The organism is Ancylobacter crimeensis (genome assembly GCF_023016805.1).
GTDB classification, from domain to species: domain Bacteria; phylum Pseudomonadota; class Alphaproteobacteria; order Rhizobiales; family Xanthobacteraceae; genus Ancylobacter; species Ancylobacter crimeensis.
This window is the reverse complement of record NZ_JALKCH010000006.1, coordinates 282017-336571: the sequence shown is the minus strand read 5'-3', so window position 1 is coordinate 336571 and position 54555 is coordinate 282017. Positions and strand designations below refer to the sequence as shown.

Genomic DNA, 54555 nt, shown 5'->3' with positions numbered 1-54555 from the left:
CGGGCCGTCGCGCGCTCCTCGGAGAATTTCGGCGGCCGCACGCTCGACAAGATCGCCTTCGGCTGGCACGGCTGAACCGCGCCGATCACACCGTGGTGAGCAAAGCCCCAAGGCGCGCGGCCAGCGCCGCCGGGTCGCCCGCGATGTGAAAGATCTTGAGCCTGGCGGTCGCACCATGCGTCAGGCTCACCGCCGAAGCCGGCACGCCGGCGGCCTTTGCGACCAGCTTCGCCAGCGCCGCATTGGCCTTGCCGTCCTCCGCCGCCACCGCGACGCGGGCCTTCACGACCCTCCGTCCGTCGGACAGTTCGACAATGCCCTCGATCGCATCCCGCCCGCCGCGGGGCGTCGCCCGGACCGCCAGCGTCAGCCCGCCGACGACCGCGCTCCAGGGCGGCAGGGTCTCGTCCGCCGCCATGGACGTACCCTCAGACCAGCAGTTCGAACAGCAGGTTGCGGATGAAATAGAGCGCGATGATGAGGATGACGGGCGAGATGTCGATGCCGCCGAGATTGGGCAGTACCCGGCGGATCGGGCCGAGCACCGGTTCGGTTACCCGCCACAGAAACTCGCCGAGGCCGCGAACCACTTTGTTGTAGGGGTTCACCACGTTGAAGGCGATCAGCCAGGACAGCACGGCCGAGGCGATGAGGATCCAGACATAGAGGGAGATAAGGGTATCGATCAGCCAGAGCACCGAATACATCGCGATCCTCGAACGGGGAGGCCGGCATCCGCAGGGCACGGCGCCGGCATGTTGCGCCGTGAAGCGGCGCCCGATGAGGATTAATGACCCCTTGGCCCGGCTTCAACCCCGCATCATCCACAGAGCACGCGCACGGAACGCCTTGCCGCGCACAAGAACGGGAAGCCGCTTGACAGGCGAGCCGCCACAAACGTACAAGGCGCGGCCTGGACGGGGCCGTAGCTCAGTTGGGAGAGCGCTGCAATCGCACTGCAGAGGTCAGGGGTTCAAATCCCCTCGGCTCCACCAGATCGCCATTGATGTTTCTGGCGATTCTCCCGTTTTGCCTTCCTTTAAAATCGAACCCACCTCATAGGCACTCAGCCGCGACGCGAACCTCGCGATGTTACCGCCTGTTCCGGTCGCGGCCTGCGCATCATGGGTCTCTGAGCGCCCGTCGACGGAGCCGACGGGGTGGCTCGTGCGGAACGGCGTTGCTGCTTTTCAGGGCTGGCGGCCCCTGGCATTTCCGATCCGAGTATTTTGCCAACGGCCGCATGAATGCTCCCGTATCGCACGGTTGTGCGGTGAGGCCTCTGTCCAGTTGCAGTTGAAACGGTTGTCGCACATCACGTTGCGGCAGGGATTTTCGTGATGGAATCGGACAATTGTCTTGAACGTGTTGCGCGATGCGACGTAAACGCGTGATCAGCCGTCGGATAATCTGGCATCTGTCTTGCTTTCATCCGGCGCACGCGACTCCCGTTGCCGTTTATTCCGTTTCATCTTCACCTCCCCACCCGTTCATCACATCCGGATTGTGAAGCGATGACATCGCATCCGTTTCCTCCTTTCGACGGCGGCGATGACGAGCCGCCACCCGACGATCCGCGCGGTCGGCGCGACTTCGAGGCGGCCCTCGGCACCTTCCTCGTCGCCTTCAACCGCATCGAGGCGCTGATCTGCGATCTGATCGTTTCGGCGCTGGGCCAGCTCGGCCGCGACGATCTCGCGGAACGCTGCTGCCGGCAGGATCTCGCGCGGCAGCTCGACGACCTGGAGCTGATCGGCCTCGCCGTGCCGGGAATGAACCCGCTGCCGCTCGCGGAAATCCGCGCACTCGTCGAAACCCGCGCTCGCCTCACGCAGGGCGGCTTCGCCGAGCGGCCGTTCGACGGCGCCGCCTACATCCGCGACCGCTGGGCTCCTCACGAACGGCCATTGCGGGGCCTGCTCGAAGATGCCGGCCGTGCCATCGACATCGTCGATCGGCTCTATGAGGCCGTGATCGATCTGTGGACCGGCGAAGTGGACGATCCGGCCAACTCCAATCCTCCGGCGAACGACGCTCCCTAGAGCCACTCATCGTGTCACGGAATCGATGAATGATTCCAGCGTATTGACTGGCCGCATTTTTCTCACGCGAACCGGTATCCACTTCGCTCGCAAATGATCTAGATCCGCGGAGCGTCGCGTCTGTCTCGCTCCGCCTCTGCCGGCCCGACATCACGCTCGGCCGCTGCGCTGAGGCGCTGGAAGGCGCCGAGCGTGAGCAGCGCCGCGCAGCCCGTGCCGAGCAGCATCACCGGGTAGATCATCCGGGTCATGTCGTCGCGCGCCGTTTCGAAGGTGAGCAGCAGCGCTTCGAGGAAGATCGCGATGATGATGGTGGAGACGAATTTGGTGAGGCCGCGGCGGGCATCGGCCGGAGTGCGCTTTTCCCGGCCGGCCGGCACTTCTTCCTCGAAGAAATATTTCGCCACGTCGAACAGTGCGAGGGCGACGATCAGGTAGCCGACCACGTCGAGCATCGCCTCGTGCGGGGGCACCTCGCCGGCGAAGGTCCAGCCGGCAACCTGCACCGGCACGGTGACGAGAAGCGTCGCGGCAACGAGCATCAGCGCCACCGCGCTCACCGCGAAGACCATGCGAATAACGAAGCTCATGGAATGGTCCGCACGGGGGCCGGCCGCGGCTGCGGACGGGGTGCCCCCGCTTGCCGCACCCGCCCGCGCGTCAACCCGCAGCGGGGCCGGCGGTTCCGCTGCGGCGGGGCCTGCCTGTCAGGCGGGCACCGGGAGCGCGGGCTGGATATGGCGGCGGCCGGTCCAGTGGTCCATGAAGGCGTCGAGCCACAGCCGTACCCGTCCGTCATGCTGAAGCCGATCGAGAAAATGCGCGCTACGCGGGCGGGCATTGGGCAGATCGAGCCGCTCATGCCCGCGTACCGTCCAGCGGCACATCATGTGATGCGTCACCTCGGGGTGGAACTGCAGGCCGAAAGCGCGACGACCGAAGCGGAAGGCCTGGTTGGGAAAGGTCTCGCCTTCGGCGAGCAATTCGCCGCCGGCGGGCAGTTCGAACCCTTCGCGGTGCCAGTGATAGACATGATCCGGCCAGCTTCCGTGCTGCGCCGTACCGCACGGCGCCGCCGCGCCGCCGAACAGGCCGGCGCCGGCGCTGGTGGCCCGTAGCGGGTAATAGCCGATCTCCACAAGCCCGTCGGGATGCGGGGCGACGCGGGCGCCGAGGTGGCGCGCCAGCATCTGCGCGCCGAGGCAGATGCCGAGGAACGGCTTTTCTTCCCTGAGCGCGACGCCGATCCAGTCGATCTCGCGCCTCACATAGTCATGGCTGTCATTGGCGCTCTGCGGACCGCCGAAGATGATCGCACCGGCATGGGCCGCCAACGTCTCCGGCAGCGGATCGCCGAGGCAGGGGCGCCGCACATCCAGCCGGAAACCGCGTTCCAGCAACCTGAGCCCGACCCGGCCGGGCGAGGAATGCTCCTGGTGGAGCACGATCAGGATGGCAGCGTCCATGGTTCTCCGCGGCAAAGGCGCCCTGCGTCATATCGCGACGCAGCAGAGACATAAGAATATGGATTCGCTGTGTTCTCAAGCGTTTCAAAAAAGCGGTGCGGCAAAAACGGCAGCCCGATGCTCAATCGTCCGCGCCGCGCGGCTTGTCGGTGCGCAGCCGCTTGATGCCGGAACGCTTCGCCTTGCCTTCCAGCCGGCGCATCTTGGAGCCGAGGGTAGGGCGCGTGGGACGGCGCGTCACCGGCACCACCGCCGCTGCCTTGAGAAGCTCGAGCAGCCGCTCCCGAGCGTCCTGCCGGTTCTGCTCCTGCGTGCGGAAGCGCTGGGCGATGATGATCAGCACGCCGTCCCGCGTCATGCGCCGCCCGGCAAGGGTGGCGAGCCGCGCTTTCAACCCCTCCGGCAGGCTGGGCGAGGCGCGCACGTCGAGCCGGAGCTGCACCGCGGTCGAGAGCTTGTTGACGTTCTGCCCGCCGGGGCCGGAGGCGCGCACGAAACTCTCCTCGATCTCCGCCTCGTCGAGCGCGATCGAGGATGTCACCGCAAGCGCCGATGCCCTCGCCAGCACCATGGCGATCAGGCCGAACCGGCATCCGGCGCCGGCTTGCCGGCACGGCTGGACGTTGTCGAGGGACGGGTTGCAGCCGCGTCCTTGCCCTTCGCCGGACCGGCGGCGCCCGGCGCACCCCTCTCCGGCGCAATGCCCTCGGAGGCGGCCCCATTGGCCGCACCGGGCGGCGCGGACGGGGCACCGGGGGACGGGGTCGGCCCGGCGGATACCTTCGGCCGGGGTGCGGGCGGCTTCAGCAGCGCGTCGACGTCGATCGTGGCCAGATCGACCGGCGGTCCCTCGATCGCCTCGAGCTGCCGACGCACCGAATCGAGTCCGGTCATGGTCTCGCCGAGGCGGCTCGAAAGCTCGCGGGCGATGCGCACCGCGACATCGGGAAAGCTCTCCACCGTGCGCATGAAGATGCTGCGGGGAATGCGCAGCACATTCGACATTTCGGTGGCGATGGCGGTGGCCGGGCGACGGGTCGCGGTGATCAGCGCCATCTCGCCGAGCAGCGTCCCGGGGCCCACGCTCACCGGCTCGCGGCGCACCATGCCGGACAGCGCATCCTCGCGCGTCAGCTGGAAGCTGCCGCTCACGACCACATAGGCGGAATCGGCATCCTGCCCCTCGCGGAACAGGATGTCGCCGCCCCTCACCACGCGCGCCTCGGCGCCGATGGCGATGATGCGAAGCGCCTCACGCCCGAGCAGATTCAGCGTCTTGATGCGATCCAGAAGCTGGATATCGTCTTCGATGCTCATGCGGCTGACGGCGGACTCCGGCGATGCGTCGCGGCGGCTCGCAAGGTGATTCGCAGCCGTGCGAATCACGTTTCCGAGCGTCAAGGTAACAGCTTGTAGCCGCCCGCCTCCGTCGCGAGAAGATTGGGATGGGACGGATCCTTCTCGATCTTCTGCCGCAAACGGTAGATGTGCGTCTCCAGCGTGTGGGTCGTCACGCCGGAATTGTAGCCCCAGACTTCTTGCAAAAGGATTTCGCGCGCCACCGGCTTCTTTCCGGCCCGGTAGAGATAGCGCAGGATCGCCGTCTCCTTCTCGGTGAGCCGGATTTTGGAGTTGCGCTCGGTCACCAGCATCTTGGCCCCCGGCCGGAAGGTGTAGGGCCCGATGGTGAAGACCGCGTCCTCGCTCGCCTCGTGGGAGCGCATCTGGGCGCGGATGCGGGCCAGCAGCACGGCGAAGCGGAAGGGCTTCGCCACATAGTCGTTGGCCCCCGCTTCGAGCCCCATGATGGTGTCGCTGTCCGCATCATGGCCCGTCAGCATGATGACCGGAGCCTTGAAGCCGCCCTGGCGCATGGCACGCACCGCGTCGCGGCCATCCATGTCGGGGAGGCCCACATCCATCAGCACAAGGTCGATCCGCCCGGCGCCGACCTGGTCGATCGCGCCCTGCGCCGTGCCGACCGCCACCGTCTCGAACTCGTCGAGCAGGTCCAGTTGCTCGACCAGCGCCTCGCGCAGCTCGCTGTCGTCCTCGACCACCAGAATACGTTGCGCGTTCGTCATCTGCCTGAACCCTGCGTAGCTTGAACCGTGCGTCGCCTGAAACATCCGGCGACCTCTCATCAATCGTGTCGTGCGGCCGGCGCCGCATCTGCCGCTCCGCCCGTGCACACCAGCCCTGGACGGAACCACCTCCGTCCCGTCTCCGACTTAGGGTCCATTCCGCGGGAAGGAAACGCCGGAACGCGGAAAATGAGCCTCGATTCAAGAGGCTGGTGCATGTTCTTATGGGCGGATCCTGCGAAGCCACCTCGACATGCTGTAGGACGGCGACAAGGCCAGCGGCAAGCGCCGCCCTCATAACCGTCCCGGCCAGCCTCCCTCGTGACGTGATCGTGAACGCAAAACGCCAAAAGAAGAAGAGCTTTCCGGTCCCGCCCGCTCCGAAGGCCGCCCCGGCCGGCCACATCCGGGTGGTGCGCCGACCCGGCGAGCGCGCGCGCGGCCTGGTCCTCATGGAGGGCCGCGCGTTTCCCGTCGCTCTCGGTCCGGCCGGAATCCGGGCGCTGAAGCGGGAGGGCGACGGCGCCACGCCGGCCGGCGTCTGGCACCCCGTCGCGCTGCGCTGGCGGCCCGACCAGCGCCATCGTCCGGCAAGCCCGCTGCCCGGACGGGCGATGCGACGCGACGACGGCTGGTGCGACGCGCCCGGCCACCCCGGCTATAACCGCGCGGTACGCCTGCCCTTCCGCGCCTCGCATGAGGAGATGTGGCGGGCGGACCGTCTCTACGACCTGGTGGTGATTCTCGACCACAACCAGCGCCCCCGCACCGGCCGCGGCGGCTCGGCCGTGTTCCTGCACATCGCTCGTCCGACATTCGAGCCGACCGCCGGCTGCGTCGCCTTCCGCCCGGCGGACCTCGCCCGGCTGCTGACCCGTCTCGGGCCGCGCACCCGGATCATCGTGGGCTGACCGCCGTCGTCCGAGCGGTCAGCGATGCCCGAAGATCGCGCTGCCGACCCGCACATGGGTGGCGCCGAGCTGGATCGCGGTCTCGTAGTCGCCGCTCATCCCCATGGAGAGCGTGGCGAGGCCGTTGCGCCGGGCGATGGTGGCGAGCAGCGCGAAATGCGCCGCGGCCGGTTCGTCCGCCGGGGGAATGCACATCAGTCCGTCGATGACGAGCCCGTGCGTCTCGCGGCAGCGGGCGAGGAAGGCGTCGGCGTCCAGCGGCGGGATGCCGGCCTTCTGCGGCTCCTCGCCGGTGTTCACCTGCACCAGCAGCCGCGGCGCCGGCCGGCCTTCGAGCCGCGCCATCTCCTTCGCGAGCGCAACGGCAAGCGATTCGCGGTCCAGCGTGTGGATCACGTCGAAAAGGCCGAGCGCATCGCGCACCTTGTTGGTCTGGAGGGGTCCGATCAAATGCAGCTCGACATCGGAATGGTCCGCCGTCAGCTCCGGCCACTTTGCCCTCGCTTCCTGCACACGGTTCTCGCCGAACAGCCGCTGGCCGGCCTCCAGAGCCGGGCGGATATGGGGGGCATCGAAGGTCTTGGACACGGCGATGAGCCGCACGCTACCTTCAGGCCGTCCGGCGTCGCGGGTGGCGGTGGCGATCCGCGTGCGGACCTCCGCCAGATGGGCGCTCACCTGAGCGGATTCGGCGGCGTCGGCATCCATGGCAGCCTTCCTCGCGGATCGGCGGGGCGGGGCCCGCATGTCGTCCGCAGGGAATGGAAACCATGCAGCTCCTTGTCAATATCGACGTGCCGGATTTCGAGGCCGGGCGCCGCTTCTATACCGAAGCGCTGGGCCTCACCGAGGGACGGCGCTTCGGCGAAGGGGGTGTCGAACTGCTCGGCGGCTCCTCCGCCATCTACCTGCTGGTGAAGCCCTCAGGCTCGCAGGCGACGGCGAACGGCGCCGTCCGCGACTATGGCCGGCACTGGACCCCGGTGCATCTCGACCTGGTGGTGGACGACCTCGACGCCGCCCTCGTCCGCGCCCGCGCCGCCGGCGCCGTTCTGGAGCGCGGGCCGGTCGACGCGGCATGGGGCCGGATCGCCGGCCTCGCCGACCCGTTCGGCAACGGATTCTGCCTCCTCTCCTTCACGGCGTCGGGCTACGATGCCGTTGCCACACCTTGACCAAAGGGCTGGACGGTCGGGCGAACCCCAGGGACGGGCCGCTCGGAATTCTTGCGGAGTTGCGCGTGTCGTGCCCTTTATCGAACCGAGCGTCACCTTGCCGGGTTCCGGCAGCACCGAGCCCATGATGTCCGCGGCCGAGCAGAAACCTGATCCGCAGCTTTTGCCTGCCCCCATCCGGCGGCGCGTGAGCCTGCGCGGTCGGCTCGTTCTCCTGGTGGCGGTGGGGCTCGCCTTCCTCGTCGTCGAGCGGGCCGGCATCATCGCCGGCCAACGCGACGCCCTGATCAGGGCCGAACAGACCCGCGCCCTCAACCTCACCGATCGCGGCATGGGGCAATACCGCGAGACCATCGCCGCGGTGCGCGCCACCCTGCAGACGCTGAGCCTCGACACCCAGGCACTGCTGGCCGCCGCCCCGCACTGCGCGGAACTCCAGGGGGCGCTCGACCTCGTGCCGCAGATCGCCGGCCTTGCCGTCGCCGACACCGCCGGGCGGGTGCGCTGCGCGACCAATCCGGACAATACCGGACTCGATCTTTCGGGCCGCGACTACATGCAGCTCGCCCTCAAGGGCATACCGAACCTGTCCAGCCTCACCCTCAGCCAGGTGAGCAACACGCCGAGCATCGTGGTCGCCGAGCCCGTGGTGAACGAGGACGGCGATGTCGACGGCGTCATCATGGCCCGCGTGCAGCTCGACATGCTGTTCCCGATCACGGTGATCTCCGACCTCGACATCAGCGCCGCGCTGCTGATGATCGACGCCGAGGGCAACCTGATCGAGAGCTCGCCCGCCCCCTCCCCAGGCAGCGCCGGCTCGCTGCGCGACACGCCGCTCGGCGACAAGATGCTGTCGCGTTCCAGCGGCACCTTCGAGGGCCCCGGCCCGGACGGCGTGACGCGGATCTATGGTTTCACCCGACTGCCGGAAAGCAATATGCGCCTTGCCGTCGGCCTCAGCGCGGCGGCGCTGACCGACGAGTTGCGCGATTCGACGCTCCGCGCCGGACTGATCTTCCTCGCGGTGTGCGCGCTCATCTTCCTCGGCCTGTGGCTCGCCGGCGACCGGCTGGTGGTGCGGCCGGTGCGACAGCTCGCCGCCCGGCTCGCAGAATTCGGCCGTGACACCGAGGCCGGCTCGGCCATGCCGGCCACGCGGATCACCGAGCTGGAGCCGCTGGTGGTGGCGGTCGGCGAGATGTCCCAGCGCCTCACCGAGCGCGAGACGGCGCTGCGCGGCGCCAACCAGAAGCTGATGGCGCTGGCGAGCCGCGATCCCCTGACCGACCTGCCGAACCGCCGCGCCTTCGACGAGGCGCTGCGCGGCTGCTGGGACGAGCCGGTGCCGGTCGCCCTGCTGATGATCGATATCGACCACTTCAAGGAATTCAACGACCAGTACGGCCACAGCGCCGGCGACAGCGCGCTGCGCCGGGTAGCGGCGGCGCTCGCCCGCGAGGTCCGCACCGGCGACGTTCTCGCGCGGATCGGCGGCGAGGAGTTCGTCGCCCTGCTGCCGGGCAGCGGGGAAGGCGAAGCCGCGCGCATCGCGTCCCGGCTGCGGCGGGCGGTCGAGCATCTGGCCATCGCCCATGCCCGCTCGCCCTTCCGCCTGCTCACGGTGAGCATCGGCTATGCCGGCGTGCCGGCGGAACGGGTCGGCCAGCCCGGCGAACTGCTGATCGCGGCCGACCGCGCGCTCTATGCCGCCAAGGCCGCGGGCCGGAACGCCATCCACGCCTGGACCAAGGATCATGGGGTGGACCGGGGCGAGGGCGGCGCCAATTTCTCGGCCGGGGCCGCCGCCGCCCGTTCCTGACCGCCGCGGCGGCCGCGGCCGGATCCGCAGCCCGGCACACCAACACGCGGATGTTGACCCGGGGGCGTGTCTCATGGCCTAGTCCGGCCGCATCCGAACGCCTGCGGCGCGGTGCGGGCGGCTCCATGCCGTGCGTGTCGCCGAAGGGTGTTTCGTCCGAACTCAGACTGGCTTTTGCGAAGACACCCGATGAGCACCGAACGCTACAATGCCCGCGAGGCCGAACCCCGCTGGCAGAAGGTCTGGGACGAGCGCGGCATCTTCCGCACCCGCAATGACGACCCCCGGCCGAAATATTACGTGCTGGAGATGTTCCCCTATCCGTCGGGGCGCATCCACATCGGGCATGGCCGCAACTATGTGATGGGCGACGTCGTCGCCCGCTTCAAGCGCATGAAGGGCTTCAACGTCCTGCACCCGATGGGCTGGGACGCCTTCGGTCTGCCGGCCGAGAACGCCGCCATCGAGCGCAACACCCATCCGGGCGTCTGGACTTACGAGAACATCGCCACCATGCGCGAGCAGCTCAAGCTGCTCGGCCTTTCGCTGGACTGGTCCCGCGAGATCGCGACCTGCGACCCGGACTATTACGGCGAGCAGCAGCGCATCTTCCTCGAATTCCTGAAGAACGGCTTCGTCTACCGCAAGGAGAGCGAGGTCAACTGGGACCCGGTCGACAACACCGTGCTCGCCAATGAGCAGGTGATCGACGGCCGCGGCTGGCGTTCCGGCGCGCTGGTGGAGCGGCGCAAGCTGAACCAGTGGTTCTTCCGCATCACCGCGCTGGCGCAGGAACTTCTGGACGGGCTCGACACGCTGGAGCGCTGGCCGGACAAGGTGCGCCTGATGCAGCGCAACTGGATCGGCCGCTCCGAGGGCCTGCATGTGCGCTTCGCGCTGGCGAACCCGCCGGCCGATGCCCCGGCGGGTTCGCCCGCCGACATCAAGGTTTACACCACCCGCCCGGACACGCTGTTCGGCGCCTCCTTCCTGGCACTTTCGCCCGGCCACCCGATGGCCGAGCAGCTCGCGGGCGGCAATCCGGCGCTCGCGGCATTCGTCGAGGAATGCCGGCGCGGCGGCACCTCGACCGCCGAGATCGAGACCCAGGAGAAGATGGGCTTCGACACCGGCCTCACCGTCCGCCATCCGCTCGGCGGGCCGGACCTACCGGTCTATGTCGCCAATTTCGTGCTGATGGAATACGGCACCGGCGCCATCTTCGGCTGCCCGGCGCACGACCAGCGCGACCTCGACTTCGCCCGCAAATACGGTCTCACCGTCACGCCCGTGGTGCTGCCGCCGGGCGCCGATCCGGCAAGCTTCGCGGTGGCCGATGTCGCCTATGACGGCGAGGGCACGCTCTACCACTCCCATTTCCTCGACGGTCTCACCATTCCCGAGGCCAAGGAGGCGGTGGCCGCGCGTCTCGAAGACCAACGGCTGGGCAATGAGCCGGTGGGCGAGCGCGCGGTGAATTTCCGCCTGCGCGACTGGGGCATCTCGCGCCAGCGCTATTGGGGCTGCCCGATCCCGGTCATCCACTGCGCCGCCTGCGGTCCGGTGCCGGTGCCCGAGGACCAGCTCCCTGTCCGCCTGCCCGACGACGTCACCTTCGATGCGCCCGGCAACCCGCTCGATCGCCATCCGAGCTGGAAGCATGTCGCCTGCCCGCAATGCGGCCAGCCTGCGACGCGCGAGACCGACACCATGGACACCTTCGTGGATTCGTCCTGGTATTTCGCCCGCTTCGCCTCCGAGCCCGGCACCCGCCCGCTGCAGAAGGCGGCGGCGGACCACTGGCTGCCGGTGGACCAGTATATCGGCGGCATCGAGCACGCGATCCTGCACCTGCTCTATTCGCGCTTCTTCACCCGCACGCTGAAGAAGATCGGTCGCGTCTCGGTGGAGGAGCCCTTCGCCGGCCTGTTCACCCAGGGCATGATCGTCCACGAGACCTACAAGGACGCCGCGGGCAAGTGGCTGTTCCCCGAGGAGGTCGAAAGGGACGCCGAAGGCCGCCCGGTGAAAGTCGGCACCGGCGAGCCGGTGACGATCGGCGCCCCGGAGAAGATGTCCAAGTCCAAGAAGAACGTGGTCCCGCCGGAGATCGTCGCCGACACCTATGGCGTCGATTGCGCGCGCTGGTTCATGCTCTCCGACACCCCGCCCGAGCGCGACAGCGAATGGACCAGCGCCGGCATCGAGGGCGCCTGGCGCTTCGTGCAGCGCATCTGGCGACTCGTCGGCGACGTGGTGGCGCTGGCCGGACCGGCCGCGCCGGCCGAACCCGGCACCTTCGGCGAGGACGCCCTCGCTTTGCGCCGGGCGTCGCACAAGCTCGCTGCGCAGATGGCGGACGACATCGAGCGGTTGCGCTTCAACGTGGCCGTGGCGCGGGTGCACGCCTTCGCGAACGTGTTCGGCGATGCGGTGGTGGCCGCCCGCAGGGGCGGCACCGTCGGCGACGACCTCGCCTTCGCCCTGCATGAAGCCGCCCGCTTCCTGGTCCGGGCGGTCGCCCCCAGCGTGCCGCACCTTGCCGAGGAGTGCTGGACCGTGCTCGGCGGGGACGGCCTGGTCGCAGAGGCGGAATGGCCGGCCAGCGAGCCCTCTCTGCTCGCCGAGGATACCGTCACGCTGCCGATCCAGATCAACGGCAAGCGCCGCGCCGACATCACCGTGCCCAAGGCGGCGAGCCCGGCCGAGGTGGAGAGCGCGGTGCTCGCCCTCGACGCGGTGGTGAAGGCCCTCGACGGTCGCCCGCCGAAGCGTATCATCGTGGTTCCGCAGAGGATCGTGAATGTCGTCGCCTGATCGCACATCCGCGGGCTGCAGCGCCACCCGCTCCGCCCGCCGCTCCTTCGTCCGCCGGTCTTTCGGCCTTGCCGCCGTCGGCCTGATGGCCATCGGCCTCGCCGGCTGCTTCCAGCCGATGTATGCCGAGTCCACGCCGGGCGGCACCGATCTGCGGCAGAAGCTGCAGGATGTCGAGATCGTCTTCGTCCCCGGCCGGCTCGGCAACGAGGTGCGCAACGACCTCATCTTCAGCCTCACCGGAGGCGCCGGCAATCCGACCGGCGCGCCCTACCGGCTGACGCTTCAGGTGACCGACAGCAGCGCCCCGGTCATCATCGACAGCATTTCCGGCCTGCCGCAGGTCGAGATGGTGAGCCTCGACGCCAATTGGCAGTTGTCGTTCAGTAGCGATCCCGCCAAGCCGATCAAGGCGGGGCACGCCTTCGGCAAGGCGTCGCTGGAAAGCGGCTACCAGCGATTCGCCCGCGCCCGCGCCATCCGCGACGCGCAGAACCGGGCCGCCACGGTGGTCGCCGACACCATCAAGAGCCAGCTCGCCTCCTATTTCGTCACCAATCCGAATCCGCAGCCGCCGGCTCCCGCTCCGGCCACGCCGGCCGTGCCGCCCAAGAGCTGAGCCGGCTCATGGTTGCCGTGCGCCCGCAGGACGCCGATGCCGCCCTCTCCCGCATCGACCCGCTACGTCCGGTGGTGCTGCTGTTCGGGCCCGACGCCGGACTGGTGCGCGAACGTGCCGAGACCTATCTGCGTCGCGCCGAGACGGGATCGAGCGATCCGTTCGGCCGGGTGAAGCTCGACGGCGACGAGATTTCCGGCAGTCCCGGCCGGCTGGTGGAGGAGGCGAGCACCATCGCCCTGTTCGGCGGCCGCCGGGTGGTCTCGCTGCGGGTCGGCGCGCGGAACGTGCTGCCGGCGGTGGAGGCCCTGCTCGCCGCGCCGCCCGCCGAGGCGGTGGTGGTGATCGAGACCGGCGACCTCAAGCGCGGCGCCCCGTTGCGCGCGCTGTGCGAGGGCTCGCCCCACGCGCTCGCGATCGCCTGCTATGCCGATGGCGAGCGCGATGTCGTCAAGCTGATCGACGCTATGGCAACGGAGGCGGGCATGAGCGTCGAGCGCGACGCCCGCACTGAGCTCGCCGGCCTGCTCGGCGGCGATCGGCTGGCCTCGCGCGGGGAAATCGCCAAGCTTCTGCTTTACGCGCAGGGCGAGACGCGCATCACCAGCCAGCATGTCCGCGCCATCGTCGGCGACGCCTCGAGCCTGGCGCTGGATGAGATCGCCGACAACGCGCTCGCGGGCGGCGGAGCGCCGATGGCGGACGCCTATGCCAAGGCGATGGGGGAGGGCATGCGGCCCGATGTCGTGCTCGGCGCGGTGCAGCGCGCTCTGCTGGCCCTGCACCAGATGCGGCTTCAGGTCGAGGCCGGAACGGCGGCCGAACGGGTCATCGAAGGTATCCGGCCAGCGGTGCATTTCCGCCGCAAGCCGCTGGTGGAGCGTGCCCTGAAGAGCTGGAACACCGCGCGCCTGCGGACCGCGCTGCTGGCGCTGGACGATGCGCTGCTCGGCGCCCGCCGCAATGCCGGCCTCGGCCCGGCCATCGCCGAGCGCGCCCTCCTGCAGCTCGCGATCCAGGCCCGGCGGGGAAGCTGACCGACCCCCGGCCGTTCAGGCGCCGAGCAGGCGGGCGAGCTCGTCGAGCTGCTCCAGCGAAGTGTAGCGGATGCGCAATTCGCCCTTTTCGCCGTCATGCTTCAGCACGACCTTCAGGCCGAGCGCATCGGCGATGCGGCGCTCCATCTCGCGGGTATCGGCATCGACGGGCGCGCGCACCCGCGCCGGCCGTCCTTCGGCCTCGGCGCGGGCGTGGTTCAGTTCCTGCGCCAGTGCCTCGACCTCGCGCACATTCATGCCCTGCTCGACGATGGCCCGTGCGATCGCGGCCGGATCCTCTTGCGTCAGCAGAGCGCGGGCATGGCCGGCGGAGAGGCGGCCATCGGCCAGATAGGTCTTCACCTCATCGGGCAGCTTGAGCAGGCGCAGCGTGTTGGCGACATGGCTGCGGCTCTTGCCGATGATGCGGGCGACATCGGCCTGCGAATAGGCGAACTGATCCGCCAGCGCCTGATAGCCCATCGCCTCTTCCAGCGGGTTGAGGTCGGCGCGCTGGACGTTCTCGATGATCGCAATCTCGAGCGCCTCGCGGTCGTTCACCTCGACCACGACGATCGGGACCTCGTGCAGCGCGGCGGCCTGCGCCGCCCGCCAACGCCGCTCGCCGGCGACGATCTCGAAGCTCTCCGGCCCGGCCGCACGAACCACGATCGGCTGGATCACGCCGCGGGCACGGATCGATTCCGCAAGCTCGGCCAGCTCCGCCTCACCGAACGTGCGGCGCGGATTGCGCGGGTTGGGCCGCAGGAATGCGACCGGCACCCGGCGCTGGCCGGCGTGGGGCCGCTCCGGCGCAGCGTTTTCCTCGCGCACATCGCCGATCAGCGCGGCAAGCCCGCGTCCGAGGCGGGAACGTCCGTTCTCATCCGGCATGGCCATCGGCTTCTCCTCTTACAGACGCGCGCTCAGGCGGCCCTCAGTTCGCGCTCGCGCTGGATAATTTCGGAAGCGAGACGAATATAGGCCTGCGAGCCGGTGCATTTCAGGTCGTAAAGCAGCGCCGGCTTGCCGTAGGACGGCGCTTCGGAAACCCGCACATTGCGCGGGATGATCGTCTCGTACACCTTCGCGCCAAGGAACTGCCGCACATCCTCGACCACCTGGTTGGACAGGTTGTTGCGGGCGTCGAACATGGTGAGCACCACCCCGTGGATGGTGAGCTGCGGGTTGAGCGTGGTGCGCACCTGCTCCACCGTCTTGAGGAGCTGTGAAAGCCCCTCAAGGGCAAAGAACTCGCATTGTAGCGGCACCAGGATCGCATTGGCCGCCGCCATCGCGTTGATGGTGATGAGGTTCAGGGAAGGCGGACAATCGATCAGGATGTAGTCGAACGGGCTCGTACCAGTCGGTTCGCTCATGGCGCGGATGGCGTTTCGGAGCCGAAACGCACGATCCTTGAAGCCCGCGATCTCCAGCTCCAGGCCGGACAAGTCCATGGTCGAAGCTACCAGCGACAGACGCGGCACGGCGGTCGGCAGCAGTGCCTCGCTCATCGGCGCGTCGCCCACCAGCACGTCATAGCTCGACACGCGCCGCTCCCGCTGCTCGATGCCGAGACCGGTGGAAGCATTGCCCTGCGGGTCGAGATCCATGATCAACACCCGTTCGCCGATCGCGGCCAGCGCGGTGCCGAGATTGATCGCGGTCGTGGTCTTGCCGACGCCGCCCTTCTGGTTGGCGAGCGCCAGAACGCGGGGAGCCAGATGCGGGGGAAGCTCGCTCATGGTGCCAATCCTCGCCTCACGCCGGAGGCATCAAGCTGCATCGCCCGAAGCGGCACGGCACATGTCATATGTGCCGCTTCCCGGCGTGCTCGACCACAAGAATGCGCCCCTCGCCATGGGTGAGGCTTGGATGCGTTGTGGCCTGAATCTTCCAAGATTTAGAGGCTTCGGTCAATTCGTTATCAACATCTTGACCCTTGAGGAACAGCCCTCGCGCGCCTTGCGCAAGAAAGGGCGCGGCGAGCTCCAGAAGTTTCGGCAATGGCGCAAGCGCGCGCGCCGAAACCACCTCCACCCCCGGCGCGATGCGCTCGGCCACGGCCTCGATCCGGTTCGGCAGCACGGTCACAGGCAACTCGCCGATACGTGCCGCCTCGCGCAGGAAGGCCGCCTTGCGGCTGTCGCTTTCCACCAGCGTGACATCCATGCCGGGATCGTCGGCCCGCGCTGCGGCGACCACGAGGCCCGGAAAACCGCCCCCGGAGCCGAGGTCGACCCAGCGCACCGCGCCCGGCGCCAGCGCGACAAGCTGAAGCGAATCGGCGATGTGGCGCGTCCAGATTTCCGGCAGCGTCGCCGGTGCGACCAGATTGATCGTCTTCTGCCACTTCTCCAGCAGCGCGACGATGGCGACCAGCCGGTCTTCTGTTTCACGTGAAACAGGGGTGAGGGCCAGCGCGCGGGCGCGATCGGAGGGCAAATCGAGGGGCGGAACCATGCCTTTCTATAGCGTTAACGGCGTGTGACTGCGAGATCAGATCGCATCCTTGTCCACGGCCGCGGCATTTCCCTTACGCGCATGTGCCACCAGCAGCGCGAGCGCCGCCGGCGTCATCCCGTCAATCCGCGCCGCCTGACCAATGGTACGGGGCCGAATCGAATCGAGTTTCAGCTTGAGCTCGTTGGACAGGCCGGCCAACCCGGCATAGTCCATGGCCGCGGGCAGTGCGGCGTTCTCGTCGCGCCGGTAGCTCGCAATATCCGCGGCCTGTCGATCGAGATAGACCGCATAGGTGGCGTCGATTTCGATCTGCTCCCCGATGGCGGGGGCAAAGCGGTTCGCCTCCGGCCAGATCCGGCAGATGCTGGCCCAGTCGATCGAGGGATAGGCGAGCAGCTCATAGGCGCTGCGGCGTTGGCCGTCCTGATTGAGCACGAGACCGTGGGCTTCGCCTTCCTTGGGCGTGAGGCGGTGCGTCTCGACGAAAGCCCGCGCCTCTTCGAGCGCGGTGTTCTTGGCGGCAAAGGCGACCTCACGCTCACGCCGCACGCAGCCGAGGGCGACGCCGCGCGCGGTCAGCCGCTGATCCGCATTGTCGGCCCGCAGCGAGAGACGATACTCGGCGCGGGATGTGAACATACGGTAGGGCTCGGAAACCCCGCGGCTCACCAGATCGTCGATCATCACCCCGATATACGCCTCGGCCCGGTCGAAGGTCACGCCGTCGGCACCACCCGCCCGGCGCGCCGCATTGAGGCCCGCGACCAGCCCCTGCGCCGCCGCCTCCTCATAGCCGGTGGTGCCGTTGATCTGTCCGGCGAGGAAAAGGCCGGGCATCTTCCGAGTTTCCAGCGTCGGTTCCAGCTCGCGCGGATCCACATGGTCATATTCGATGGCATAGCCCGGCCGCACCATGCGCACCTGTTCCAGACCCGGAATAGTCTGCAAGAGCGCCTGCTGCACCTCCGCGGGCAGGGAGGTGGAGATGCCGTTCGGATAAACCGTATCATCGTCCAGACCCTCCGGCTCGAGGAAGATCTGGTGACCGTCGCGCTCGCCGAAGCGCACGATCTTGTCCTCGATCGACGGGCAATAGCGCGGTCCCACGCTGGTGATCGAACCGGAATACATCGCCGACCGGGCCAGATTGGCCCGGATCACCTCATGCGTCGCATCTGTGGTGCGGGTGATGCCGCAGGCGATCTGAGCGGTGGTGATCGCCGCCGTCAGCATCGAGAAAGGCTCCGGCGGCGTATCGCCCGGCTGCATCTCCAGCGAGGCCCAGTCGATGCTGCGCCCATCGAGCCGCGGCGGGGTGCCGGTCTTCAGACGGCCGAGGCTGAGGCCAAGCCGGGCCAGCGTGCGGGAAAGCCCAAGCGCCGGCTGCTCGCCCATGCGGCCCGCCGGGATGCGCTGATCGCCGATATGAATGAGGCCGGTGAGAAAGGTGCCCGTCGTCAGCACCACGGCACCCGCCCGCAACTGCCGGCCATCGCGCAGCACCAGACCGGATACGCGGCCATCGGTGACGACCAGATCGTCGGCCTCGCCCTCGATGAGGTCAAGGTTCGGCTCCGAATCGATAGCTGCCCGTGCGGCTGTCGCATAGAGCTTGCGATCCGCCTGCGCCCGCGGGCCGCGCACCGCGGGGCCTTTGCGCCGGTTAAGCACGCGGAACTGGATGCCGGCGGCATCGGCAAGGCGGCCCATCAGCCCGTCCAGCGCATCGACCTCGCGCACCAGATGCCCCTTGCCGAGCCCGCCGATCGCCGGATTGCACGACATGGCGCCGACGGTCGCGCGGCTGTGGGTCACCAGCGCGGTATGGGCGCCGCTGCGCGCCGCAGCTGCGGCAGCCTCGGTACCGGCATGACCGCCGCCGACGACGATGACGTCGTAGCGATCGGTGGCATCAGGGAGGGGAGTGACGTGGCTCATGACCTGTGGAAACCGCTTTCCGCGGCCCGCGTCAAGCGGAGAGACGCGAGCAAGCCGTCACGGTTCCGAATCGACCGTTTCACGTGAAACGCTATTTGCCGATGCAGAACTCGCGAAACACCACATCGAGCAAATCCTCGACATCGATCCGGCCCGCCAGCCGGGCGAGGGAATTGGCGGCGAGACGCAGTTCCTCCGCCAGCATCGCTTCGTCCTGGGTCTCCCAGCGCGCCAGCGCGGCATCAAGATGTTCGATCACCGCCTGCGCCGCCTGCCGGTGGCGCGCGCGGATAAGGGCCGGGTGTTCACCCGCCGGCGGAGCGCGCCTGGCGAGCCAGTCAGCGAGCGCGCTCGTCAAGTCCGCGATGCCCGCGCCGGTGCGGGCGGAGAGCGCGAGACGGCGCTGCGCCCACGGTGCTTCGGGCGAGACAGCACCGGGAGCGTCGCTCTTGTTTGCCAGCAACCACAGCTCCGCCGCGCCCGTGCGCTCCATGGCGGGCAGGGCCTGCGGGGCCGCCCCGGTGCCGGCATCGTGCACCCACAACACCAGGTCCGCCGCCGCGATCCGCGCCCGCGCCCGGCGGATGCCCTCGGCCTCGACCTTGCCGACGCCCTCGTCCCGCAGCCCGGCGGTGTCGATCAGCACCAGCTTGCGGCCGCCGAGATCCAGCGCAACCTCTACGATGTCGCGCGTGGTGCCCGGCTCGTCGGAGACGATCGCGATGTCGCGCGCGGCGAGCGCGTTCAGCAAGGACGACTTGCCGGCATTGGGCAGGCCGGCGATCGCCACGCTCGCGCCCTCGCGCACCAGTTCGCCGCGCCGGTCCGCCAGCGCCTCGGCCAGTTCCGCGCGCAGGGCCTCGACCTCCGGACGGGCGGCAGCACGCACCTCGCGCGGCACGTCCTCCTCCTCGGCAAAGTCGATGCCGGCCTCGATCAGCGCCATGGCTCGTATGAGCCGGCCGCGCCAGGCTTCCACCCGTTCGCCCAACCGTCCGAAGGCGTGGGCGAGGGCGAGGCGGCGCTGGCCTTCGGTCTCGGCCGCGAGCAGGTCGGCAAGGCCCTCCACCGCGCCGAGGTCCATCTTGCCGTTGAGAAAGGAGCGGCGGGTGAATTCGCCGGCTTCGGCGGGGCGCACGCCGGGCACGCGCCACAGCGCCTCCAGCACCGCGGCGATCACGGCCCGCCCGCCATGGACGTGCAGCTCCGCCATGTCCTCGCCGGTGGCGCTGCGCGGGGCGGGGAACCACAGCACCAGCGCCCGGTCGAGATGCTCGCCCGCCGCATCCCGCAAGGTCGACAGCAAAGCCCGGCGCGGTTCCGGCAAGCGCCCCGCCAGTGCCATGAGCGCCGCACCCGCCGCCGGACCGGACAGGCGGATGACGGCGACGGCGGCACGTCCGCTCGCGGTCGAGACCGCGGCGATGGTGTCGCGCGGCACGTCGGCTGCGACGTCGGTTCCGGTTTTCTGCTGTGCGTCCACGCGCTACGCCCTATCTCGATGTTCTTTCGGGTGGCAGGCTGCGCCGGCCCCGACGCTTCGAGGATGCCAAGTGACTGACCATCCGATCGACCACGCCACCGCGCCCCGGCCGACCAACCGGCTCGCCGACGCCACCAGTCCTTATCTGCTCCAGCACAAGGACAATCCCGTCGACTGGTGGCAGTGGGGCCCGGAGGCCTTGGCGCAGGCGCGGGCGACGAACCGGCCCATCCTGCTCTCCGTCGGCTATGCGGCCTGCCATTGGTGCCACGTCATGGCGCATGAAAGTTTCGAGGACGACGCCACCGCCGCGGTGATGAACGAGCTTTTCGTGAACATCAAGGTCGATCGCGAGGAGCGGCCCGACATCGACCAGATCTACATGTCGGCGCTGCAGCAGCTCGGCGTGCAGGGCGGCTGGCCGATGACGATGTTCCTCGACCCCGACGGCGCTCCCTTCTGGGGCGGCACTTATTTCCCGAAGGAGGCGCGCTACGGCCAGCCCGCCTTCGCCGACGTGCTGCGCACCATGGCGCAGGCCTATGTGAATGGCGACCCGCGCATTTCGTCCAACCGCGAAGCGCTGCTGCAGCGCCTCACCCAGAAGGCGCGCCCGGCCGGCACGGTCGTCATCGGGCCGAACGAGCTGGACGATGTCGCGAGCCGCATCCTCGGCATCATGGATCCCGAGCATGGCGGCGTGCAGGGCGCCCCGAAATTTCCCAACACGCCCTTTCTCGAACTGCTGTGGCGGGCATGGGAGCGGACGGGACGCGAGCGCTTCCGCGACGAGGCCCTGCATGCGCTCGATTCCATGAGCCAGGGCGGCATCTACGACCATATCGGCGGCGGCTTCTCGCGTTATTCGGTCGATGAGCGCTGGCTGGTGCCGCATTTCGAGAAGATGCTCTACGACAACGCGCAGCTCCTCGAGCTGCTGGCGCTCGCCGCGAACGAGACCTTCCACCCGCTGTTCCGCCAACGGGCGGAGGAAACGGTCGGATGGCTGCTGCGCGAGATGGTGACGGAGGAGGGCGCCTTCGCCGCCAGTCTCGATGCTGATTCGGAAGGCCATGAGGGCCGCTTCTATGTCTGGACCCTCAAGGAGCTGCTCGCCGCGCTCGGTGCCGAGGATGCCGAGTTCTTCGCCCGGCACTACGACATCACACCCTTCGGCAATTGGGAGGGCGTCTCGATCCCGAACCGGTTGAAGGGCGGCGAACTCTCGGGAGCGGACGAGGTGCGCCTCGCCGTGCTGCGCGACAGGCTGCTCGCGGTTCGCGAAACACGTGTCCGGCCGGGCCGCGACGACAAGGTGTTGGCCGACTGGAATGGCCTGATGATCGCGGCGCTGGCCCGCGCCGCGCTGCGGCTGGAGCGGCCGGAATGGCTGGAGCCTGCGGCGCGCGCTTTCCGTTTTGTCGCCGGATCGCTGACGCGCGGCGATCGTCTCGGCCATAGCTGGCGCGCCGGACGGCTGGTGTTTCCGGGTCTGTCGGCCGATTACGCCGCCATGGTGCGCGCCGCTCTGGCGCTGCACGAGGCGACCGGCGAGAGGTTCTATCTGGAGCGCGCCACCGCCTGGTCGCACGCGCTCGACGCCCACCATGCGGAGATCGGTGCCGGCGGCGAGGCGGGGGGCGGCTACTACATGACCGCGGACGACGCCGAGGGCCTGATCCTCCGCCCGGATTCCACCGCCGACGATGCCGTGACGAACCCCAACGCACTCCAGGCCCGCAACCTCGCCGCGCTCCACGCCGTCACGGGCGACACGGCATGGCTGGCGCGGCTCGACCGGCTGTTCGATGCCCTGCTGCCGCGCGCCGCGCCGCACCTCTACAGCCATGCCGGCCTGCTCAACGCGCTGGACACCCGGCTGAGGGCGCCCGAAATCGTCGTGGTCGGCGCCGGCCCGCAGGCGGATGCCTTGTGGCAGGCAGCCGGCCGGCTGCCGCGCATCGACATCACGTTGAGCCGGGCGACATCGGCCACGGCGCTCGCCCCGGATCACCCGGCGCGAGCAAAGGCGGAGGCGACACCGGGCGGCGCCGCCTTCCTCTGTGCCGGCCAGATCTGTTCGCTTCCCGTTACGGATCCGAATCGGCTGACGGATGCCCTGTCGCGGGATTCCGGGGCCTCATGAGCAGGGACCTTTCATCCGTTCGACCGAAAGGCGGCTCAGACCTCCCACGCTGACGCTGACCTGTGGAAGAATCGGGCTTGAGACGCGCTATCCCCGTATAATGAACAGAAATCCGCTCTGGCGCCAAAATGATGAATTGCGGGGAAAGCATCGGACGGCATCCGTTTCTGCCGTCCTGAGTCATTTGTGGGGCCGGGATTTTTTCGGGTGTAACAGCGCTGCGTGCATCTTTCGATTGCATCTCACGCGTGACCACGTCTCATTCCGCCTACGAAATAAGAGGATCCTGCGATCGGCGGATTCGCATAACCCGCCCAGGGGTGGGTCAGCGTGAGACTGAAGGCGCCCATCCGGTCTTGCCAGTACGCCCACCCACACATGAAAACGCCCCGCTCTCGCCGGGCGTCTGTTCTCTCACCACCGCGGGACTCCGCCGTTCGATCAGGTGTTCATGGAATCGAAGAAGTCGCCATTAGTCTTGGTCTGACGCAGCTTGTCCATCAGGAACTCGATGGCGTCGACCGTGCCCATCGGGTTCAGGATGCGGCGCAGCACATAGGTCTTCTTGAGCTGGTCGGCCGCAACCAGCAGCTCTTCCTTGCGGGTGCCGGAGCGGGTGATGTCGATCGCCGGGAAGACGCGCTTGTCCGACACCTTGCGGTCGAGGATCACCTCGGAATTGCCGGTGCCCTTGAACTCCTCGAAGATGACTTCGTCCATGCGCGAGCCGGTCTCGATCAACGCGGTGGCGATGATGGTCAGCGAGCCGCCTTCCTCGATGTTGCGGGCCGCGCCGAAGAAGCGCTTGGGCCGCTGCAGGGCGTTGGCATCGACACCGCCGGTCAGCACCTTGCCGGAGGACGGCACCACCGTGTTGTAGGCGCGGCCCAGACGGGTGATCGAATCCAGCAGGATGACGACGTCGCGCTTGTGCTCGACCAGCCGCTTGGCCTTCTCGATCACCATTTCCGCGACCTGCACATGGCGTGCTGCCGGCTCGTCGAAGGTGGAGGACACCACCTCGCCCTTCACCGAGCGCTGCATGTCGGTGACTTCCTCCGGCCGCTCGTCGATGAGCAGCACGATGAGGTAGCACTCGGGATGATTGGTGGTGATCGACTGGGCGATGTTCTGCAGCAGCACCGTCTTGCCGGTGCGCGGCGGCGCGACGATCAGGCCGCGCTGGCCCTTGCCGATCGGGGCCACGATGTCGATGACGCGCGCGGAGAAATCCTTGCGGGTCGGGTCTTCGAGTTCCAGCTTCAGCCGCTCGTCGGGATAGAGCGGGGTCAGGTTGTCGAAGTTGATCTTGTGCCGGATCTTGTCCGGGTCTTCGAAATTGATGGTGTTGACCTTGAGCAGCGCGAAATAGCGTTCGCCATCCTTCGGGCTGCGGATCTGGCCTTCCACCGTGTCGCCGGTGCGCAGGCCGAAGCGGCGGATCTGCGAGGGCGAGACATAAATGTCGTCAGGGCCGGGAAGGTAATTGGCGTCCGGCGAGCGCAGGAAGCCGAAACCGTCGGACAGGATCTCGACCACGCCCTCGCCGATGATGTCGGTCTCACGGGCGGCGAGCTGTTTCAGGATGGCGAACATCAGCTCCTGCTTGCGCAGCGTGCTGGCGTTCTCGACCTCCAGTTCCTCGGCGAACACGAGGAGTTCGGCCGGATTCTTGGACTTGAGGTCCTGGAGCTTCATTTCCCCCATGGGAAAAGGCCTCGGAAGTTTGGCAGGGCCGGATCGGCACAAGGCGCGGGCCGGGACTGGGAAGGAAGAAGGAGGAGCTGGTCTGTGGAAGCGGACCGCCGCAAGGCTTGGGTCCCTGTCCCGGTGCACTGCCGCCATCTGGAGAAGATGCGGAAAAGGACGCGTGCGCCAGCCAGCTTTGTGGAAAGCGCCGTCAACATAGGCGGCGCAGCGATTCCCCGCAAGGGCGGGACGCGAGAAAAGCGGGAACGGGAAATCAGAACGGCTTCACCACCACCATGATCACGATGGCGACCATCAGCACGGTCGGGACCTCGTTGGCGATCCGATAGAAACGCGCGGAACGGGTGTTGCGGTCCTCGCCGAACCGCCGCACCCAGCCCGACATCATGCCGTGCACCGCGCTCATCGCCAGCACCAGCACCAGTTTCACGTGAAGCCAGCCATCGGAGAACCAGCCGCCCTGCCAGGCCAGCGTCAGGCCGGACAGCCACGCCACGATCATCGCCGGGTTGATGATGGCCTTCAGCAGCCGGCGCTCCATGACCTTGAAGGTCTCCGACTGCGCGGACCCCGCCGGGGCGTCGCAATGATAGACCATCAGCCGCGGCAGATAGAGCATGCCCGCCATCCAGGAGATGATGGCGACGACGTGCAGCGCCTTGATCCACTCATAGGCCATGTTCAGAAACCCCGGACCCGTTTCAGCATCTGCTCGACATGGGCGATCGGCGTTTCCGGACGGATGCCGTGGCCGAGATTGAAGATATGGGCGGCGCCGCGGAAATCCGCCATCAGCGCGTCGATCCCCTCATCCAGCGCACGCCCGCCGGCGATGAGCCGGAGCGGATCGAGATTGCCCTGGAGCGCGAAGCGGGCACCGAGCGCGGCACGCACGTTCCGGCGGTCCGCGGTCCAGTCCAGCCCGATGCCGTTCACGCCGGTCGCGAAGGCGAGTTCGGTGAGCCCGGAGAGGGTGGCGCCTTTCGGGAAGGCAATGATGGGTGCGCCCGGAATCTCCGCCCTGACTGCACTCACAATCCTCCTGATCGGACTGACCACCCATCGCCGGAATTCCTCCGGATCGAGCACGCCGGACCAGCTGTCGAAGATCTGCACCGCATCGGCGCCGGCACGGAACTGGGCGATCAGATAGGTGGCGGAGGCCTCGACCAGCCGGTCGATCAGAGCGGCGAAGAAGACCGGGTCGCGATAGGCCGCCCGTCGGGCCGGCACCTGTTCGTCGCCGCCCCGCCCGGCCACCATATAGGTCGCAACCGTCCAGGGAGCGCCGCAGAAGCCGAGAAGCGCGGTTTCGCGTGGCAGAGACGCCCGGATCTTCGCGACCGCCTCATAGACGCGCCCCACCTTGTCGGGGTCGAGCTGGGAGCGAAGGCCGTCGAGATCCGCCAGCGAGGTGACGGTCGAGAGGCGTGGCCCTTCGCCCTGCTCGAACCGAAGATCGCAGCCAAGAGCATGAGGAACCACGAGAATGTCGGAAAACAGGATCGCCGCGTCGAAGCCGAAACGGCGGATCGGCTGGAGCGTGACCTCGGTGGCGAAATCGGGGTTGTAGCAGAGCGAGAGGAAGTCGCCGGCCTTCTCCCGCAACGCCCGGTACTCGGGCAGATAGCGCCCCGCCTGACGCATCATCCAGATCGGAACCCGCGCGGGTACCCGACCGTTGAGTGCCTGGAGCAGCGGGCTGTCCGGCAGGCATTCCTCCACTACCCCGTTCATACTTTATAAATCTCTTTCCTATGGAGTCTTTGTAGTTTGTGGGTGCGGATTAGCCGGGTTACGGCCTATCGACAACCAATCCCCACGCCAGGCCTTGTCGGGCGCGCCTCGTTAACCAAAAATTAACGAGTGTGGCCGCGGTGTTGCGAGGCTGTGGCGAGTTATCCTCGATTCCCCAGCCCACCTTCATAGGATCGTCCACATCGCGTTCTATTGTGGACATGAAACCCCGCTGTCCCCAGACAGACCTTGTCAGACGTCCCACCACGTGGCTTTTTCGACAGGTCACCCACAGGGCTGTGGATAGCAAGTGAGCGAGACGAACCTGGCATCGGAGAGCTATTTCCATCTCCATCTCGTCTCCGACTCCACGGGCGAGACGCTGATCAGCGTCGGCCGTGCCGCGGCGGCGCAATACAGCTCCGCCCGTCCTATCGAGCATATCTATCCGCTGGTGCGGAACCAGAAGCAGCTCGACCGCGTGCTGGTCGATATCGAGGCCCAGCCCGGCATCGTGCTCTACACCCTGACCGACCGCGAATTGCGCGACCGGCTGAAAACCTATTGCACCCGCAACAGCATCCCGGTGCTTTCGGTTCTCGCGCCGGTGGTGCGGCTGTTCCAGGCCTATCTTGGCGGCGAGCCGACCCCGCGGGTGGGCGGCCAGCATCAGCTCGACGGCGAGTATTTCCGCCGCATCGACGCGATGAATTTCACGGTCACTCATGATGACGGCCAGCACACCGAGGGGCTGGAAGGTGCGGACGTGGTGCTGCTCGGCATCTCGCGTTCCTCGAAGACGCCGACCAGCATCTATCTCGCCAATCGGGGCATCAAGACGGCCAACATCCCGCTGGTGCCGAATGTTCCGGTCCCCCCGGGGCTCTACGAACTCAAGCATCCGCTGGTCGTCGGGCTGGTCGCGAGCGCGCAGCGGGTGGTGGAGATCCGCCGCAACCGGCTGCTCGGCCTCAACGCGCTCCAGGGCGACGAATCCTATATCGACGAAGACGCCGTGGCACAGGAAGTTGCCCATTCGCGCCAGCTCTGCGCCCGTGCCGGCTGGCCGGTGATCGACGTCACGCGCCGCTCCATCGAGGAAACCGCGGCGGCCATCATCGGGCTGCTGCAGGAGCATCGGCGCCGGATTTCAGAGGAGTTCTCCTCGTGAGCAGCTCGTTGTGGCGGGCGCCCGCGCCGCTGATGCTGGCATCGAAGAGCGCCGCCCGCCGGGCCCTGCTCGATGCGGCCCGCATCCCCTTCGAGGTGGTGGTCGCCGCCATCGACGAGCGTGCGGTCGAGGAGGTCGCCCGCGCGCAGGGCTCCGGGCCCAAGCAGGTGGCGGTGCTGCTGGCGCGCGAAAAGGCGCTGTCCGCCGCGGCCGATCATCCCGGCCGGCTGGTACTCGGCGCCGACCAGACGCTCGCCTTCGGCGAGGAAGCCTTCCACAAACCGGAAAGCCGCGCCGCCGGACGGGCGCAGCTCCAGCGGCTGTCGGGCGCGACCCATGAACTTCATTCGGCGATTGCATTGGCGCGTGACGGCGAGATCGTCTTTTCGCTTGCCGACAGCGCCCATCTCACCATGCGGGTTCTCACGCCCGAGGTGATCGACACCTATCTCGACGCCGTCGGCGACGCGATCCTCACCAGCGTCGGCGGCTATCAGTTGGAGGGGCTCGGCATTCACCTGTTCGAGAAGGTGGAGGGTGCCCATTCCACCATTCTCGGGCTTCCGCTGTTGCCATTGCTGGCCTTTCTGCGCCACGAAGGCGCCCTCATCTGACCGGAGGAGAGCGCCGTGTCCCCCAGTAGCCGCGTCGCTCGTGCTTGCGTCATCGGCCATCCCGTCGCCCATTCGCGTTCGCCGCTGGTCCATGGCTACTGGTTGCGGTTGCACGGCCTCCGAGGGACCTATGAGCGCGCGGATGTTCCGAGCGAGGATATCGACGGCTTTCTATTCGGGCTGGCCGCGGCCGGCTATGTCGGCGGCAATGTCACCATTCCCCACAAGGAAGCCGCCTTTCGGGCCTGTGCGGAACGCGATCCGGTAGCCGAGGAACTGGGCGCGGTGAATACACTGTGGCTGGAGGACGGGCGGCTCCATGGCGCGAATACCGACATGTACGGTTTCCTCGCCAACCTCGACGCCGGTGCGCCGGGATGGGATCAGGTGCTCACCGAGGCCGTGGTACTGGGTGCGGGTGGAGCATCGCGGGCCATTATCCGTGGTCTGCTCGATCGCGGCATAGACCGGGTGGTGGTGGTCAATCGCACGCTGGAGCGCGCGGAGATCCTGCGCGCCCAGTTCGGCCCACGGGTCCTGCCCGTCGCGTGGCGGGACATCGGCGGCACGCTGGCGGGCTGCCGCCTTCTGGTGAACACCACCTCGCTCGGCATGAATGGCCAGCCGCCGCTCGATCTCGATCTCTCTGCGCTGTCGCCTGACACGGTGGTCACGGATGCAGTCTATGTGCCGTTGGAAACGCCCCTGTTGCGCGCGGCGCAGGCGCGGGGCCTCGCCACGGTAGACGGGCTCGGCATGTTGCTGCACCAGGCGGTACCGGGCTTCGAGCGCTGGTTCGGGGTGCGGCCCGAGGTGACGCCGGAGCTGCGCGCATACGTCATTGCCGACCTCGCGGCCAAGGGTCAGTTGCATTGATGGCCGTCGCCCGCCCGCCCCGTCTTTTCCGGCTGGGGCTCACCGGTTCGATCGGGATGGGAAAATCGACGACCGCCGGGCTGTTCGGGGAGCTGGGCATACCGGTTCACGATGCCGATGCGGCCGTCCACGCGCTGTATTGCGAGGAAGGCGTTGCACCCGTCGAGGCGGCGTTTCCCGGCGTCGCGGTCGACGGGATGATTGATCGCAGCCGGCTCGGCGCGCGGGTATTGGGCGACGAGGCCGCGATGAAGCGACTGGAGGCCATCGTGCATCCGCTTGTCCGGGCGCGCGAATCCCGCTTCCTCGATGAGGCGGCGGATAGAGGTGCGGCACTGGCGGTGCTCGACATCCCGCTGCTGTACGAGACCGGCGCGCAGGACCGGGTCGATGCGGTCGCGGTGGTCTCGGCGCCCTCGGAAATCCAGCGCGAGCGGGTTCTCGAGCGGCCGGGGATGACGGCGGAGAAATTCGCGGCCATCGTGCTGCGCCAAATACCCGATGCCGAGAAGCGGGCACGCGCCGATTTCGTCATAGATACCGGGTCAGGCGTCGAGGTGGCGCGCCGGCAGGTGGCCAAGATCGTCGAGGACATCCTCGGCTCGTTGCCCGGCCGGGCGAAGGAAGACAGGTGAGGCATGCGCGAGATCGTTCTCGATACCGAAACGACGGGCCTCGATCCCCTGCGTGGCGATCGGCTGGTCGAGATCGGCTGTGTCGAGATGCTGAACAAGATCGCGACCGGAGCCAATTTCCACGTCTATATCAATCCCGAGCGCGACATGCCGATCGAGGCGTTCAACGTGCACGGGCTGTCCAGCGAGTTCCTGCGCGATAAGCCGGTCTTCGCCAAGGTGGCGCAGGAGTTTCTCGATTTCATCGCGGATTCGCCGCTGGTCATCCATAATGCGGCGTTCGACATCGGCTTCATCAATGCCGAGCTCGCCCGGATCGGCCAGTCGCCCCTGACCTTCGACCGCGTCATCGACACCCTCGCCCTCGCCCGTCGGCGTCATCCCAATGCGTCGAACCGGCTCGACGACCTGTGTTCGCGCTATGGCATCGACGCCTCACGACGCACCAAGCACGGGGCGTTGCTGGATTCGGAGCTTCTGGCGGAGGTCTATAGCGAGCTGGCCGGCGGTCGCCAGGCGGCGCTCATCCTGATGAGCGCGGAGACGGTGGTGCGGCGCGAGGAACGCACCCAGTCCGCTGAGCCGCTCCTGCGGCCGGTGCCGCTCAAGGTGCGGGTGTCGGATGAAGAAATGGCGGCGCACGCGGCCTTCGTGAAGACACTCGGCGACGCCGCCATCTGGAAGGATTATCTCGACCCTGCGCCGGCGGCCGAAGACGCCTGAGCCGCACTCAGGTCGGGCGCGGCCCGGCAGGTCGGATCCTCAGGACGCCATCACCGGCGAGGGCGGGGTCTGGGCCATGCGCTGGCGATAGAGCGACACGAAGTCGACCGGGTCGATCATCAGGGGCGGGAAGCCGCCATTGCGCACCGTGTCGGCCAGGATCTGCCGCGCGAACGGGAACAGCATGCGCGGGCATTCGATCATGACGAAGGGGTGCAGCGTCTCCTCGGCAACGTTCTGCACGCGGAACAGGCCGCCATAGACCAGCTCGACATTGAACAGCACCTTGCCGTTCGTCTCGGCCTTGGCCTCGATCTTCAGCTCGACCTCGAACTCGCCATCGCGAGCCGGACGGGCGTTGACATTGATCTGGATGCCGATCTGCGGCTGCCCGTTCGGCGAGAGCGTGGCCGGCGCGCCGGGGTTCTCGAAGGAGAGATCCTTGGTGTACTGCGCGACGACATGCAGCGTCGGCATGGTCACGGCGTTGTCGGCATCGGTCATGGGGATGTCTCCGTGGTCGCCCCGCCGGTTCATCCTGGCGGGTGGGCGGCTGCCGGCTCGTCTCGCCGAGCCCGGAGCCGCGTCGCTATCACGGCTTCGTGCTGGGAACAAGGCGGCGAAGGAAGACCCCGGGCACGCCCACGCTGTGGCCCGCATTTCGGCGCGTTGGCACCCTGCCCGCATCTGTTCTAGTGTCGCTGCCGGAGCAGGTGCGGGCCGGTTGTCCGGCATGTGACTGACCCAAGGGCAGTTTGCGGGGTGGCGAAATCTCCGCAAGCGCGTAAATAGGCAGGAAGCCCGAGGCCCGCCAAGCGGCGCGGCGGGTGACGGGTGCAATGGAACTTCGACCGCGGGCGGGCATTGGGCTCACTGGCGGCGCAACGCGGCATTGGCGACGTGTTCGATATCTATACGATCATCTTCCTGGCTCTGGCCGTGTTCATCTTCATCCGGCTGCGCAGCGTCCTCGGCCAGCGCACCGGGCGCGAGCGGCCGCCTTACGATCCCTATTCGCGCCGCGACGCCACCAAGGCGCCGGCGCCGGGCGAGCAGCCGGGCAAGGTGGTCAGCTTTCCCGGAGCTGGCGATGCCGCCAGGCCGCGCGATCCCGAGCCGGACCCTGCCGAGCCCGCCCCCCCCGCTCCGCGCTGGTCGGGGATCGCCGACATCGGTTCGGCGGTCGCAAATGGTCTTGACGCCATTGCCGCACAGGACCGGACATTCGACGGGCGTCACTTCGTCGAAGGCGCCCGTGCGGCTTACGAGATGATCGTCAATGCCTTTGCCGCCGGCGACCGGCGGATCCTGAAGGATCTGCTCGCCAAGGACGTCTATGACGGCTTTGCAGGCGCCATGGCCGAGCGCGAAGCGCGTGGCGAAACGATGGAGACGCATCTCGTCGCCATTGCCAAATCCGATCTCATCGACGCGCAGGTGAAGGGCCGCACCGCCCAGGTCGCCGTGCGCTTCGTCTCCCAGCTCATCTCCGTTACCCGCAATGCGTCGGGCGAGGTGGTCGAAGGCGATCCCGAGAAGGTGGGCGACGTGACCGATGTGTGGACCTTCTCCCGCGACCTTGGCGCCCGCGATCCGAACTGGAAGCTGGTGGCGACGGAAGCCGCTTCGTGACACGGTGACGGGGTGTACACCCCGACCCGCTTTTCTCCCTTTCGCCTGATCCTCCAGGCCGCCCTTGCCGCGCTTCTCGTCACCCTCGGTGCCGGGACCGGCGCGGCACGCGAGGTTTTCCGCATGCCTCAGGCGGCGATCGAACCGATCGCTTACGGGTTCATCCCCGGCTGGAGCGTAGACGACCACCGCGCCGCCTTGGCGACCTTCCGCAAGAGCTGCGGGCCAATCCTCGCCGGCTCGGACCTCGTCGATCCGCCCCGCCCGGTCTTTACCGCCCTCAAGCCGATCTGCCGCTCGGCGCTGCGACTGCCGGCGAAGCTGTCCGAGCGCGCGGCCCGGCGTTTCTTCGAGCGGGCTTTCCGCCCGGTGCGGATCGCCCCCATCGACCAGCCGACCGGCTTCCTCACCGGCTATTACGAACCCGAGGTCGAAGGCTCGACCACACCCTCGGATGTCTTCGCCACCCCGCTCTATCGCCGGCCGCCCGACCTCATCCAGAGCGCGCCCGTGGCCGGCACGCCGGCCAATCGCGGTCAGGCCTTCCGGCGCACGCCGGATGAACAGCTGGTCCCCTATTACGATCGCGGTGCGATCGAGGATGGGGCGCTGAAGGATCGCGGACTGGAACTGGTGTGGATCAAGGACCCGGTCGATGCCTTCTTCGCCGCAATCCAGGGCTCGATTCGGGTCCGGCTGCCGGACGGCGAGGTGCTTCGCCTCAACTATGACGGCCACAACGGCCAGAACTACACGCCGATCGGGCGAATTCTGGTGGAACGCGGCATTCTCGCTCGCGACAAGGTCTCCATGGATACGATCCGGGCCTATATCACGGACCATCCGATGGAAGGTCGCGAGCTGATGCGGCAGAACAGGTCCTATGTCTTCTTTCGCGTCGCCAGCGAGCTCGGCGCCGGGGACGGTGCCGTGGGTGCGCAGAAGCTGCCGCTCACGGCCGGCCGCTCGATCGCGGTCGACCGGGCGCTGCATGTCTACGGCACGCCGTTCTTCATCGATGCCGAACTGCCGATGGAGAGCGTCGATCCGGTCACTCCGTTCCGCCGCCTGATGATCGCACAGGATACCGGTTCCGCCATCGTGGGGCCGGCGCGAGCCGACATCTTCCTCGGTACCGGTAAGGAGGCCGGCGCCATTGCCGGACGCATCCAGCAGCGCGGTCATTTCGTGATGCTGCTGCCGCGGCTCCTCGATCCGCAACGCGCGCCCGCCCCGCCCCGCCCGCCGCGGCGACCCCACGGCATCGATACGGCAGCGTCCGGCCTGTCGGGTGCCCTGCGATGAGCGGTTGGCAGAACGGTCGGCGCCGCAGCCGAACGCTCAATCCCGATGAGCGCGCCCTGTGGAAATATGTGACGCGCGACATCGAACGGCTCCACGCCCCGCCCCCTCCGGCGGCGCCCGATGCGCCGAAGCCGGTCGAAACGGCTTCGCCTCCTGCAGAAATGCCGGCCAGCACGGCCGGAAAAGCCGCACCTGCTGTCCGGCCCGAGCCGGCGCCCGCTCCCTCCGCGCCACCGCTGGCGCCGATGGAGCCGAAGCTGCGCCGCCGCCTGTCCCGTGGTGTTCATGAGGTCGAGGCGCGTATCGACCTTCACGGCCTGACCCAGGCCGCCGCTCATCACCGCCTGCATAGCTTCCTCATTGGTGCCCAGCACGCCGGCTATGGCGTCGTCCTCGTCATCACCGGCAAGGGGTCGGGCGAGGCCGGCTTCTCCTTCGACGGCGGACGCGGCGTGCTGCGCCGGGTGGTGCCGCAATGGCTCGCCGAGCCGGCCCTGCGCTCGGTCGTGATCGGCTTCGAGACAGCGGCGCGCGGCCATGGCGGGGAAGGTGCGCTCTATGTGCGCATCCGTCGGGCGCGCGGCTACCAGCCGTGAGGAACCGGGCATGACCCCTTTCGGCCGGCGGATGCGGGAGCTGCGCGCGGAGCGCGGCGTCACGCTGAAGGAGATGGCGGCCGAACTCGGTGTTTCGGCGGCCTATCTCTCGGCGTTGGAGCACGGCAAGCGAGGGCAGCCGAGCTTCATGATGCTTCAGCGCATCATGGCCTATTTCAACGTCATCTGGGACGAGGCGGAATCCCTGCGCACCCTCGCCGAGCTGTCCGATCCCCGCGTGGTGGTCGACACGGCCGGCCTGACGCCGGAGGCGACGGAGCTCGCCAATCTGCTGGCGCAGGAAATCGCCACCCTGCCGCAGGAGGCAATTGCCGAACTGCTGGGCCGCCTGAAGATCCTCAGCCGGCCCGGCGGGCATTGACCGGCCGTCCGCCTACAGGATGAAGCGGCTGAGATCGGCATTGCGTGCGAGATCGGCGACCCGGTCGCGGACATAGGCGCCGTCGATGACGATGGTCTCCCCACCCCGATCGGGCGCGGTGAAGGACAGGTCGTCCAGTACGCGCTCGATCACGGTCTGAAGCCGGCGGGCGCCGATGTTCTCGACCGTCGCATTCACCTCCACGGCGATGTCGGCCAGCGCCTCGATGGCGTCGTCGGTCACGGTGAGGGTGACACCCTCCGTCGCCATCAGCGCCACCGACTGCTTGACGAGGCTCGCCTCGGTCTCGGTGAGGATGCGCTTGAAATCCTCGCGGGTCAGCGCCTCGAGCTCGACCCGGATCGGCAGGCGGCCTTGAAGTTCCGGCAGCAGGTCGGAGGGCTTCGAGACGTGGAACGCACCCGACGCAATGAAGAGGATGTGGTCGGTCTTCACCGGCCCGTGCTTGGTGGAGACCGTCGTGCCCTCGATCAGGGGCAGCAGGTCGCGCTGCACGCCCTCGCGGGAGACATCCGCCCCGCCCCGCCGCTCGCTGCCGGCGATCTTGTCGATCTCGTCGAGGAAGACGATGCCGTTTTCCTCCACCGCCCGAATGGCCTCCTGAACGATGGCGTCCTGGTCGATCAGCTTGTCGGCCTCCTCCGCCAGCAGAAGCGGATGGGCCTCTTTCACGGTCACGCGCCGGGCCTTGGTACGGCCGCCAAAGGCCTTGCCAAGCATGTCGCCGATGGAGATGGCACCCATCTGCGCCCCCGGCATACCGGGAATCTCGAACATCGGCATGCCCTGCGCCGGGGTGGTCACCTCGATCTCGATGTCCTTGTCGTCGAGCACGCCGTCGCGCAGCTTCCGGCGGAACGCCTCGCGCGTGCCGGAGGAGGCGGTGGCGCCGACCAGAGCGGTCAGCACGCGCTCCTCGGCAGCCAGATGGGCCTTGGCCTCCACGTCCTTGCGCCGCGTCTCGCGCACCAGACCGATGCCGATTTCGACGAGATCACGCACGATCTGCTCGACGTCGCGGCCGACATAGCCGACCTCGGTGAACTTGGTCGCCTCCACCTTCAGGAACGGCGCATTGGCGAGGCGGGCGAGGCGGCGCGAGATCTCGGTCTTGCCGACGCCGGTGGGCCCGATCATCAGGATGTTCTTCGGCAGAACCTCCTCGCGCAGTTGACCCTCGAGCTGCTGGCGTCGCCAGCGGTTGCGCAAGGCGATGGCCACGGCGCGCTTGGCATTATGCTGACCGACGATGTAGCGGTCGAGCTCCGAGACGATTTCACGGGGGGAGAAGTTGGTCATGTCCGGTCGTGGCTCACGGATAGCAGGATACGGGGTTCAGGGTCGCGGCAGGCGACCGGCGAGCCCCGGGGGCAGGACGGAAAGAACGGCGCGGCGGAGCGGATGCCAGGCGGCGCTGAGCAGAAGGACGAAGCCGCCGAGCACCAGCAAGGTCAGCGGTGTTTCGAGACCGGTGAGACCGCTCGAGCGGACCAGTGCACCGAACGCATAGCCGGCATAGACCAGTCCCGAGACCAGCAGCGCCCGGCGGTCGATCAGGACCGCGACGGCGCCGAGCAGCAGGAAGGCGATGAGCACCGGCCAGACCGGCACGCCGCCGGATGAAGCGTCGCCGGTAAGGCCGTTGAACAGCGGATGCACGATCAGCGGCGCGGCGAGAAGGTGGAGCCAGAAGGCTATGTCGGTGCGCCGTGTCTCCCGGTGCGGATCGCTCATGTCGAAGGCCATGGCGAGGGCGAACACCCCGAGGCCGCACAGGATCAGCAGTAGCGGCGAAGGGCCTTCCGCCAGCGCCGGAATCAGCGCTCCCGCCAGCCCCACGATGATGGCGACCAGCGCCGCCGCGCCCGCCGCGATGGTGATCGGCACGTGGAAGCGGGCATAGTGCAGCGTGACCGCGGCGAGCGTCGCCACACCCGCACCGGCGAGTTCGAGTCCATGGGGCGCGTTTGCGAATCCGAACAGCCAGCCGCCGGTGCTTCCGGTCAGAAGCAGGCTGGCGGCGGCCATCACCGATCCGGCGAAGACGATGAGGAGCACGATGCTGGGCAGGGCCATGCGCCGCCGGCGGGTGAAGTATTCCGCCAGCAGCCAGCTCGCCGCCGCGATGGCTGCCCAGCCGGCCGGGAGGGAGAGCGTGCGGTCGGCGAAATAGGACAGCGCCGTCAGGAACAGGCCGAGCCCGATGGTGACGAAGATATCGCCGAAGCCGGTGATGAAGCGCAGCCGCTCGTCGTCGTGGGAAATCGGCACGGCCGGCGCCGCGGCGTCCAGTTCGGCCTCCAGTACCCGTAGCGCTTCCGCCTGCGGCACGGTGAGGATACCGCGATCGAGGGCAGCACGCAGGGTGCGCTCGGCGATCATTCCCCGATCGTCTCCACGGTGAGATTGCCGTTGGTGTAGATGCAGATGTCGGCAGCGATGGCGAGGCTCTTGCGCACGATCGCCTCGGGATCTTTCCCGCTATCCGCCAGCGCCCGCGCCGCCGCCAAAGCGAAGCTGCCGCCCGAGCCGATGGCGGCGATGCCGGCCTCGGGCTCCAGGACGTCGCCGGTGCCGGTCAGCACCAGCGTGATATTCGCATCCGCCACGATCATCATGGCTTCCAGCCGGCGTAGATAGCGGTCGGTGCGCCAGTCCTTGGCGAGTTCGACCGCGGCGCGCTGCAGTTGGCCGGGATATTGTTCGAGCTTCGCCTCCAGCCGCTCGAAAAGGGTGAAGGCGTCGGCGGTGGCGCCGGCGAAGCCGCCGATCACGTCGCCCCGGCCGAGCCGGCGCACCTTGCGCGCATTGGCTTTCATCACCGTGGTGCCGAGGGTCACCTGCCCGTCGCCGCCGATCGCGACGCGGTTGCCGCTGCGCACGGAAACGATGGTGGTGCCGTAGATGGTGCTGGGGTCGTGGGTCTGAGCGTGGCTCATGAAAGGCTCCGGTCGAGAGCCCTTACTTAATCCCTCGCGCCATCAACGCAATCGGCGGCCGTCACGAGATATGGCGCGAGAGGGCTTCAACTGATAAGACGCCGGCTCTTCCGGGAGCATCGACCATGCGCAAGGCCGCCATTACCCGCGCCACCAAGGAAACCCAGATCAACCTGTCGGTCGACCTCGACGGCACCGGCAAGGGGGTGATCGCGACCGGGGTCGGCTTCTTCGACCACATGCTCGACCTGTTCGCGCGGCATGCGCGCATCGATCTCACGGTCGAGGCGAAGGGCGACCTGCACATCGATTTCCATCACACCGTCGAGGATGTGGGCATCGCGCTCGGCCAGGCGGTGCGGCAGGCGCTGGGCGAGATGCGTGGCATCACCCGCTATGCCAGCCTGCATCTGCCGATGGACGAGACGCTGACGCGCGTCGCGCTCGACATTTCCGGCCGGCCGTTCCTCGTTTTCCGGGTCGAGTTCGCGGTACCGAAGATCGGGGAGTTCGACACTGAGCTGGTGCGCGAGTTCTTCCAGGCCTTCGCGATCAATGCCGGTCTGACGCTGCATGTCGAGACGCTCTACGGGGCCAACGCCCACCACATCGCCGAGAGCTGCTTCAAGGGGCTGGCGCGCGCCCTGCGCGCTGCCGTGGCGGTCGACCCGGCGGCAGCCGGCGAGATACCATCCACCAAAGGCAGCCTCGGTGGCTGACGAGCCGGCAGGGAGGGCAGCATGGCAATGACGAGCTGGACCGTCTTCCAACCCGCTCCGGCCGGAGAGCAGCCGGACCGGAGCGAATGGCCGGATGGCGTCGTCTTCGTACGTGAACGCTTCAGCCGGGCCGGGCTCGTGCTGGGGCCACTGGTGCTTTTGTGGCATCGGCTCTGGATCGCCTTCGCCGGCTATGTCGTGCTCGCCGGCGCGTGGTTCGTGCTGGTTCCCCATATCGCCTCGGGTTGGCCGGTCGCCTTTCTGGACCTGCTACCGCATCTCCTCGTTGGGCATCTGCTGGCCGATCTGCGGCGCTGGACCTTGCGGCGCGCCGGCTATCAGGAGATAGGAACGGTCGTCGCTCCGGACCTGCCCGCTGCCGAACGCCGCTTCTTCGAGGCATGGCTGGCGTCGGGCGCCGGGCAGTCGACCGATACCGTCGGCTCCCGTCCGACGCTGCCGCCGGCGGCTGCCAACCCCAGATCCTTCGCAGGACGTGATGTCGCGCCGCCCGTTCTCGGGCTTTTTCCGGAGGCTGGTCGCCCATGACCGCGCCAAGCACATCTGCCGCAGGCAGCAACACCGTCGCCCTCATCGATTATGGCTCCGGCAACCTGCATTCCGCGGGCAAGGCGCTGGAGCGTGCGGCGAGCGAGGCCCGCACCGGCACGCGGGTCGTCGTGACCGCCGATCCCGAGGAAGTGCGCCGCGCCGACCGTATCGTGCTGCCCGGTGTCGGTGCCTATGCGGACTGCCGCCGCGGCCTCGACGCCGTGCCGGGCATGGTGGAGGCACTGACCGAGGCGGTGCAGAAGAACGGCCGGCCTTTCCTTGGCATCTGCGTCGGCCTCCAGCTCATGGCCGAGCGCGGTCTCGAACATGGCGTGACCGAAGGTCTCGGCTGGATCGGCGGCGACGTCGTGAAGCTGGAGCCTGCCGATGCGAGCCTCAAGATCCCGCATATGGGCTGGAACTCGCTCACCGTGCGCCGGCCGCACCCGCTGCTCGCCGGCATTCCCACCGGAGCCGAGGGGCTCGACGCCTATTTCGTGCACTCCTATCACCTCGCGGCGAGGGACGAAGCGGATGTGGTCGCGGTGAGCGACTATGGCCAGCCCGTCACCGCCATCGTGTCGCGCGGCACCGTCGCCGGCACCCAGTTCCACCCCGAGAAGAGCCAGCGCCTCGGCCTCGCTCTTCTCGCCAACTTCCTGACGTGGGCGCCGTGATCCTCTTTCCTGCCATCGACCTCAAGGACGGCCTGTGCGTGCGCCTGCAGCAGGGCGACATGAACCGCGCGACCGTCTTCAACCATGACGCCGCCCAGCAGGCGGCGCTGTTCGAAGCGCAGGGCTTCCGCTACCTGCACATTGTCGACCTCAACGGCGCCTTTGAGGGGCGTCCGGTAAATGCCGAAGCGGTCGAGCGGATCCTGGAGGCCGTCGGGATGCCGGTGCAGCTCGGCGGCGGCATCCGCGATCTCGCGACCGTCGAAAACTGGCTGTCGAAGGGTGTCACCCGCGTCATCCTCGGCACCGCCGCGGTGCGCGATCCGGATTTCGTCCGGGAGGCGGCGAAGCGCCATCCGGGACGTGTCGCGGTCGGGCTCGATGCCAAGGACGGACGTGTCGCGGTGGAGGGCTGGGCGGAGACCTCCGACCTCTCCGCGCTCGACCTCGCCCGGCGTTTCGAGGATGCCGGCGTTGCCGCGATCATCTACACCGACATCGCCCGCGATGGCCTGCTGAAGGGCCTCAATCTCGACGCCACCATCGCGCTGGCCGAAGCGATCAGCATCCCGGTCATTGCCTCCGGCGGACTTGCCTCGCTCGACGATGTGCGGGCGCTGACCGAGCCGCGGGCGCGCAAGCTTGAGGGCGCCATCTCCGGCCGCGCGCTCTATGACGGGCGCATCGACCCGCGCGAGGCGCTCGCCGTGCTGGCGGGGCTGCCGCTGTGAGCCGGAACAGCGAGGATGCCGCATCCATGCTCAAGGTTCGTGTCATTCCCTGCCTCGACGTGAAGGACGGCCGCGTCGTGAAGGGCGTCCAGTTCGTCGACCTGCGCGACGCCGGCGATCCGGTGGAGGCCGCCCGCGCCTATGACGCCGCCGGGGCGGACGAGCTCTGCTTCCTCGACATCACGGCCAGCCACGAGGCCCGCGGCACGCTGATCGACGTGGTGAGCCGTACCGCGGAGCAGTGCTTCATGCCGCTCACCGTGGGCGGCGGCGTGCGGAAGGTCGAGGATATCCGCGCTTTGCTCAATGCCGGGGCCGACAAGGTCTCGATCAACACCGCCGCGGTGTCGCGCCGCGCCTTCGTGCGCGAGGCGGCGGAGAAGTTCGGCGAGCAGTGCATCGTCGTCGCCATCGACGCCAAGCAGGTGTCGGCCGAGGGCGAGGCGCCGCGCTGGGAGATCTTCACCCATGGCGGCCGCAACCGCACCGGCATCGACGCCGTCGATTACGCCCGTGAGGTGGTGGAGCTCGGTGCCGGCGAGATCCTGCTGACGTCGATGGACCGCGACGGCACGGGCAGGGGCTTCGACCTCGCGCTGACACGTGCGATCTCCGATGCCGTGCATGTACCGGTGATCGCCTCCGGCGGTGTCGGCACGCTCGACCATCTGGTCGAGGGCATCCGCGATGGCGGAGCGTCGGCGGTGCTGGCGGCCTCGATCTTCCATTTCGGCACCTTCACCATCGGCGCCGCCAAGCAGCGCCTTGCCGAGGCCGGCCTGCCGGTGCGGGCCACGGGAGGTGAGGAACCATGACCCACCCGACCGATCGCGTGACGCTGGAGGATCTCGCAGCCACGGTGGCCGAGCGTGCCGCCGGCGGCAAACCCGGCGAAAAACCTTCCTACACCCGCACGCTGCTGGAGAAAGGCGTCGTCAAATGCGCCCAGAAGCTCGGCGAGGAAGCGGTCGAGACCGCTCTCGCAGCCGTGCAGGATGATTCGAAAGCGGTGGTTTCCGAGGCTGCCGATCTGCTCTACCATTTCGCCGTCCTGCTCCATGCCCGCGGCATTGCCCTCGATGACGTCTATGCGGAGCTTGCCCGGCGCACGGCACAGTCGGGCCTGGAGGAAAAGGCCGGCCGCACGGCCCGCTAGCCATTTTCGCCGCGCATCCCGTGCCCGGCTTGTGGTATACGGTGGACCAACGCCCGGCGATGCAATGCCCGGGCGACCCCGCGAGGAACATGCCGATGGAAGCCAGGGTCGACACGGGAGTGCTTTCGCCCTTCCGCCATTTTTCGCGCGCCGAGTGGGCTTCGCTGCGCGCCGACACCCCCCAGCCGCTGACGGCCGAGGAAATCAGCCGGCTGCAGGGTCTCAACGACCGGCTGTCGCAGGACGACATCGAGGAGATCTACCTGCCGCTCTCGCGCCTGCTCTCCATGTATGTGGGCGCGACGCAGAAGCTCTTCCGCGCGATGCAGAAATTCCTTGGCCCCGAGGAGGGCGGCAAGAAGCCCTATATCATCGGCGTGGCCGGCTCGGTGGCGGTCGGCAAGTCCACCACCTCGCGCGTGCTTCAGGCCCTGCTCGCGCGCTGGCCAAATACGCCGAAGGTCTCGCTTGTCACCACCGATGGCTTTCTGCTGCCCAATGCGGTGCTGCAACGCGAAGAGCTGATGCAACGCAAGGGCTTCCCGGAGAGCTACGACCTTCCGGCGTTGCTGCACTTCCTCACCGACGTGAAGGCCGGCAAGCGGCCGGCACGTGCGCCGGTCTACAGCCATTTCAACTATGACGTGACGCCCAACGAGACGGTCGAGGTCGATCAGCCCGACATTCTGATCGTCGAGGGGCTGAACGTGCTGCAGACCAGCCGCCCTCCGAAGGATGGCAAGGGGATTCCCTTCGTCTCCGACTTCTTCGACTTCAAGATCTATATCGATGCCGACGAGGCTCTTCTCGAGCGCTGGTACGTCGAGCGCTTCATGCGGTTGCGCGAGACGGCGTTCCGCGATCCCGCCGCCTACTTCCACCGCTATGCCGGTATCTCCGCGCGGGAGGCCGACGCCACCGCGCGCGGCATCTGGCGCACCATCAACCTCGTCAATCTGCGCGACAACATCCTCCCGACCCGTCAGCGCGCCGACCTCATCCTGAGCAAGGGCGGCGACCATCAGGTCGAGGCGGTCGCACTGCGGCGGCTCTGAGGTGATGGAAGCGCCTTCCCCGGTCGAGGTCGTGCCGGGCTGCCTGTGGTGGCCAGGCTGGTTCGACCGGCCGGCCCAGGAAGCGCTGGTGGTGGCCCTGCGCCAGATCCTGACGGAAGCGCCGCTCTTCGTTCCCCGCATGCCGCGTACCGGCAAGCCGTTTTCGGTGCGGATGTCGAATTGCGGTTCGCTGGGGTGGGTGTCGGACGAGACCGGCTATCGTTATCAGCCTTTCCACCCGGAATCCGGCCGGCCGTGGCCGGCGATGCCCGCGACCCTGACAGCGCTGTGGGCACAACTCGCCCCGGACGCACCCCCGCCGGAAGCCTGCCTCATCAACTGGTATGACCCCGCCGCACGGATGGGGCTTCATCAGGACCGCGACGAGGAGGAGTTCGGCGCGCCGGTGGTCTCCGTTTCGCTCGGCGATACCGGAGTGTTCCGCATCGGCGGCACGGCGCGCACCGCAGCGACCCGGTCGATCCGTCTCGCATCGGGCGACGTGCTCATGCTGTCGGGGCCAAGCCGTCTCGCCTTCCACGGTATCGACCGAATCGTGGCGGATAGCTCCTTGTTGAAACAGGGCGGACGCATCAATCTCACGCTGCGGCGGGTGCGTCCCGCCTGAAGCCGGTCCCCGCACAGGTGGCCGGCCGTAGCAGGGATACGTCATGCGCCACTACTGGATCGGTCTTTTCGTTGCTGCCTTTGCCTTTCTGGCCCAGACCGGGATATCCCGCGCCGATGGCCCCGTTTTTCCGGGCGACGGCAATACCGGGCTGGTGCCGCCTGCGGGCATGGTGGAGGTCACCGACGGGCCGACCGGCGTTGAGAACCGGGCGGCGAAATCAGCTATCCTCGTCGCCGACATTCCCCTGCCAGCCTTTGACGAGGTGAAGGAGAATTTCTCCGACGAGATGCTGGCCAAGCAGGGCATCACCATCGCCCAGCACGTCGACGTCGATCTGCCGAACGGCGCGAAGGGGTGGCTTCTCAAGGGCTCGCAGAATGTCGGGCCGGTTACGCTGCGCAAATGGCTGATGCTGGTGCGCGGGGAGAAGGGCGCGGCGCTTGTCACCGCGCAGTTCCCGCAGCTCGCCGCCGACATCTATCCCGACAGCGTGGTCGAGACCGCCCTGCGCAGCGTGGTGTTTCGCGATCCGCCGTCCGATCTGGAGCGTCTGTCCCGCCTGCCGTTCACCTTGTCGCTGCCGGACGGCTATCGGGTGGTGAAGGTCTTCGGAGCCAAGACGGTGCTGGCCACCAAGGGGCCGAGCGACGATGTCGGCGCCAGCAGCCAGCCCTATTTCATCGTCTCGATTGCGCAGGGCGATATTCGGGAGGAGGATCGCGAGAGCCTGTCGAAACGCTCCATCGCGGGCGTGCCGGGCGTGAAGGACCTTCATGTCGATCGCGGCGGCCCGCTGCGGATCAACGGATCGCCGGGGGTCGAAATGGTGGCGAGCGCGGTGAACATCCGCAACGAGGCACCGATGAAGGTGGCGCAGTGGATCAGCTTCGGCCGCACCAGCTTCATCCGCATGGTCGGTGTCGCCCCGGCGGACGGCTTCGACGCCAGCTTCGCCGAGCTGCGGCAGGCGCGCGACGGCGTGCAGCTGCGCTGAGGCGCCGGGTAGCTCCGGCGGCACCCTGCGGGCAGCCGCCGGCCATTGTCAATTGGGGCTGTTCGCGGCCTCTTCCGAGGCGGGAGCTTTCGGGCCGCCCTTGGCAACGCCTACCAGCGCCGGCCGCAGCACGCGCCCGCCGATCGTGTAGCCCGGCTGGATCACCTGGACTACGGTGCCGGACGGAACCGCCGGGTTCGGCACCTCGAACATGGCCTGATGCAGATTCGGGTCGAACCTGGCGCCTTCCGCCTCGATCCGCGTGACGCCGTGCTTGGCCAGCGTCTGTGCGAGCGAGCGGCTGGTGATCTCGATGCCGTCCAACAGCGTCTTCAGCGCCCCCTCGGCCTTCGCCTTCGCCTCGGCGTCGATCGCGCCCAAAGCGCGCTCGAAATCGTCGGAGAAGGTCAGGACGTCGCGGGCAAAGCTGGTGATGCCGTAGACCTTGGCGTCGGCAATCTCGCGTTCCGCGCGGCGGCGCACATTGTCGGCCTCGGCATAGGCGCGCAGGAACTTGTCCTTCAGGCTCGCGACCTCAGCTTCGAGACGCTCCTTTTCCTCACGAATCTCCCCGGCCGCATCGGTTGCCGGGCTTGCCTCGTCCGGCGTTGCCGCGGTTTCGGGCTCTTCCGCCGGGTTGCGGGTTTCTTCGGTCATGGATACCTCGTGAAAGTCGAGATCCGGGACGGCTTCACGATAGCGTGCGTTCAGCCGTGCGGTCGGTCGCCATATCGGGTCGTACGGGCGAAAAATCAAGCCGCGATGGCGGTTTTGGAGCAGATGGGGGCACGCTTCATGCTGCGTCGGCGCCTGGTCCGCCGAGCACCCGGCTCACCACCCGCGCGGTGAAATCCACCATCGGCACGATCCGCGCATAATTCAGGCGGGTCGGCCCGATGACGCCAAGCACGCCGACGATGCGCCCCGCGCCGTCGCGATAGGGCGCGACGATGGTGGAGGAACCGGACATCGAAAACAGGTTGTTCTCCGAGCCGATGAAGATCCGCAACCCTTGAGCCTCCTCGGCCCGACCCAGCAGGTCGACCACTTCCTGCTTGGATTCGAGGTCGTCGAACAGCAGGCGGATGCGGTCGAGATCCTCGATGGCTCTCAGGTCGTGCAGGAGCTTGGCCTGTCCGCGGACGATCAGCCGCCGCTCGGCCTTGTCGCCGCCCGACCAGCTGGCGAGCCCGGTCTCGACCACGCGCGCGGTGACCTCGTCCAGCTCGGCCCGGCGCGCCGCGAGCGCTCGCTCCACCTCGCCGCGCAACTCGGCAAGGGTACGCCCACGGGTTCGGGCGTTCAGGAAATTGGTCGCCTCCACCAGCGCCGAGGCCGGAAGGCCCGGCGGCAGCGGCACGAGGCGGTTCTCGACCTCACCGTCCTCCGATACCAGGATCAGCAATGCCCGGCTCGGGTCGAGCGCGACGAATTCGATGTGCTTGAGGCGCGCATCGCTCTTGGTGGTAGTCACCACCCCGGCCCCGCGGGACAGGCCCGAGAGCAGCGTCGAGGCTTCCGACAGCACGCCCTCGACCGTCTTGCCGCGTGCGGCGGCGCGCACCTGCGCCTCGATCGAACGGCGCTCATCTTCCGAGACGTCGCCGATCTCCAGCAGCGCATCGACGAAGAAGCGCAGGCCGCGTTCGGTCGGTAGTCGGCCCGCGCTGGTGTGCGGCGCGAAGATCAGCCCGGCCGCCTCGAGGTCCGCCATCACGTTGCGCACCGAAGCTGGCGACAGCGTCATCGGGATCAGCCGCGAGATGTTACGCGATCCCGCTGGCTCGCCGGTGGCGAGATAGGTTTCGACGATCTGCCGGAAAATCTCGCGCGAGCGTTCATCGAGCCGGGCGAGTTCCGGCGCGCGCGACGCGATGAGGGGGTCAAGGGCCATGATAGGGGCGTGCCGCTCCGACAGGTCTGCGATTCCTCACACTATTCGGCTTTCCGCCCGTCCGTTCAAGGGAGCCGACCTGATGGAAGGCCCGGCGCATCGCAGCGCATCATGCCGCGTGCCGCCACAAGCCTTGAGCGCATGGCTCCAGCCACGTACAAGGGCCGCCGGTCAATGAGGAGAATTGCCATGCGTCCGTCCCGCCGTGCCCCCGACGAGATGCGCGCCGTCAGCTTCGAGCGCGGCGTGCTGCGCCATGCCGAGGGCTCGTGCCTCGTGAAGTTCGGCGAGACCCAGGTGCTGGTCGCCGCCACGCTGGAGGAGCGCCTGCCGCCATGGCTGAAGGGCCAGGGCCGTGGCTGGGTGACAGCCGAATACGGCATGCTGCCGCGCGCCACCCACGAGCGCACCCGCCGCGAGGCCACCGCCGGCAAGCCGTCCGGCCGTACCCAGGAAATCCAGCGCCTGATCGGACGCTCGCTGCGCGCCATCGTTGATCTGGAACGCCTTGGCGAGCGGCAGATCACGGTGGATTGCGACGTCATCCAGGCCGATGGCGGCACCCGCACCGCCTCCATCACCGGGGCTTGGGTCGCGCTCCATGACTGCCTGACCTGGATGAAGAGCCGGGGCATGCTCTCGACCATCCCGCTGCGCGACAACGTTGCCGCGGTGTCTTGCGGCATCATCGACGGCGAGCCCCGGCTCGACCTCGACTATGCCGAGGATTCGGAGGCCCATACCGACATCAACTTCGTGATGACCGGCTCCGGCGGCTTCATCGAGATCCAGGGCACGGCGGAGAAGACACCCTTCACCGAAGCCGAGTTCGATGCAATGCTCGCCCTCGCCCGCAAGGGTGTCGGCCGCCTCGTCGACCTGCAGAAGCTGGCAGTAGCCTGAAATGAACGAGCATAGGCGCCTGACCGGCAAGATTGTCATTGCCACGCACAATCCCGGAAAGCTGGAGGAGATGCGCGGGTTGATGGCGCCTTATGGCATCGAGACCGTCTCCGCCGGCGACCTGAATCTGCCCGAGCCGGAGGAAACCGGCCTCACTTTCGGCGAGAACGCACGGATCAAGGCGGTCGCGGCGGCGAATGCCTCCGGGCTGCCGGCCTTTGCCGATGATTCAGGGCTCTGCGTCGAGGCTCTGGGCGGCGCGCCAGGTCTCTATACCGCGCGCTGGGCCGGTCCCGACAAGGACTTCGCCATGGCGATGGCCAGGGTCGAGGAAGGGCTGCGCGAGGCCGAAGCCGAAGACCCGGCCCAGCGGCGCGGCTATTTCGTCTCAGCGCTGTGCATCGCCTGGCCGGACGGGCGTGTGGAGGATTTCGAAGGCGTGGTCGAGGGCACGCTGGTCTGGCCGCCGCGCGGGCCGGCCGGCTTCGGCTATGACCCGATGTTCCAGCCGGACGGACACACCCGCACCTTCGGCGAGATGAGTGGTGCCGAGAAGCACGGGCTGCCCCCGATCGGCCGGGGCCTTTCCCATCGCGCGCGCGCCTTCATGGCGCTCGCGGAGGCATGTCTGGGTGCCGATTTTGGCTGACGCCCTGCGGCGGGAGAGCCTGCGTGCCCGCGAGGTCGTGCCGCCGCTCGATCCCGGCTTCGGGGTCTACGTGCATTGGCCGTTCTGCCTCGCCAAATGCCCCTATTGCGACTTCAACTCCCATGTCCGCCATGCGCCGCCGGACCAGGCGCGCTTCGTCGCCGCATTTCGTGCCGAGATCGCGCATCTGCGCGGGCTGACCGGGCAGCGGCGCACCGCCAGCGTGTTCTTCGGCGGTGGCACGCCCTCGCTGATGGAGCCGTCCACGGTGGGCGCCATCCTGTCGGCGATCGACGAGGCCTGGCCGCTCGATGCGCGGGCGGAGGTGACTCTGGAGGCCAACCCCACCAGCGTCGAGGCCGGCCGGTTTCGCGGCTATCGCGCGGCGGGCGTGAACCGCGTCTCGCTCGGCGTGCAGGCGCTCGACGACGCCTCGCTCAAGGCGCTCGGGCGGATGCACAGCGCCGCCGAAGCGCTGGCCGCTGTGGCGGTGGCGCGCGCCGCCTTCGAGCGGGTGTCGTTCGACCTCATCTATGCCCGCCCGCGGCAGACGCCCGAAGCCTGGGCGGCGGAACTGCGGCGCGCGGTGGAGGAAGGGTGCGAGCACCTCTCGCTGTACCAGCTCACCATCGAGGACGGCACGCCGTTCGCCGCATTGCACCGGGCCGGGAAGCTGGTGACGCCGGATGAGGATGTCGCCCGCGCCCTGTGGGATGTGACGCAGGAAACCACCCGCGCCGTGGGCCTGCCGGCTTATGAGATCTCCAATCACGCCCGGCCGGGTGCCGAGAGCCGGCACAACCTGCTGTACTGGCGTTATGGCGAATATGCCGGCGTCGGCCCCGGCGCCCATGGCCGGCTCGACACGCCCGAGGGCCGCCGCGCGACCGTCATCCAGCGCGCGCCCGAGGGGTGGCTGGAGACCGTGGAGCGTGCCGGGCACGGCATTGTGCTCGACGAGACGCTAAGCCGCGCCGAGCAGGGCGACGAACTTCTGCTGATGGGCCTCAGGCTCGGCGAGGGGATCTCGCTCGAGCGTTTCGCCCGGCTCTCCGGCCGCGAGATCGCGGCTGCACGCATCGCGGCTCTGGTGAGCGAGGGGCTGGTCGAGGAGCTTTCCGACCAGCGGCTGCGCGTGACCCCGCTCGGCTTCCCGGTCCTCGACGCCATCGTCGCGGACCTTGCCGCCTGATGTGCGTCAGAACCCTCCGCCTGCGAAGCTCGTCGGCGCAGGATCGACGATCTTGCTGGTGCCGTTGGCGAATTGAAGCACGGCGAGGCCGCGCTGATTGGTGCCGTCGCTCATGAAGCGGAAGATGCCGTCCACCCCGGTATAGCCCGACGGGCTCTGGATCGCGGTATCGTTGATCCCCATCGGACCCTGGCTGCCGACGATGACGGCGAGCAGCGAGACCGCGTCATGGGCCAGCGAGGCGGTGCGGACCGGTGCGCTGCCGAAGCGGGCGCGGTAGCGCTCGGCGAAGGCGCGGTAGCCGGCCGGATCGGGGGCGGCGAAGATGCCGCCGGCAACCGCCGGATTGGCGGCGAGCCTCGCATTGTCCCAGAGCCCGGTGCCCATGAGCTGCTTCCCGGCAAGGCTGACGCCTGCGCTTTGCAGGGCCGCCAGAACCTGCGGCACCGCATCACCCGCATCGGGAATGAAGATGGCGTCGGCCTGCGCCGCGCTGGGCGCGAGGCGCCGGGCGGCATCGGCATAGGAGGCGGCATTGCCGGACGTGTATTTCTCCAGCCCGACGACTCGGCCGCCGGCTGTGGGAACGACTTCGCGGAACGCGGCCTCCACCACGCTGCCATAGGCATTGGCGGGAATGAGCGCAGCGAAGGACCGCCTGCCGCGGCTGGCGGCAAAGCGGACCACCCGCTGCACGTCGCTCTGCGGCAGGAAGCTGAGCAGGTAGACGCCCTGCGTCGCGACATTGGTGTCGGTCGAGAATCCGATGACCGGCACGCCTCGCGACCGCGCGACCTGGCCGGCGGAGGCGACCGAAGGCGCGAAGAGCGGGCCGATGATGGCGCGCGCACCCTCGTCGATCGCCTGCTGTGCTGCCGCTTGCGCCCCCTGCGCGTTGCCGCCGTCGTCCTTCACCACCAGATCGAGGCCGCCGCCCTTCACCTCGTCGAGGGCGAGCTGCGCGGCGTTGCGCAGCGACTGCGCCGCCGCCGCGGCGTTGCCGCTCGCGCTGAGCGGAAGCAGCAGCGCAACCCGGACCCCGCCATTCGACGGCTGGGGCTGGGGCGCGACCGGCGCCGCGGCGGGAGCCGGCGAGAATCCGGCCTGGGGCGGCGGATTGTCGATCGTGCTGCCGCAGGCGGCGAGAAGCATGAAAGAGGTACCGGCGATGATCGGCTGCAGCACCTGCGCGGCGCGGGCGAGGAAGGCGGACGGATTCAGAATGGCCTCCCATGGATACGGATGCTCTCTTCTTTTTAGGGAGCGCCGGGGCGTTCTGCCAGTGTTCCCCGCGCGCAATGCGGCTTGCAGGCCGGAATCCGCCCGGACTGTGGCCGCGCGACACGACGCAGATCGCGCAGGCCGCTCAAGCGTGTTCTGCCGAAGTTGATAGGCTCACGCGGGCGGAAAACGCTCCATGGCTTGCATCTGGCGCGCCTTCCTGTCGATCGGATGATTCCACCCGATCGGAAAGGGCTTTAGAACGATGTCCATGACCCGCACCGATGCACCTTTGCGCCCGCCCTCCTTCCAGCTCGCCGGCCAGATCATCCCGGCCGAGCGCCTCTCGCCAGGCCTTCATGTGGTGGCGACGCCGATCGGCAATCTCGGCGACATCACCCTGCGGGCGCTCGGCACGCTGGCCGGGGCCGACGTGGTCGCCTGCGAGGACACCCGCATCACCCGCCGGCTGTTCGACCGCTACGGCATCGCGACCCCGCTCGTCGCCTATCACGAGCACAATGCCGAGAGCATGCGCCCGCGGCTGATGGCCCGCATCGCGGAAGGGGCCGCGGTGGCGCTCGTCTCCGATGCCGGCACGCCGCTGGTATCGGACCCCGGCTTCAAGCTGGTTGGCGCGGCGATCGACGCTGGCTACCGCGTGTTTCCGCTGCCGGGTGCCTCGGCCAGCCTTGCCGCGCTCGTCGCTGCCGGGCTTCCGACCGATCGCTTCTTCTTCGAAGGCTTCCTGCCGCCAAAGAGCGGCGCCCGGCGCAGCCGGATCGCGGAGCTGAAGGCCCTGCCGGCGACGCTGGTGCTCTATGAGACCGGGCCCCGGCTCGCCGAAAGCCTCGCCGATCTCGCCTCCGGCCTCGGGCCTCGCCCTGCCGCGGTGTGCCGCGAGCTCACCAAGGCCTTCGAGGAGGTGCGCCGCGCCGCACTCCCCGATCTCGCCGCCCATTATGAGACGGCCGGCGCGCCGAAGGGCGAGATCGTGCTCGTCATCGGGCCACCTGAGGAGGCGGTCGCCAGCGACGACGAGATCGACGCTGCCCTGAACGAGGCTCTGCGCACGCTCTCGGTGAAGGATGCTGCGGCCGCCGTATCGGCAGCCACGGGCCGGCCCCGGCGGGAGGTCTATGCCCGGGCCCTCGCACGGGGCGGCGCGCGTGAGCCACGGGGCGGCGCGCGTGAGCGTTGAGAGACGACGCGCCGCCTTCAACCGCGGCGTGGAGGCGGAGAGCCGTGCCGCTGCGTTGCTGGCGGAACAGGGCTTCACCGAGATCGCGCGGCGGGTCCGTACCCCGCTCGGCGAGATCGACCTCATCGTACGGCGAGGCGACTTGCTGGTCTTCGTCGAGGTGAAGGCACGTTCGAGCCTTGCCGGCGCCGCCTATTCCATCCTGCCGCGCCAGCGCCGGCGCATCGTCGGTGCGGCCGAGATCTTCGCCGCCGCCCATCCGGACCTCGCCGGCCTCGACATGCGGCTCGATGTCGTGCTGGTCGCGCCGGATCGGCCACCGGTTCACATCGAGGGCGCGTTCGAGGCGGAGTGACGCGGTTGCGCGGCGATGGCGGAATGGGTCGCAAGCGACTAAACAGGAAGCGACCTCACCCAGCCCGGCCGGGCGCATTTTCCAGGCTTCTCCCATGACGCTGAACGTCGCTGTCCAGATGGACCCGATCGACCGGATCAACATCGCCGGCGATTCGACTTTCGCCCTGCTGCTGGAAGCGCAGGCCCGCGGCCATGCTCTCTCCTACTACCCCACCGATCGCCTCGCGATGCGCGACGGCGAAGTCTATGCAACCGTCCAGCCGATCAGCGTGCGGGATGTCGCCGGGGACCATGTCACCATGGGCGAGAAGCAGCGCGTGCGGCTGGACAGCTTCGATGTCGTGCTGATGCGGCAGGATCCGCCCTTCGACATGAACTATGTCACCGCGACCCATCTGCTGGAGCGGGTGCACCCGAAGACGCTGGTGGTGAACGATCCCGGCCATGTGCGCAATGCGCCGGAGAAGATCTTCGTCACCGAATTCCCGGACCTGATGCCGCCGACGCTGATCACCCGCGACCTCGAGGAAATCAAGGCGTTCCGGGCGGAGCAGGGCGACATCGTGGTGAAGCCGCTCTATGGAAATGGCGGGGCGGCAGTGTTCCGTCTCACCGGCGACGATCTCAATTTCGGCTCGCTCTACGACCTGTTCGCCACCACTTTCCGTGAGGCTTGGGTGGTGCAGAAATTCCTTCCCGAAGTCAGTGACGGCGACAAGCGCATCATCCTGGTGGACGGTGTCTTTGCGGGCGCGGTCAACCGGGTGCCGAGCGCGGGCGATCTGCGCTCCAACATGGTGCGTGGGGGTGTTGCACGTGAAACGGACCTCTCGCCGCGCGAACGCGAGATCTGCGAGCGGCTGGGTCCGGCGCTGCGGGAAAAGGGATTGATTTTCACGGGGATAGACGTGATCGGCGGCAATCTCACCGAGATCAACGTCACCTCCCCCACCGGCATCCGCGCCATTCGCCGGCTCGGCGGGCCGGACATCGCGGCGATGATCTGGGACGTGATCGAGGCGAAGCGCGCCGCGCGCTGAAATGCAGAAGGCACCGGCCGCGGGAAGGCCGATGCCTTCGAAAACCAGTGGTCCGATCAGTGCAGTGTGGTGGACGGTCAGTGCAGGCCGACCGTCTCCAGCTCGTTCTGCAGCGCGCTGGCGATCGCCGCCTCGCGGCTGTCGGTCAGCACGATCGGGGTGCCGTCGGCGGCATGCAGGGTAAAGAGCTCGATGCCGGGTGCGATCTCCGGCGCCTGGGGGAACATCCCCGGCACGTCCTCCGAGCGGATGGAACGCACATAGGCGACCTGCCCGCCGCCGAGGCTGGCGAAATCCTCCCGGGACAGCGCGCCGGCGACCTCGTTGGAGGCGGGCGTGCCGTGGAATGCGAACTGGCTGGTCATAATCGGCTCCCTCTCTATCCCGCGCGGCCCGTTCCCCTCCTCCCGGAGAGGCCCGGCCGGGATGTTTCAATCGTCGGTCGCTATCTCGATACGTTTGACGACCCGTTCCGGTTCCGGCCGCGCCAGATCAACGGACAGAAGGCCGTTGCGCAGGTCGGCACCCAGCACCTTCATGCCGTCGGCCAGAACGAACGTGCGCTGGAACTGCCGTGCGGCGATGCCGCGATGCAGGAAGATACGGTCGGGATCCTCGGCCTGACGGCCGCGGATCACGAGTTCCTTCTCCTGCACCGTCACGTCGAGCTGCTCGCGGGTGAAGCCGGCCACCGCCAGCGTGATCCGCAGCCGTTCCGGCTCGCCGCCCGGGGCGAGGCGCTCGACATTGTAGGGCGGATAGCCATCCGACCCCTTGACGACGCGATCCAGGGTCCGCTCGACCTCGTCGAAGCCGAGCAGGAAGGGGCTCGACAAAGAGGGAATACGCGACATGGTCCCAAAGTCCTCGTGAAGCGACTTTGCTTCGCCGGGGCCCTGACAAGGCACCCCGGACGCACGGGATATGGGAGGGGTCTCGACAGGGCGCAAGGGGCCGGCAAAGCGTGCCGGCGCGAGGGCCGCCTCAGGCCGCGTGGCGCTCCGCATTGATGCCGAAATGGCCGAGATAACGCGGGTTGATACGCTCGATCGGCAGGCAGATGAACACGTCGGTCGTGCCGAAGGCGTGATCGATCACCGCGTGCTCGCCGATCTGCGCGCCGAGCCGCAGATAACCCTTGATGAGGGGCGGCAAGGCATTGAGCGCGGCGCGCTGGTCGATCATCTCGCGCGGCAGCAGGTCCATCGGTACCGCGCGGGCGGGCAGCGCCGCGGCGTTCCATTCCTCTTCGCCGCGCGCGAAATGGTGCAGGAAGGCGAGCGGCTGGGCGAGCGGGGCGAGGCGGGTGCCCTCGAGGCTGGCGCAGCCGAACAGCACGTCGACCCCGTGCCGCAGCACATAGGCCCATATGCCGTGCCACAGCAGCTCCACCGTGCGCTTGGTGCGGTAGGGCTTCAGCACGCAGGAGCGGCCGAGTTCCAGAAAGCGCCGGCCCGGATGGCGGGCGATGAGCGCGCGGATGGCGAATTCGCCGGCGGTGTAGAAGCCGGCGTGGCGGTCGGCGATGTCCTGCCGCAGCAGCCGATAGGTGCCGACCACCTTCGGCTCGCCGGCGGTTTCATGGTCCAGCACCAGCAAATGGTCGCACACCGCATCGAAGCGGTCGAAGTCGCGGCGGGCAAGGCGGGCGGCGGGGGCCGGAACGGCCGACATTTCCTCGAAGAACACCTCGTAGCGCAGGCGCTGGGCCCGGCGCACCTCGGCGGCGGAGCAGGCGAGGCGCACTTCCAGCGGGCCGATCTGCCCGAGGCTCGCCGGCCCGGCGGCGCGCCGGCTCTCCCGGTAGCGCAGCCCCGAATAGGAGCGCAGCGCCGGGGCGAGCCGGGTCGGCTTCAGGGTCACCAGGGTCTGGCCAATCAGCGGCTTGAGGTGGGCGGGCGTGAACATCTGCCGGAACGGCACCGCGCGCGGTGCCTGCGGGGCACGCTCTTCCATCCTGCGCGCGGCATGCTCCTGAGCGGCAAAAGCGTGGGCGGCAAGGAGGTTAGGGGCAACGATGGTGGGAGCATGTGTGTGGGCGGATGCGCCCTGCGCCGGGAGAACGTCCGCCAGGGGCCCGATGGTGTCGCCGGCACGAGGATGCGTCATCGCAAGGAATCCCGAAAAGCGGAACGGTTCGACGAACCCACCCGATCATCAGGGCCAGCGGTTCCCGACGCAAGGACAGGAACACAGCTCTCCGACGCGCATGTGACAGCGCGTGGCGCCGCAGCGCGGACGATACCGGCGCGTCGTCGCGGGCGGTAGGCGGGACCTCGGCTCCGGCGCCGTCCGAACGACGGGTTCGACCGCCCTATCCACCCCACCGGCGCGCAAGGGCTCAGCCGGTTGGCCGGCCTGCAAGGTTCCCGGCCGCCTGCCGCGATCTGGAGCCGCGGGTCCTCGCTCTCGCGCGGCAGGCCGGGAGCCGGGCGCGGAAGAGCGACCCCACGCGACGGCGACACGATGGACGGGACGACATCCGACACCGTGAGGATGATTCCCGGCTCCCGACACGGCTTCCCGCGCGCTGATTCGGCGTGCTGGGCGCTCCCACACTGCCGAGAGCGGGAAGAGCCGGCATTTTCAATCCGTCCTCATGAGGAGCAGAGTGGCCGCCTTGCCGTCATTCCCCGCTGTCCGGCACCGCTGTCCTGTCGAAGCGCAGCCGGGTGAAGCTCGCCAGCGCCGCCGCGACTGCGCACAGGCCGGCGATGAACAGGGCAATCTTCGGTGCCGGGCCCAACGCCACGGTCTGGAAGATGACGGACATGGAAATGGCGCCCAGCGTCTGTCCGGTCAGGCGGGCGGTTCCCTGCATCGCGCCGGCCGCGCCGCTGCGGTGCTTCGGCGCCGACAGCAGCAGGATGTGGTTGTTGGGGGTCTGGAAGGTGCCGAAGCCGGCACCCGCCGCCACGGTTCCCAGAAGGAAGACCAGGTGCCAGGGATCGGCCGGCAGCAGCGCCACGGCGAGCAGCCCGGCTGCGAACAGCGTGCCGCCGCAGGTGCACAGCCAGGCTGTGCCCATCCGGTCGGACAGGCGGCCGGAAATCGGCGCCATGATCACCGTCGCGATCGGCCACGGCATCATGTAGAGGCCGGCCAGCCCCGGGCTCATGCCGAGCGTATGCTGAAGATAGAAGGGCAGAGCGACATAGCTGAGCATCTGGCCGGCGAAGCACATCACCGAGGCGATGACGGCGATGCGGAAGGCCGGCGAGGCGAGGAGGTCGGTC

General features: G+C 68.2%; 60 protein-coding genes and 1 tRNA gene (2 of these 61 only partly in view). 34 read left to right on the top strand and 27 right to left on the bottom strand.

Annotated elements, in window-relative coordinates; genetic code table 11:
* Positions 1 to 75, top strand: the final stretch of a protein-coding gene (locus MWN34_RS11395; RefSeq protein ID WP_247029313.1) for a GNAT family N-acetyltransferase. It extends 435 nt beyond the left edge of the window; only the last 75 of its 510 coding nucleotides appear in the window; the start codon falls outside the window, past its left edge; the stop codon is at positions 73 to 75.
* A gap of 10 nt (positions 76 to 85) precedes the next feature.
* On the opposite strand, the gene MWN34_RS11390 is transcribed toward MWN34_RS11395, so the two are convergent.
* Together MWN34_RS11390 and MWN34_RS11385 are read right to left on the bottom strand one after the other, a co-directional pair.
* Complete coding sequence (locus MWN34_RS11390) at positions 86 to 418, bottom strand: DUF167 family protein (protein ID WP_247029311.1); 333 nt, start codon at positions 416 to 418, stop codon at positions 86 to 88.
* A gap of 10 nt (positions 419 to 428) precedes the next feature.
* A complete protein-coding gene (locus tag MWN34_RS11385) occupies positions 429 to 707 on the bottom strand; it encodes a YggT family protein (RefSeq protein ID WP_247029309.1) in 279 nt (92 codons plus the stop codon).
* Positions 708 to 919: 212 nt separating this feature from the next.
* On the opposite strand from MWN34_RS11385, the gene MWN34_RS11380 reads away from it, so the two are divergent.
* Both MWN34_RS11380 and MWN34_RS11375 read left to right on the top strand, forming a co-directional pair.
* Positions 920 to 995 (top strand) — tRNA-Ala (locus MWN34_RS11380).
* 519 nt (positions 996 to 1514) lie between these two features.
* Positions 1515 to 2042, top strand: a complete 528-nt coding sequence (locus MWN34_RS11375) for a hypothetical protein (RefSeq protein WP_247029307.1) — start codon at positions 1515 to 1517, stop codon at positions 2040 to 2042.
* A gap of 98 nt (positions 2043 to 2140) precedes the next feature.
* Here the strand turns inward: MWN34_RS11375 and MWN34_RS11370 are convergent, their stop codons facing one another.
* The 5 genes from MWN34_RS11370 to MWN34_RS11350 form a co-directional block, all read right to left on the bottom strand.
* Positions 2141 to 2632, bottom strand: coding sequence for a GNAT family acetyltransferase (locus tag MWN34_RS11370; protein ID WP_247029305.1), 492 nt, complete (start codon positions 2630 to 2632; stop codon positions 2141 to 2143).
* A 117-nt stretch (positions 2633 to 2749) separates the two neighbouring features.
* The gene (locus MWN34_RS11365; RefSeq protein ID WP_247029303.1) at positions 2750 to 3508 is read right to left on the bottom strand and encodes a glutamine amidotransferase; all 759 of its coding nucleotides are present in this window, start codon (positions 3506 to 3508) and stop codon (positions 2750 to 2752) included.
* 121 nt (positions 3509 to 3629) lie between these two features.
* A complete protein-coding gene (gene arfB / locus MWN34_RS11360; RefSeq protein WP_247029301.1) occupies positions 3630 to 4079 on the bottom strand; it encodes an alternative ribosome rescue aminoacyl-tRNA hydrolase ArfB in 450 nt (149 codons plus the stop codon).
* A gap of 5 nt (positions 4080 to 4084) precedes the next feature.
* Entirely contained in the window at positions 4085 to 4825 is a 741-nt protein-coding gene (locus MWN34_RS11355) for a cyclic nucleotide-binding domain-containing protein (protein WP_247029299.1), read from the bottom strand.
* Positions 4826 to 4905: 80 nt separating this feature from the next.
* Positions 4906 to 5592 (bottom strand): response regulator transcription factor, encoded by a 687-nt coding sequence (locus MWN34_RS11350; protein WP_247029297.1) that lies wholly within the window; start codon positions 5590 to 5592, stop codon positions 4906 to 4908.
* 332 nt (positions 5593 to 5924) lie between these two features.
* Between MWN34_RS11350 and MWN34_RS11345 the strand changes: the two genes are divergently transcribed.
* The gene (locus MWN34_RS11345) at positions 5925 to 6503 is read left to right on the top strand and encodes a L,D-transpeptidase family protein (RefSeq protein WP_247029295.1); all 579 of its coding nucleotides are present in this window, start codon (positions 5925 to 5927) and stop codon (positions 6501 to 6503) included.
* Between the two features lie 18 nt (positions 6504 to 6521).
* Here the strand turns inward: MWN34_RS11345 and MWN34_RS11340 are convergent, their stop codons facing one another.
* Positions 6522 to 7211: a YggS family pyridoxal phosphate-dependent enzyme gene (locus tag MWN34_RS11340; RefSeq protein WP_247029293.1), complete on the bottom strand. Its 690-nt coding sequence runs from the start codon at positions 7209 to 7211 to the stop codon at positions 6522 to 6524.
* Positions 7212 to 7273: 62 nt separating this feature from the next.
* Between MWN34_RS11340 and MWN34_RS11335 the strand changes: the two genes are divergently transcribed.
* The 5 genes from MWN34_RS11335 to holA all read left to right on the top strand — a co-directional run bounded on the left by MWN34_RS11335 (position 7274) and on the right by holA (position 13973).
* Complete coding sequence (locus MWN34_RS11335) at positions 7274 to 7678, top strand: VOC family protein (RefSeq protein WP_247029291.1); 405 nt, start codon at positions 7274 to 7276, stop codon at positions 7676 to 7678.
* Between the two features lie 70 nt (positions 7679 to 7748).
* Positions 7749 to 9500, top strand: a complete 1752-nt coding sequence (locus MWN34_RS11330) for a sensor domain-containing diguanylate cyclase (protein ID WP_247029289.1) — start codon at positions 7749 to 7751, stop codon at positions 9498 to 9500.
* Between the two features lie 189 nt (positions 9501 to 9689).
* Entirely contained in the window at positions 9690 to 12317 is a 2628-nt protein-coding gene (gene leuS, locus MWN34_RS11325) for a leucine--tRNA ligase (RefSeq protein ID WP_247029287.1), read from the top strand.
* A complete protein-coding gene (locus MWN34_RS11320; RefSeq protein WP_247029285.1) occupies positions 12304 to 12936 on the top strand; it encodes a hypothetical protein in 633 nt (210 codons plus the stop codon). Before leuS ends, MWN34_RS11320 begins: the two co-directional genes overlap by 14 nt.
* 8 nt (positions 12937 to 12944) lie before the next feature.
* A complete protein-coding gene (gene holA, locus MWN34_RS11315) occupies positions 12945 to 13973 on the top strand; it encodes a DNA polymerase III subunit delta (RefSeq protein WP_247029283.1) in 1029 nt (342 codons plus the stop codon).
* 15 nt (positions 13974 to 13988) lie between these two features.
* Here the strand turns inward: holA and MWN34_RS11310 are convergent, their stop codons facing one another.
* The 5 genes from MWN34_RS11310 to mnmE all read right to left on the bottom strand — a co-directional run bounded on the left by MWN34_RS11310 (position 13989) and on the right by mnmE (position 19860).
* Positions 13989 to 14867, bottom strand: coding sequence for a ParB/RepB/Spo0J family partition protein (locus MWN34_RS11310; RefSeq protein ID WP_247029387.1), 879 nt, complete (start codon positions 14865 to 14867; stop codon positions 13989 to 13991).
* 32 nt (positions 14868 to 14899) lie between these two features.
* On the bottom strand, positions 14900 to 15718 hold the full coding sequence (locus MWN34_RS11305) for a ParA family protein (protein ID WP_247029281.1): 819 nt from the start codon (positions 15716 to 15718) through the stop codon (positions 14900 to 14902).
* 64 nt (positions 15719 to 15782) lie between these two features.
* Positions 15783 to 16436 (bottom strand): 16S rRNA (guanine(527)-N(7))-methyltransferase RsmG, encoded by a 654-nt coding sequence (gene rsmG / locus MWN34_RS11300; protein ID WP_247029279.1) that lies wholly within the window; start codon positions 16434 to 16436, stop codon positions 15783 to 15785.
* A gap of 36 nt (positions 16437 to 16472) precedes the next feature.
* Positions 16473 to 18377: a tRNA uridine-5-carboxymethylaminomethyl(34) synthesis enzyme MnmG gene (gene mnmG / locus MWN34_RS11295; protein WP_247029277.1), complete on the bottom strand. Its 1905-nt coding sequence runs from the start codon at positions 18375 to 18377 to the stop codon at positions 16473 to 16475.
* Positions 18378 to 18468: 91 nt separating this feature from the next.
* Positions 18469 to 19860, bottom strand: coding sequence for a tRNA uridine-5-carboxymethylaminomethyl(34) synthesis GTPase MnmE (gene mnmE / locus MWN34_RS11290; protein ID WP_247029275.1), 1392 nt, complete (start codon positions 19858 to 19860; stop codon positions 18469 to 18471).
* Between the two features lie 70 nt (positions 19861 to 19930).
* Here mnmE and MWN34_RS11285 point away from each other — a divergent pair, with 70 nt between their 5' ends.
* Positions 19931 to 22006, top strand: coding sequence for a thioredoxin domain-containing protein (locus MWN34_RS11285; RefSeq protein WP_247029273.1), 2076 nt, complete (start codon positions 19931 to 19933; stop codon positions 22004 to 22006).
* A 441-nt stretch (positions 22007 to 22447) separates the two neighbouring features.
* On the opposite strand, the gene rho is transcribed toward MWN34_RS11285, so the two are convergent.
* The 3 genes from rho to hemE all read right to left on the bottom strand — a co-directional run bounded on the left by rho (position 22448) and on the right by hemE (position 25429).
* The gene (gene rho / locus MWN34_RS11280; RefSeq protein ID WP_247029272.1) at positions 22448 to 23713 is read right to left on the bottom strand and encodes a transcription termination factor Rho; all 1266 of its coding nucleotides are present in this window, start codon (positions 23711 to 23713) and stop codon (positions 22448 to 22450) included.
* Between the two features lie 256 nt (positions 23714 to 23969).
* Positions 23970 to 24395: a protoporphyrinogen oxidase HemJ gene (gene hemJ, locus MWN34_RS11275; RefSeq protein WP_247029271.1), complete on the bottom strand. Its 426-nt coding sequence runs from the start codon at positions 24393 to 24395 to the stop codon at positions 23970 to 23972.
* 2 nt (positions 24396 to 24397) lie between these two features.
* Entirely contained in the window at positions 24398 to 25429 is a 1032-nt protein-coding gene (hemE, locus tag MWN34_RS11270) for a uroporphyrinogen decarboxylase (RefSeq protein ID WP_425532095.1), read from the bottom strand.
* A 334-nt stretch (positions 25430 to 25763) separates the two neighbouring features.
* On the opposite strand from hemE, the gene MWN34_RS11265 reads away from it, so the two are divergent.
* Genes MWN34_RS11265 through dnaQ form a run of 5 tightly spaced genes read left to right on the top strand, consistent with a single transcriptional unit; the run spans position 25764 to position 29472 of the window.
* Positions 25764 to 26624 carry a pyruvate, water dikinase regulatory protein gene (locus MWN34_RS11265; RefSeq protein WP_247029269.1) on the top strand — a complete coding sequence of 287 codons (861 nt, stop codon included), beginning with the start codon at positions 25764 to 25766 and terminating at the stop codon, positions 26622 to 26624.
* 32 nt (positions 26625 to 26656) lie between these two features.
* Positions 26657 to 27238 (top strand): Maf family protein, encoded by a 582-nt coding sequence (locus MWN34_RS11260; protein WP_247029386.1) that lies wholly within the window; start codon positions 26657 to 26659, stop codon positions 27236 to 27238.
* A 15-nt stretch (positions 27239 to 27253) separates the two neighbouring features.
* Positions 27254 to 28114 (top strand): shikimate dehydrogenase, encoded by an 861-nt coding sequence (locus MWN34_RS11255; RefSeq protein ID WP_247029268.1) that lies wholly within the window; start codon positions 27254 to 27256, stop codon positions 28112 to 28114.
* The gene (gene coaE, locus MWN34_RS11250; protein WP_247029267.1) at positions 28114 to 28749 is read left to right on the top strand and encodes a dephospho-CoA kinase; all 636 of its coding nucleotides are present in this window, start codon (positions 28114 to 28116) and stop codon (positions 28747 to 28749) included. Before MWN34_RS11255 ends, coaE begins: the two co-directional genes overlap by 1 nt.
* A gap of 3 nt (positions 28750 to 28752) precedes the next feature.
* Entirely contained in the window at positions 28753 to 29472 is a 720-nt protein-coding gene (dnaQ, locus tag MWN34_RS11245; RefSeq protein WP_247029265.1) for a DNA polymerase III subunit epsilon, read from the top strand.
* A 39-nt stretch (positions 29473 to 29511) separates the two neighbouring features.
* On the opposite strand, the gene secB is transcribed toward dnaQ, so the two are convergent.
* Positions 29512 to 29976 (bottom strand): protein-export chaperone SecB, encoded by a 465-nt coding sequence (gene secB, locus MWN34_RS11240; protein WP_247029263.1) that lies wholly within the window; start codon positions 29974 to 29976, stop codon positions 29512 to 29514.
* 396 nt (positions 29977 to 30372) lie between these two features.
* Between secB and MWN34_RS11235 the strand changes: the two genes are divergently transcribed.
* Genes MWN34_RS11235 through MWN34_RS11220 form a run of 4 tightly spaced genes read left to right on the top strand, consistent with a single transcriptional unit; the run spans position 30373 to position 33387 of the window.
* Complete coding sequence (locus tag MWN34_RS11235; protein ID WP_247029261.1) at positions 30373 to 31104, top strand: Tim44/TimA family putative adaptor protein; 732 nt, start codon at positions 30373 to 30375, stop codon at positions 31102 to 31104.
* A gap of 12 nt (positions 31105 to 31116) precedes the next feature.
* A complete protein-coding gene (mltA, locus tag MWN34_RS11230; protein ID WP_247029259.1) occupies positions 31117 to 32409 on the top strand; it encodes a murein transglycosylase A in 1293 nt (430 codons plus the stop codon).
* Positions 32406 to 33005: a Smr/MutS family protein gene (locus tag MWN34_RS11225; protein ID WP_247029258.1), complete on the top strand. Its 600-nt coding sequence runs from the start codon at positions 32406 to 32408 to the stop codon at positions 33003 to 33005. Before mltA ends, MWN34_RS11225 begins: the two co-directional genes overlap by 4 nt.
* Positions 33006 to 33015: 10 nt before the next feature.
* Positions 33016 to 33387 carry a helix-turn-helix domain-containing protein gene (locus MWN34_RS11220; protein ID WP_247029257.1) on the top strand — a complete coding sequence of 124 codons (372 nt, stop codon included), beginning with the start codon at positions 33016 to 33018 and terminating at the stop codon, positions 33385 to 33387.
* Positions 33388 to 33399: 12 nt separating this feature from the next.
* On the opposite strand, the gene hslU is transcribed toward MWN34_RS11220, so the two are convergent.
* The 3 genes from hslU to hslV are packed head-to-tail and all read right to left on the bottom strand — an operon-like array spanning position 33400 to position 36347.
* Positions 33400 to 34707: an ATP-dependent protease ATPase subunit HslU gene (hslU, locus tag MWN34_RS11215; protein WP_247029256.1), complete on the bottom strand. Its 1308-nt coding sequence runs from the start codon at positions 34705 to 34707 to the stop codon at positions 33400 to 33402.
* A 36-nt stretch (positions 34708 to 34743) separates the two neighbouring features.
* Positions 34744 to 35790 (bottom strand): hypothetical protein, encoded by a 1047-nt coding sequence (locus MWN34_RS11210; RefSeq protein ID WP_247029255.1) that lies wholly within the window; start codon positions 35788 to 35790, stop codon positions 34744 to 34746.
* Positions 35787 to 36347 (bottom strand): ATP-dependent protease subunit HslV, encoded by a 561-nt coding sequence (gene hslV, locus MWN34_RS11205; RefSeq protein WP_247029254.1) that lies wholly within the window; start codon positions 36345 to 36347, stop codon positions 35787 to 35789. Before hslV ends, MWN34_RS11210 begins: the two co-directional genes overlap by 4 nt.
* Before the next feature lie 125 nt (positions 36348 to 36472).
* Between hslV and hisB the strand changes: the two genes are divergently transcribed.
* The 9 genes from hisB to MWN34_RS11160 all read left to right on the top strand — a co-directional run bounded on the left by hisB (position 36473) and on the right by MWN34_RS11160 (position 42862).
* On the top strand, positions 36473 to 37066 hold the full coding sequence (hisB, locus tag MWN34_RS11200; protein WP_247029253.1) for an imidazoleglycerol-phosphate dehydratase HisB: 594 nt from the start codon (positions 36473 to 36475) through the stop codon (positions 37064 to 37066).
* A gap of 21 nt (positions 37067 to 37087) precedes the next feature.
* Positions 37088 to 37615 carry a DUF2628 domain-containing protein gene (locus tag MWN34_RS11195; RefSeq protein WP_247029252.1) on the top strand — a complete coding sequence of 176 codons (528 nt, stop codon included), beginning with the start codon at positions 37088 to 37090 and terminating at the stop codon, positions 37613 to 37615.
* On the top strand, positions 37612 to 38295 hold the full coding sequence (gene hisH / locus MWN34_RS11190; RefSeq protein ID WP_247029250.1) for an imidazole glycerol phosphate synthase subunit HisH: 684 nt from the start codon (positions 37612 to 37614) through the stop codon (positions 38293 to 38295). Before MWN34_RS11195 ends, hisH begins: the two co-directional genes overlap by 4 nt.
* Positions 38292 to 39026: a 1-(5-phosphoribosyl)-5-[(5-phosphoribosylamino)methylideneamino]imidazole-4-carboxamide isomerase gene (gene hisA / locus MWN34_RS11185; RefSeq protein WP_247029249.1), complete on the top strand. Its 735-nt coding sequence runs from the start codon at positions 38292 to 38294 to the stop codon at positions 39024 to 39026. Before hisH ends, hisA begins: the two co-directional genes overlap by 4 nt.
* 26 nt (positions 39027 to 39052) lie before the next feature.
* The gene (gene hisF, locus MWN34_RS11180) at positions 39053 to 39841 is read left to right on the top strand and encodes an imidazole glycerol phosphate synthase subunit HisF (RefSeq protein WP_247029248.1); all 789 of its coding nucleotides are present in this window, start codon (positions 39053 to 39055) and stop codon (positions 39839 to 39841) included.
* The gene (locus MWN34_RS11175; protein ID WP_247029247.1) at positions 39838 to 40182 is read left to right on the top strand and encodes a phosphoribosyl-ATP diphosphatase; all 345 of its coding nucleotides are present in this window, start codon (positions 39838 to 39840) and stop codon (positions 40180 to 40182) included. Before hisF ends, MWN34_RS11175 begins: the two co-directional genes overlap by 4 nt.
* A gap of 95 nt (positions 40183 to 40277) precedes the next feature.
* Positions 40278 to 41237 carry a type I pantothenate kinase gene (coaA, locus tag MWN34_RS11170; protein ID WP_247029246.1) on the top strand — a complete coding sequence of 320 codons (960 nt, stop codon included), beginning with the start codon at positions 40278 to 40280 and terminating at the stop codon, positions 41235 to 41237.
* Between the two features lie 4 nt (positions 41238 to 41241).
* Entirely contained in the window at positions 41242 to 41865 is a 624-nt protein-coding gene (locus tag MWN34_RS11165; protein WP_247029245.1) for an alpha-ketoglutarate-dependent dioxygenase AlkB family protein, read from the top strand.
* Between the two features lie 43 nt (positions 41866 to 41908).
* Complete coding sequence (locus MWN34_RS11160) at positions 41909 to 42862, top strand: hypothetical protein (protein ID WP_247029244.1); 954 nt, start codon at positions 41909 to 41911, stop codon at positions 42860 to 42862.
* Between the two features lie 48 nt (positions 42863 to 42910).
* On the opposite strand, the gene grpE is transcribed toward MWN34_RS11160, so the two are convergent.
* Positions 42911 to 43519, bottom strand: a complete 609-nt coding sequence (gene grpE, locus MWN34_RS11155) for a nucleotide exchange factor GrpE (RefSeq protein ID WP_247029242.1) — start codon at positions 43517 to 43519, stop codon at positions 42911 to 42913.
* A gap of 136 nt (positions 43520 to 43655) precedes the next feature.
* Positions 43656 to 44756 carry a heat-inducible transcriptional repressor HrcA gene (hrcA, locus tag MWN34_RS11150; RefSeq protein WP_247029240.1) on the bottom strand — a complete coding sequence of 367 codons (1101 nt, stop codon included), beginning with the start codon at positions 44754 to 44756 and terminating at the stop codon, positions 43656 to 43658.
* Between the two features lie 189 nt (positions 44757 to 44945).
* On the opposite strand from hrcA, the gene rph reads away from it, so the two are divergent.
* From rph to hemW, 3 genes are read left to right on the top strand one after another with little or no spacing between them, the layout of a single operon-like run.
* The gene (rph, locus tag MWN34_RS11145; RefSeq protein ID WP_247029238.1) at positions 44946 to 45659 is read left to right on the top strand and encodes a ribonuclease PH; all 714 of its coding nucleotides are present in this window, start codon (positions 44946 to 44948) and stop codon (positions 45657 to 45659) included.
* Position 45660: 1 nt separating this feature from the next.
* Positions 45661 to 46308, top strand: a complete 648-nt coding sequence (rdgB, locus tag MWN34_RS11140) for an RdgB/HAM1 family non-canonical purine NTP pyrophosphatase (RefSeq protein WP_247029236.1) — start codon at positions 45661 to 45663, stop codon at positions 46306 to 46308.
* Positions 46298 to 47500 (top strand): radical SAM family heme chaperone HemW, encoded by a 1203-nt coding sequence (hemW, locus tag MWN34_RS11135; protein WP_425532094.1) that lies wholly within the window; start codon positions 46298 to 46300, stop codon positions 47498 to 47500. The genes rdgB and hemW overlap by 11 nt, the downstream gene beginning before the upstream one ends.
* Before the next feature lie 6 nt (positions 47501 to 47506).
* Here hemW and MWN34_RS11130 read toward each other — a convergent pair whose 3' ends face one another.
* Positions 47507 to 48652, bottom strand: a complete 1146-nt coding sequence (locus MWN34_RS11130; protein ID WP_247029234.1) for a penicillin-binding protein activator — start codon at positions 48650 to 48652, stop codon at positions 47507 to 47509.
* Between the two features lie 340 nt (positions 48653 to 48992).
* Here MWN34_RS11130 and rsmI point away from each other — a divergent pair, with 340 nt between their 5' ends.
* The 3 genes from rsmI to gshB all read left to right on the top strand — a co-directional run bounded on the left by rsmI (position 48993) and on the right by gshB (position 51319).
* Positions 48993 to 49922 carry a 16S rRNA (cytidine(1402)-2'-O)-methyltransferase gene (rsmI, locus tag MWN34_RS11125; protein WP_247029232.1) on the top strand — a complete coding sequence of 310 codons (930 nt, stop codon included), beginning with the start codon at positions 48993 to 48995 and terminating at the stop codon, positions 49920 to 49922.
* Positions 49912 to 50277, top strand: a complete 366-nt coding sequence (locus tag MWN34_RS11120) for a YraN family protein (protein WP_425532091.1) — start codon at positions 49912 to 49914, stop codon at positions 50275 to 50277. The genes rsmI and MWN34_RS11120 overlap by 11 nt, the downstream gene beginning before the upstream one ends.
* A 94-nt stretch (positions 50278 to 50371) precedes the next feature.
* A complete protein-coding gene (gene gshB, locus MWN34_RS11115; protein ID WP_247029228.1) occupies positions 50372 to 51319 on the top strand; it encodes a glutathione synthase in 948 nt (315 codons plus the stop codon).
* 77 nt (positions 51320 to 51396) lie between these two features.
* On the opposite strand, the gene MWN34_RS11110 is transcribed toward gshB, so the two are convergent.
* From MWN34_RS11110 to MWN34_RS11095, 4 genes are all read right to left on the bottom strand, one after another.
* Positions 51397 to 51684, bottom strand: a complete 288-nt coding sequence (locus MWN34_RS11110; RefSeq protein WP_247029226.1) for a BQ00720 family protein — start codon at positions 51682 to 51684, stop codon at positions 51397 to 51399.
* A 66-nt stretch (positions 51685 to 51750) separates the two neighbouring features.
* Positions 51751 to 52173: an Hsp20 family protein gene (locus MWN34_RS11105; protein WP_247029224.1), complete on the bottom strand. Its 423-nt coding sequence runs from the start codon at positions 52171 to 52173 to the stop codon at positions 51751 to 51753.
* A gap of 130 nt (positions 52174 to 52303) precedes the next feature.
* Complete coding sequence (olsB, locus tag MWN34_RS11100) at positions 52304 to 53275, bottom strand: l-ornithine N(alpha)-acyltransferase (RefSeq protein ID WP_247029222.1); 972 nt, start codon at positions 53273 to 53275, stop codon at positions 52304 to 52306.
* A gap of 670 nt (positions 53276 to 53945) precedes the next feature.
* Positions 53946 to 54555, bottom strand: partial view of an MFS transporter gene (locus MWN34_RS11095; protein ID WP_247029384.1) — the final stretch only. Its footprint extends 710 nt past the window's final position; only the last 610 of its 1320 coding nucleotides appear in the window; its start codon lies off the right edge, out of view; it ends in the stop codon at positions 53946 to 53948.

Bases quoted from the DNA above. Each gene is read 5' to 3' on its own strand.
- MWN34_RS11390 (WP_247029311.1), bottom strand. From the start codon at position 418: ATGGCGGCGGACGAGACCCTGCCGCCCTGGAGCGCGGTCGTCGGCGGG.
- MWN34_RS11385 (WP_247029309.1), bottom strand. From the start codon at position 707: ATGTATTCGGTGCTCTGGCTGATCGATACCCTTATCTCCCTCTATGTC.
- MWN34_RS11375 (WP_247029307.1), top strand. From the start codon at position 1,515: ATGACATCGCATCCGTTTCCTCCTTTCGACGGCGGCGATGACGAGCCG.
- MWN34_RS11370 (WP_247029305.1), bottom strand. From the start codon at position 2,632: ATGAGCTTCGTTATTCGCATGGTCTTCGCGGTGAGCGCGGTGGCGCTG.
- MWN34_RS11365 (WP_247029303.1), bottom strand. From the start codon at position 3,508: ATGGACGCTGCCATCCTGATCGTGCTCCACCAGGAGCATTCCTCGCCC.
- arfB (WP_247029301.1), bottom strand. From the start codon at position 4,079: ATGGTGCTGGCGAGGGCATCGGCGCTTGCGGTGACATCCTCGATCGCG.
- MWN34_RS11355 (WP_247029299.1), bottom strand. From the start codon at position 4,825: ATGAGCATCGAAGACGATATCCAGCTTCTGGATCGCATCAAGACGCTG.
- MWN34_RS11350 (WP_247029297.1), bottom strand. From the start codon at position 5,592: ATGACGAACGCGCAACGTATTCTGGTGGTCGAGGACGACAGCGAGCTG.
- MWN34_RS11340 (WP_247029293.1), bottom strand. From the start codon at position 7,211: ATGGATGCCGACGCCGCCGAATCCGCTCAGGTGAGCGCCCATCTGGCG.
- MWN34_RS11335 (WP_247029291.1), top strand. From the start codon at position 7,274: ATGCAGCTCCTTGTCAATATCGACGTGCCGGATTTCGAGGCCGGGCGC.
- leuS (WP_247029287.1), top strand. From the start codon at position 9,690: ATGAGCACCGAACGCTACAATGCCCGCGAGGCCGAACCCCGCTGGCAG.
- MWN34_RS11320 (WP_247029285.1), top strand. From the start codon at position 12,304: ATGTCGTCGCCTGATCGCACATCCGCGGGCTGCAGCGCCACCCGCTCC.
- holA (WP_247029283.1), top strand. From the start codon at position 12,945: ATGGTTGCCGTGCGCCCGCAGGACGCCGATGCCGCCCTCTCCCGCATC.
- MWN34_RS11310 (WP_247029387.1), bottom strand. From the start codon at position 14,867: ATGCCGGATGAGAACGGACGTTCCCGCCTCGGACGCGGGCTTGCCGCG.
- MWN34_RS11305 (WP_247029281.1), bottom strand. From the start codon at position 15,718: ATGAGCGAGCTTCCCCCGCATCTGGCTCCCCGCGTTCTGGCGCTCGCC.
- rsmG (WP_247029279.1), bottom strand. From the start codon at position 16,436: ATGGTTCCGCCCCTCGATTTGCCCTCCGATCGCGCCCGCGCGCTGGCC.
- mnmG (WP_247029277.1), bottom strand. From the start codon at position 18,377: ATGAGCCACGTCACTCCCCTCCCTGATGCCACCGATCGCTACGACGTC.
- rho (WP_247029272.1), bottom strand. From the start codon at position 23,713: ATGGGGGAAATGAAGCTCCAGGACCTCAAGTCCAAGAATCCGGCCGAA.
- hemJ (WP_247029271.1), bottom strand. From the start codon at position 24,395: ATGGCCTATGAGTGGATCAAGGCGCTGCACGTCGTCGCCATCATCTCC.
- MWN34_RS11260 (WP_247029386.1), top strand. From the start codon at position 26,657: ATGCTGGCATCGAAGAGCGCCGCCCGCCGGGCCCTGCTCGATGCGGCC.
- coaE (WP_247029267.1), top strand. From the start codon at position 28,114: ATGGCCGTCGCCCGCCCGCCCCGTCTTTTCCGGCTGGGGCTCACCGGT.
- dnaQ (WP_247029265.1), top strand. From the start codon at position 28,753: ATGCGCGAGATCGTTCTCGATACCGAAACGACGGGCCTCGATCCCCTG.
- secB (WP_247029263.1), bottom strand. From the start codon at position 29,976: ATGACCGATGCCGACAACGCCGTGACCATGCCGACGCTGCATGTCGTC.
- MWN34_RS11225 (WP_247029258.1), top strand. From the start codon at position 32,406: ATGAGCGGTTGGCAGAACGGTCGGCGCCGCAGCCGAACGCTCAATCCC.
- MWN34_RS11220 (WP_247029257.1), top strand. From the start codon at position 33,016: ATGACCCCTTTCGGCCGGCGGATGCGGGAGCTGCGCGCGGAGCGCGGC.
- hslU (WP_247029256.1), bottom strand. From the start codon at position 34,707: ATGACCAACTTCTCCCCCCGTGAAATCGTCTCGGAGCTCGACCGCTAC.
- MWN34_RS11210 (WP_247029255.1), bottom strand. From the start codon at position 35,790: ATGATCGCCGAGCGCACCCTGCGTGCTGCCCTCGATCGCGGTATCCTC.
- hslV (WP_247029254.1), bottom strand. From the start codon at position 36,347: ATGAGCCACGCTCAGACCCACGACCCCAGCACCATCTACGGCACCACC.
- hisB (WP_247029253.1), top strand. From the start codon at position 36,473: ATGCGCAAGGCCGCCATTACCCGCGCCACCAAGGAAACCCAGATCAAC.
- MWN34_RS11195 (WP_247029252.1), top strand. From the start codon at position 37,088: ATGGCAATGACGAGCTGGACCGTCTTCCAACCCGCTCCGGCCGGAGAG.
- hisH (WP_247029250.1), top strand. From the start codon at position 37,612: ATGACCGCGCCAAGCACATCTGCCGCAGGCAGCAACACCGTCGCCCTC.
- hisF (WP_247029248.1), top strand. From the start codon at position 39,053: ATGCTCAAGGTTCGTGTCATTCCCTGCCTCGACGTGAAGGACGGCCGC.
- MWN34_RS11175 (WP_247029247.1), top strand. From the start codon at position 39,838: ATGACCCACCCGACCGATCGCGTGACGCTGGAGGATCTCGCAGCCACG.
- coaA (WP_247029246.1), top strand. From the start codon at position 40,278: ATGGAAGCCAGGGTCGACACGGGAGTGCTTTCGCCCTTCCGCCATTTT.
- MWN34_RS11165 (WP_247029245.1), top strand. From the start codon at position 41,242: ATGGAAGCGCCTTCCCCGGTCGAGGTCGTGCCGGGCTGCCTGTGGTGG.
- MWN34_RS11160 (WP_247029244.1), top strand. From the start codon at position 41,909: ATGCGCCACTACTGGATCGGTCTTTTCGTTGCTGCCTTTGCCTTTCTG.
- grpE (WP_247029242.1), bottom strand. From the start codon at position 43,519: ATGACCGAAGAAACCCGCAACCCGGCGGAAGAGCCCGAAACCGCGGCA.
- hrcA (WP_247029240.1), bottom strand. From the start codon at position 44,756: ATGGCCCTTGACCCCCTCATCGCGTCGCGCGCGCCGGAACTCGCCCGG.
- rph (WP_247029238.1), top strand. From the start codon at position 44,946: ATGCGTCCGTCCCGCCGTGCCCCCGACGAGATGCGCGCCGTCAGCTTC.
- rdgB (WP_247029236.1), top strand. From the start codon at position 45,661: ATGAACGAGCATAGGCGCCTGACCGGCAAGATTGTCATTGCCACGCAC.
- MWN34_RS11130 (WP_247029234.1), bottom strand. From the start codon at position 48,652: ATGCTTCTCGCCGCCTGCGGCAGCACGATCGACAATCCGCCGCCCCAG.
- rsmI (WP_247029232.1), top strand. From the start codon at position 48,993: ATGACCCGCACCGATGCACCTTTGCGCCCGCCCTCCTTCCAGCTCGCC.
- gshB (WP_247029228.1), top strand. From the start codon at position 50,372: ATGACGCTGAACGTCGCTGTCCAGATGGACCCGATCGACCGGATCAAC.
- MWN34_RS11110 (WP_247029226.1), bottom strand. From the start codon at position 51,684: ATGACCAGCCAGTTCGCATTCCACGGCACGCCCGCCTCCAACGAGGTC.
- MWN34_RS11105 (WP_247029224.1), bottom strand. From the start codon at position 52,173: ATGTCGCGTATTCCCTCTTTGTCGAGCCCCTTCCTGCTCGGCTTCGAC.
- olsB (WP_247029222.1), bottom strand. From the start codon at position 53,275: ATGGAAGAGCGTGCCCCGCAGGCACCGCGCGCGGTGCCGTTCCGGCAG.